The 54,581-nt window shown below is 39.3% G+C and carries 60 protein-coding genes; 2 read left to right on the top strand and 58 right to left on the bottom strand.

Features of this window, described 5'->3' with window-relative positions:
- Positions 1-165: 165 nt before the first annotated feature.
- The 51 genes from QOS06_RS07325 to rpsL all read right to left on the bottom strand — a co-directional run bounded on the left by QOS06_RS07325 (position 166) and on the right by rpsL (position 38,387).
- Positions 166-1,095 (bottom strand): abortive infection family protein, encoded by a 930-nt coding sequence (locus QOS06_RS07325; RefSeq protein WP_152719764.1) that lies wholly within the window; start codon positions 1,093-1,095, stop codon positions 166-168.
- Between the two features lie 367 nt (positions 1,096-1,462).
- A complete protein-coding gene (gene rlmD, locus QOS06_RS07320; RefSeq protein WP_224758155.1) occupies positions 1,463-2,839 on the bottom strand; it encodes a 23S rRNA (uracil(1939)-C(5))-methyltransferase RlmD in 1,377 nt (458 codons plus the stop codon).
- 96 nt (positions 2,840-2,935) lie between these two features.
- Entirely contained in the window at positions 2,936-3,949 is a 1,014-nt protein-coding gene (locus tag QOS06_RS07315; RefSeq protein WP_035168920.1) for a diacylglycerol kinase, read from the bottom strand.
- A gap of 11 nt (positions 3,950-3,960) precedes the next feature.
- The gene (gatB, locus tag QOS06_RS07310) at positions 3,961-5,385 is read right to left on the bottom strand and encodes an Asp-tRNA(Asn)/Glu-tRNA(Gln) amidotransferase subunit GatB (RefSeq protein WP_283595708.1); all 1,425 of its coding nucleotides are present in this window, start codon (positions 5,383-5,385) and stop codon (positions 3,961-3,963) included.
- A 1-nt stretch (position 5,386) separates the two neighbouring features.
- Positions 5,387-6,859 (bottom strand): Asp-tRNA(Asn)/Glu-tRNA(Gln) amidotransferase subunit GatA, encoded by a 1,473-nt coding sequence (gene gatA, locus QOS06_RS07305; RefSeq protein WP_191338811.1) that lies wholly within the window; start codon positions 6,857-6,859, stop codon positions 5,387-5,389.
- The gene (gatC, locus tag QOS06_RS07300) at positions 6,859-7,176 is read right to left on the bottom strand and encodes an Asp-tRNA(Asn)/Glu-tRNA(Gln) amidotransferase subunit GatC (protein ID WP_003664503.1); all 318 of its coding nucleotides are present in this window, start codon (positions 7,174-7,176) and stop codon (positions 6,859-6,861) included. The genes gatA and gatC overlap by 1 nt, the downstream gene beginning before the upstream one ends.
- 151 nt (positions 7,177-7,327) lie before the next feature.
- Positions 7,328-8,443 (bottom strand): CamS family sex pheromone protein, encoded by a 1,116-nt coding sequence (locus tag QOS06_RS07295; RefSeq protein WP_191338812.1) that lies wholly within the window; start codon positions 8,441-8,443, stop codon positions 7,328-7,330.
- 3 nt (positions 8,444-8,446) lie between these two features.
- Entirely contained in the window at positions 8,447-10,489 is a 2,043-nt protein-coding gene (ligA, locus tag QOS06_RS07290) for an NAD-dependent DNA ligase LigA (protein ID WP_283595704.1), read from the bottom strand.
- Positions 10,490-10,507: 18 nt separating this feature from the next.
- Entirely contained in the window at positions 10,508-12,781 is a 2,274-nt protein-coding gene (gene pcrA, locus QOS06_RS07285) for a DNA helicase PcrA (protein ID WP_003672667.1), read from the bottom strand.
- 162 nt (positions 12,782-12,943) lie between these two features.
- Positions 12,944-14,071, bottom strand: a complete 1,128-nt coding sequence (locus QOS06_RS07280; RefSeq protein WP_003672668.1) for an ATP-grasp domain-containing protein — start codon at positions 14,069-14,071, stop codon at positions 12,944-12,946.
- A gap of 16 nt (positions 14,072-14,087) precedes the next feature.
- Complete coding sequence (locus QOS06_RS07275) at positions 14,088-14,663, bottom strand: xanthine phosphoribosyltransferase (RefSeq protein WP_003672669.1); 576 nt, start codon at positions 14,661-14,663, stop codon at positions 14,088-14,090.
- A gap of 24 nt (positions 14,664-14,687) precedes the next feature.
- Complete coding sequence (locus QOS06_RS07270; RefSeq protein ID WP_035160388.1) at positions 14,688-15,314, bottom strand: glycoside hydrolase family 73 protein; 627 nt, start codon at positions 15,312-15,314, stop codon at positions 14,688-14,690.
- 148 nt (positions 15,315-15,462) lie between these two features.
- Complete coding sequence (locus tag QOS06_RS07265) at positions 15,463-16,236, bottom strand: (S)-acetoin forming diacetyl reductase (RefSeq protein WP_035160390.1); 774 nt, start codon at positions 16,234-16,236, stop codon at positions 15,463-15,465.
- Positions 16,237-16,350: 114 nt separating this feature from the next.
- A complete protein-coding gene (gene rpsI / locus QOS06_RS07260) occupies positions 16,351-16,752 on the bottom strand; it encodes a 30S ribosomal protein S9 (RefSeq protein ID WP_003668771.1) in 402 nt (133 codons plus the stop codon).
- Between the two features lie 7 nt (positions 16,753-16,759).
- Entirely contained in the window at positions 16,760-17,203 is a 444-nt protein-coding gene (gene rplM / locus QOS06_RS07255) for a 50S ribosomal protein L13 (RefSeq protein WP_003672672.1), read from the bottom strand.
- Positions 17,204-17,308: 105 nt separating this feature from the next.
- A complete protein-coding gene (gene truA / locus QOS06_RS07250; protein ID WP_003672673.1) occupies positions 17,309-18,079 on the bottom strand; it encodes a tRNA pseudouridine(38-40) synthase TruA in 771 nt (256 codons plus the stop codon).
- Between the two features lie 19 nt (positions 18,080-18,098).
- Entirely contained in the window at positions 18,099-18,902 is an 804-nt protein-coding gene (locus QOS06_RS07245; RefSeq protein ID WP_003672674.1) for an energy-coupling factor transporter transmembrane component T family protein, read from the bottom strand.
- The gene (locus QOS06_RS07240; RefSeq protein ID WP_003672676.1) at positions 18,899-19,762 is read right to left on the bottom strand and encodes an energy-coupling factor transporter ATPase; all 864 of its coding nucleotides are present in this window, start codon (positions 19,760-19,762) and stop codon (positions 18,899-18,901) included. The genes QOS06_RS07245 and QOS06_RS07240 overlap by 4 nt, the downstream gene beginning before the upstream one ends.
- The gene (locus QOS06_RS07235) at positions 19,738-20,565 is read right to left on the bottom strand and encodes an energy-coupling factor transporter ATPase (protein ID WP_003672677.1); all 828 of its coding nucleotides are present in this window, start codon (positions 20,563-20,565) and stop codon (positions 19,738-19,740) included. The genes QOS06_RS07240 and QOS06_RS07235 overlap by 25 nt, the downstream gene beginning before the upstream one ends.
- A gap of 219 nt (positions 20,566-20,784) precedes the next feature.
- Positions 20,785-21,168 (bottom strand): 50S ribosomal protein L17, encoded by a 384-nt coding sequence (gene rplQ / locus QOS06_RS07230; protein ID WP_003664528.1) that lies wholly within the window; start codon positions 21,166-21,168, stop codon positions 20,785-20,787.
- Between the two features lie 34 nt (positions 21,169-21,202).
- The gene (locus tag QOS06_RS07225) at positions 21,203-22,147 is read right to left on the bottom strand and encodes a DNA-directed RNA polymerase subunit alpha (RefSeq protein WP_003664530.1); all 945 of its coding nucleotides are present in this window, start codon (positions 22,145-22,147) and stop codon (positions 21,203-21,205) included.
- 85 nt (positions 22,148-22,232) lie between these two features.
- A complete protein-coding gene (gene rpsK / locus QOS06_RS07220) occupies positions 22,233-22,622 on the bottom strand; it encodes a 30S ribosomal protein S11 (protein WP_003664532.1) in 390 nt (129 codons plus the stop codon).
- A 34-nt stretch (positions 22,623-22,656) separates the two neighbouring features.
- Complete coding sequence (gene rpsM / locus QOS06_RS07215) at positions 22,657-23,022, bottom strand: 30S ribosomal protein S13 (protein ID WP_003672679.1); 366 nt, start codon at positions 23,020-23,022, stop codon at positions 22,657-22,659.
- 31 nt (positions 23,023-23,053) lie between these two features.
- A complete protein-coding gene (gene rpmJ / locus QOS06_RS07210; RefSeq protein ID WP_003664535.1) occupies positions 23,054-23,173 on the bottom strand; it encodes a 50S ribosomal protein L36 in 120 nt (39 codons plus the stop codon).
- Between the two features lie 36 nt (positions 23,174-23,209).
- Positions 23,210-23,428, bottom strand: a complete 219-nt coding sequence (gene infA / locus QOS06_RS07205; RefSeq protein WP_003664537.1) for a translation initiation factor IF-1 — start codon at positions 23,426-23,428, stop codon at positions 23,210-23,212.
- A gap of 133 nt (positions 23,429-23,561) precedes the next feature.
- The gene (locus QOS06_RS07200) at positions 23,562-24,215 is read right to left on the bottom strand and encodes an adenylate kinase (RefSeq protein ID WP_278930513.1); all 654 of its coding nucleotides are present in this window, start codon (positions 24,213-24,215) and stop codon (positions 23,562-23,564) included.
- 5 nt (positions 24,216-24,220) lie between these two features.
- On the bottom strand, positions 24,221-25,537 hold the full coding sequence (gene secY, locus QOS06_RS07195) for a preprotein translocase subunit SecY (RefSeq protein WP_003672683.1): 1,317 nt from the start codon (positions 25,535-25,537) through the stop codon (positions 24,221-24,223).
- 1 nt (position 25,538) lies between these two features.
- Complete coding sequence (gene rplO / locus QOS06_RS07190) at positions 25,539-25,973, bottom strand: 50S ribosomal protein L15 (RefSeq protein WP_098046268.1); 435 nt, start codon at positions 25,971-25,973, stop codon at positions 25,539-25,541.
- 31 nt (positions 25,974-26,004) lie between these two features.
- Positions 26,005-26,187 carry a 50S ribosomal protein L30 gene (rpmD, locus tag QOS06_RS07185; RefSeq protein ID WP_003664541.1) on the bottom strand — a complete coding sequence of 61 codons (183 nt, stop codon included), beginning with the start codon at positions 26,185-26,187 and terminating at the stop codon, positions 26,005-26,007.
- Positions 26,188-26,202: 15 nt separating this feature from the next.
- The gene (rpsE, locus tag QOS06_RS07180) at positions 26,203-26,712 is read right to left on the bottom strand and encodes a 30S ribosomal protein S5 (RefSeq protein ID WP_003664542.1); all 510 of its coding nucleotides are present in this window, start codon (positions 26,710-26,712) and stop codon (positions 26,203-26,205) included.
- Positions 26,713-26,733: 21 nt separating this feature from the next.
- The gene (gene rplR, locus QOS06_RS07175) at positions 26,734-27,090 is read right to left on the bottom strand and encodes a 50S ribosomal protein L18 (protein ID WP_003664543.1); all 357 of its coding nucleotides are present in this window, start codon (positions 27,088-27,090) and stop codon (positions 26,734-26,736) included.
- 62 nt (positions 27,091-27,152) lie between these two features.
- Positions 27,153-27,689: a 50S ribosomal protein L6 gene (rplF, locus tag QOS06_RS07170; RefSeq protein WP_003672687.1), complete on the bottom strand. Its 537-nt coding sequence runs from the start codon at positions 27,687-27,689 to the stop codon at positions 27,153-27,155.
- A 29-nt stretch (positions 27,690-27,718) separates the two neighbouring features.
- Positions 27,719-28,117, bottom strand: coding sequence for a 30S ribosomal protein S8 (gene rpsH, locus QOS06_RS07165; protein ID WP_003664546.1), 399 nt, complete (start codon positions 28,115-28,117; stop codon positions 27,719-27,721).
- A gap of 33 nt (positions 28,118-28,150) precedes the next feature.
- Positions 28,151-28,336, bottom strand: a complete 186-nt coding sequence (locus QOS06_RS07160; RefSeq protein ID WP_003664547.1) for a type Z 30S ribosomal protein S14 — start codon at positions 28,334-28,336, stop codon at positions 28,151-28,153.
- 15 nt (positions 28,337-28,351) lie between these two features.
- Positions 28,352-28,894, bottom strand: a complete 543-nt coding sequence (gene rplE / locus QOS06_RS07155; protein WP_003668784.1) for a 50S ribosomal protein L5 — start codon at positions 28,892-28,894, stop codon at positions 28,352-28,354.
- A 28-nt stretch (positions 28,895-28,922) separates the two neighbouring features.
- Entirely contained in the window at positions 28,923-29,231 is a 309-nt protein-coding gene (gene rplX, locus QOS06_RS07150; protein ID WP_003664549.1) for a 50S ribosomal protein L24, read from the bottom strand.
- Positions 29,232-29,266: 35 nt separating this feature from the next.
- The gene (rplN, locus tag QOS06_RS07145) at positions 29,267-29,635 is read right to left on the bottom strand and encodes a 50S ribosomal protein L14 (protein WP_003664550.1); all 369 of its coding nucleotides are present in this window, start codon (positions 29,633-29,635) and stop codon (positions 29,267-29,269) included.
- A gap of 69 nt (positions 29,636-29,704) precedes the next feature.
- Positions 29,705-29,971, bottom strand: coding sequence for a 30S ribosomal protein S17 (gene rpsQ / locus QOS06_RS07140; RefSeq protein ID WP_003664551.1), 267 nt, complete (start codon positions 29,969-29,971; stop codon positions 29,705-29,707).
- 24 nt (positions 29,972-29,995) lie between these two features.
- Complete coding sequence (rpmC, locus tag QOS06_RS07135; RefSeq protein WP_003664552.1) at positions 29,996-30,202, bottom strand: 50S ribosomal protein L29; 207 nt, start codon at positions 30,200-30,202, stop codon at positions 29,996-29,998.
- Positions 30,192-30,626, bottom strand: a complete 435-nt coding sequence (gene rplP / locus QOS06_RS07130; protein ID WP_003664555.1) for a 50S ribosomal protein L16 — start codon at positions 30,624-30,626, stop codon at positions 30,192-30,194. The genes rpmC and rplP overlap by 11 nt, the downstream gene beginning before the upstream one ends.
- A 3-nt stretch (positions 30,627-30,629) precedes the next feature.
- Entirely contained in the window at positions 30,630-31,295 is a 666-nt protein-coding gene (rpsC, locus tag QOS06_RS07125; RefSeq protein ID WP_003664556.1) for a 30S ribosomal protein S3, read from the bottom strand.
- Between the two features lie 12 nt (positions 31,296-31,307).
- Positions 31,308-31,655 (bottom strand): 50S ribosomal protein L22, encoded by a 348-nt coding sequence (gene rplV / locus QOS06_RS07120; protein ID WP_003664558.1) that lies wholly within the window; start codon positions 31,653-31,655, stop codon positions 31,308-31,310.
- 17 nt (positions 31,656-31,672) lie between these two features.
- Positions 31,673-31,951, bottom strand: coding sequence for a 30S ribosomal protein S19 (gene rpsS / locus QOS06_RS07115; RefSeq protein WP_003664560.1), 279 nt, complete (start codon positions 31,949-31,951; stop codon positions 31,673-31,675).
- A gap of 40 nt (positions 31,952-31,991) precedes the next feature.
- Entirely contained in the window at positions 31,992-32,837 is an 846-nt protein-coding gene (gene rplB / locus QOS06_RS07110; RefSeq protein WP_003664563.1) for a 50S ribosomal protein L2, read from the bottom strand.
- A gap of 25 nt (positions 32,838-32,862) precedes the next feature.
- Positions 32,863-33,159: a 50S ribosomal protein L23 gene (gene rplW / locus QOS06_RS07105; protein ID WP_003664564.1), complete on the bottom strand. Its 297-nt coding sequence runs from the start codon at positions 33,157-33,159 to the stop codon at positions 32,863-32,865.
- Entirely contained in the window at positions 33,159-33,782 is a 624-nt protein-coding gene (rplD, locus tag QOS06_RS07100) for a 50S ribosomal protein L4 (protein WP_283595701.1), read from the bottom strand. Before rplD ends, rplW begins: the two co-directional genes overlap by 1 nt.
- Before the next feature lie 21 nt (positions 33,783-33,803).
- A complete protein-coding gene (rplC, locus tag QOS06_RS07095) occupies positions 33,804-34,463 on the bottom strand; it encodes a 50S ribosomal protein L3 (protein WP_003664567.1) in 660 nt (219 codons plus the stop codon).
- A gap of 48 nt (positions 34,464-34,511) precedes the next feature.
- Positions 34,512-34,820, bottom strand: a complete 309-nt coding sequence (gene rpsJ / locus QOS06_RS07090; protein ID WP_003664569.1) for a 30S ribosomal protein S10 — start codon at positions 34,818-34,820, stop codon at positions 34,512-34,514.
- 429 nt (positions 34,821-35,249) lie between these two features.
- Positions 35,250-37,337, bottom strand: a complete 2,088-nt coding sequence (fusA, locus tag QOS06_RS07085; RefSeq protein ID WP_003672254.1) for an elongation factor G — start codon at positions 37,335-37,337, stop codon at positions 35,250-35,252.
- Positions 37,338-37,476: 139 nt separating this feature from the next.
- Positions 37,477-37,947 (bottom strand): 30S ribosomal protein S7, encoded by a 471-nt coding sequence (gene rpsG / locus QOS06_RS07080; protein WP_003668788.1) that lies wholly within the window; start codon positions 37,945-37,947, stop codon positions 37,477-37,479.
- Positions 37,948-37,967: 20 nt separating this feature from the next.
- A complete protein-coding gene (gene rpsL, locus QOS06_RS07075; RefSeq protein WP_003664576.1) occupies positions 37,968-38,387 on the bottom strand; it encodes a 30S ribosomal protein S12 in 420 nt (139 codons plus the stop codon).
- 267 nt (positions 38,388-38,654) lie between these two features.
- On the opposite strand from rpsL, the gene QOS06_RS07070 reads away from it, so the two are divergent.
- Positions 38,655-39,329: a prepilin peptidase gene (locus QOS06_RS07070; RefSeq protein WP_003672255.1), complete on the top strand. Its 675-nt coding sequence runs from the start codon at positions 38,655-38,657 to the stop codon at positions 39,327-39,329.
- Positions 39,330-39,367: 38 nt separating this feature from the next.
- On the opposite strand, the gene QOS06_RS07065 is transcribed toward QOS06_RS07070, so the two are convergent.
- From QOS06_RS07065 to adhP, 7 genes are all read right to left on the bottom strand, one after another.
- Positions 39,368-40,543, bottom strand: coding sequence for a DUF998 domain-containing protein (locus QOS06_RS07065; RefSeq protein WP_191338933.1), 1,176 nt, complete (start codon positions 40,541-40,543; stop codon positions 39,368-39,370).
- 69 nt (positions 40,544-40,612) lie between these two features.
- Positions 40,613-44,248 carry a DNA-directed RNA polymerase subunit beta' gene (gene rpoC / locus QOS06_RS07060; protein WP_003672258.1) on the bottom strand — a complete coding sequence of 1,212 codons (3,636 nt, stop codon included), beginning with the start codon at positions 44,246-44,248 and terminating at the stop codon, positions 40,613-40,615.
- Positions 44,249-44,291: 43 nt separating this feature from the next.
- Positions 44,292-47,909 carry a DNA-directed RNA polymerase subunit beta gene (gene rpoB, locus QOS06_RS07055; RefSeq protein WP_003674901.1) on the bottom strand — a complete coding sequence of 1,206 codons (3,618 nt, stop codon included), beginning with the start codon at positions 47,907-47,909 and terminating at the stop codon, positions 44,292-44,294.
- A gap of 227 nt (positions 47,910-48,136) precedes the next feature.
- Positions 48,137-48,739, bottom strand: coding sequence for a TetR/AcrR family transcriptional regulator (locus QOS06_RS07050; protein WP_003664584.1), 603 nt, complete (start codon positions 48,737-48,739; stop codon positions 48,137-48,139).
- Between the two features lie 294 nt (positions 48,740-49,033).
- Positions 49,034-51,526, bottom strand: a complete 2,493-nt coding sequence (locus QOS06_RS07045) for an ATP-dependent Clp protease ATP-binding subunit (protein ID WP_283595698.1) — start codon at positions 51,524-51,526, stop codon at positions 49,034-49,036.
- 14 nt (positions 51,527-51,540) lie between these two features.
- Positions 51,541-52,008, bottom strand: coding sequence for a CtsR family transcriptional regulator (locus tag QOS06_RS07040; protein WP_013923834.1), 468 nt, complete (start codon positions 52,006-52,008; stop codon positions 51,541-51,543).
- Between the two features lie 173 nt (positions 52,009-52,181).
- Complete coding sequence (adhP, locus tag QOS06_RS07035; RefSeq protein ID WP_003672262.1) at positions 52,182-53,210, bottom strand: alcohol dehydrogenase AdhP; 1,029 nt, start codon at positions 53,208-53,210, stop codon at positions 52,182-52,184.
- A gap of 389 nt (positions 53,211-53,599) precedes the next feature.
- Between adhP and QOS06_RS07030 the strand changes: the two genes are divergently transcribed.
- Positions 53,600-54,433, top strand: a complete 834-nt coding sequence (locus tag QOS06_RS07030) for an alpha/beta hydrolase (protein WP_229411484.1) — start codon at positions 53,600-53,602, stop codon at positions 54,431-54,433.
- Positions 54,434-54,581: the final 148 nt, after the last annotated feature.

The raw sequence follows: 54,581 nt of genomic DNA, 5'->3' as shown, positions 1-54,581 counted from the left end.
ATCGAACTCCATATGAAGTATTCATGTCTTACGTCACTGATGAGCAACTATTTTCTTTCTAACTTAAATTGACATTTTGGGATAGAATATTCTATTAAGCTAAATCCTAATGCAAGAAAATAAATTTTACATCTTTCTATATTAATATTTTTCATATTGTTCAAATTAGTAGCCATCCTCACCATTTGCTTTCTTTTCTACCGATAAAATAAAATCCGCCATTGTTGTTGCTGAATTTACAGCTAATCTTGCATGATGCTTATCAATAGTCAGTCTTCTATCACCAACACCATGAGAATCACTATTTTTATTACGCATTTCCGATACTGCCGAAACAATATTCTCCAATCCAGATAATAGGCGGTTTATCCTTTTATCTGCATTTTTGTTCTCATGCATTTTATATTCATCTTTAACCTGTTTATATAATTTATTTATATTGCCTTTATCACTTGGTTCAATATTTTGCTTTTCAAGCACATAGTCAAACGTTTCTTCCAAAATAGTTCTCGCTTGAGTCAAGGCACTATCATAGTTGCCACTATCAACATTTGCTATAGCCCTATCAGATAGCAATTTTATATAATCACGATCAATGGTTTTTACATTATTAACTGAAATTTCAGGTGTAGATGGACTAATCGAAACAAGAAGAACCCTTTTTTCATTAATGATTAATTTATTTCCACCAAAATGAAGTATTGTATTAATTCTATTCAGCGCACTTTCAATTGACTTACTACGGTATCTTTCGAACTCATCTTTATCTAATCCATTTGCTTCTCGTACAAAATTTGACTCATCAAACAGATAAGCAAGTATACTATCAATCCGTCCCGACTTAATGCCATAATCAATTAAATCAAACATATATTGCCACCTAGACTTCATTCCCGCATATTCTAATGTTGAGCCAAACATTTTTGCTATATCACAAATTTCAGGACCACTTAATCTTGGCATAGATATTTTCAAATTAGAAAGTCCAAAATATGAGTCAGTATTAGGGGATTCAAAATCCCCAAATGTTTCATCACCATCTAAAATTTCTACAATCCTTTTATTTTTTAACAGTTTATATTTTTCAAGTTCCATAATTTTTCCTCAAAATCATCATAAATTCTATTTCGAGTATACTACTGTCCAGATAATTTATAATTTTTGAATCTAATATTTAATATTTAATGAGTAGTATTATACTAATCAACTCAATCGTTTCACCTAAAATCCACCATTTCTTCATCTGTCATAATTCCGCTCATATCAACTGTTCCAACTCTTTTCACTACCCTAATCAACACGACCTGCCAAAATGGACATTCGTACACACCACTATCGAAATAGGACATTGAACACTCGACCTGCCAGCTCCAAATAGAAAAGTGTACTAATCCCAATCTTCAAAATCAGAATTTGTACACTTTCAATCAGCTATAGATGCCGTCATGCCGGCGTTTATCGGCTATTTTTCTGTACGTTCCAGGACAGTAACAGATTCAACATGCGTCGTCTGTGGGAACTGGTCTACTGGCTGGATTGGCTTTGTTACATGGTAGCCTTGGTCAGCAAAACGCTTGATATCGCGAACTAAGGTAGCAGGATTACAGGAAACATAAATCACTTTCTTTGGTGCCATCTTACCAGTAGCTTCGATCAGACTTTCAGCAAGCCCCTTCCGTGGTGGATCAACGATAATAACATCTGGTTTGAGCCCTTCTGCTTGCCACTTAGCAAATTGATCTTCCGCCTTACCAACAACAAATTTGGCATTCTTAATACCATTCCGTTTAGCATTATGTTTGGCGTCTTCAATGGCGGCGGGAACAATTTCTACTCCATAAACTTGCTTAGCGTGCTTAGCTACTGCCAGGGAGATCGTGCCAATTCCACAATAGGCATCGATGACCGTTTGATTGCCGTCCAAGCCAGCATTATCAATGGCCGTTTGGTAAAGGCGTTCAGTCTGTTGCGGATTAACCTGGTAGAAGGACAGTGGTGAGATTGCAAAATCAATCCCAAGGAGCTGATCATGAATTTCATCAGCACCCCATAACGTTTTATTCTTATCACCAAGCAAGCGGTTCGTTCGCTTATCATTGATGTTTTGCACAATACTTTTTACTTCTGGCACTCTGGCAACGATCCCGTCGACGATTTGCTTTTCCATTGGTAACCGCTTCGTATTCGTGACTAAGACTACCATCATTTCATGGCTGTAATATCCTCGCCGAACCATTACTGTGCGAATCACGCCCTTACCAGTTTGTTCATCATATGGCGTAATGTGGTATTGCCGTAATAAGTCACGAACAACCGCAATGGCTTTATCAATTTCTGGATCCTGGATATAGAAATCTTCAATTGATACTAAATTGTGGCTCCCCCGCTTATAAAAACCGGTTTCTAATTGACCGTGGACCATTTTGACTGGTACTTGGGCCTTGTTGCGGTAATGATAAGGCTTTTCCATCCCCATCGTTGGCAAAACTTCAATCTCATCTAAGTGTGCTTTGGCCAATAATTCTTGAATTTGGTGTTGCTTGAATTTCAACTGGGCATCATATTTCAAATGACCAAGCGGCGCGATTCCCGTTTGAATGTATTTTTTATCCTTAACATCAACGCGGTCTGGACTCTTCGTCTGCCAGTCCATTACCCGTCCCCAAGCAAAGTGGCTGGTTACCTTGGTGATCTTTACCGTAATCTCTTCACCAGGAAGGGCATTAGGAACAAAGACGGGAAAATCATCAATCTTAACGACCCCATTGCCCTCGTAAGATAAATCCACTACCTTCGCTGGATATTCTTCATTTTTATGTACTGGAATGTTTAATTTCAAAGTTATTCCTCCATTAATTTCAACGTTACAAACTTCTCCTATTATAACAAAACAAACGGCCAACTTCCTCTTTGTGAAGCTGACCGTTTATTTATTCTATTTCTTTTCGCGATCTTTATAATCGTCAATGCCATTCATAAAGTCTTCTTCGACCCGCTTAAAATCAGCTGAAGTTGTAATCGCATCTTCTGGAATCTCATCCAAGTTAGCAATTACTTCTAGGTGCTGTTTAAGGTTATGGAATTTCATTGGCGCATCGCCACCGTATTCCCCGTCAAGGTTAACCATCAAGCGATCATCCTTGTTTAGCGGAATAACTTCAATATCGGTTGCCTTAGCATAAATAATGCGCGGATCATCAAGGTGCTTTCCTTGAAGCGCCTTTGCCATTAAACTAAGCATATCGATCACGCTGCTCTTCTTAACAATAATCATTGTAAACTTTCCATCATCAAGTGAAGCATCCGGCACAATCTGTTCAAAACCGCCGACCGAATTAGTCAAGGCAATCATAAACATGGAAGCACTGCCCCGGTATTCCTGATTATCATACTTGATTAGCATGTCGACTGGCTTAATCCGCGGCATTAACTCTGCTCCCTTGGCGAAGTATGCTGCGTAACCAAAGAGGGACTTCATTTGCGAAGGGACCTCATAGGTTAATTCAGTCATCGTTCCACCAGCAGCAATATTCATGAAGTAGTTTTCACCAGCCCGACCAATATCAATCTTAAATTTCTTATTCTTCTTTAAGATTAACTTAGCCGCGGCGATCGGATCATCACGAGGAATCCGTAATGCCCGTGCATAGTCATTAGTCGTCCCTGCTGGAATAATCGCTAATGTTGGCCGATGTTCTAACCCAGCAATTCCATTAACCACTTCATTCAGGGTACCGTCTCCACCAGCGGCTACAATCAAATCAAAACCGTCTTCAGCAGCACGAGTGGCTTCGTTCTTAGCCGAGTTAGGCGCAGGAGTAGTCGCAAAAGCACTAGTTTCATATCCAGCTTTCTCATAAATTGCGAGAATATCAACTAAATCACTTCGCAATGTTTCACGGCCTGAGGTAGGATTATAAATTATCCGAGCACGTTTTCGCACGGTCATCCCTCCCTACTCTATTTAGCCTTCAAAGACTTCATCAATAATTGAGTAACAACTTGTGGGTTAGCCTTACCACGCGTTTGCTTCATGATTTGACCCATTAAGTAGCCGACAGCTCGGTCTTTACCATTCTTAAAGTCTTCAATTGATTGTTCGTTGTTGTCAAGGACTTCATCAACGATTGGCTGTAGTTGCGCAGGATCTGATAATTGAACAAGACCGTGCTCCTTTGCGTAAGCATTTGGTTCTTCACCATCTAAGATTCCCTTGAAGACCTTCTTAGCCATCTTAGAAGAAATAGTCCCATCTTCAATCAACTTCACCATGCCGGCAAGGTTAGCTGGAGTAAGCTTGGTGTCTTGTAAGTCAACTTGCTTATCGTTCAAGTATGAGTTCACATCGTTCATCAAGTAGTTGGCTACCCGCTTAGGATCGCCACCGTCCTTAACAGCTTTTTCAAAGAAATCAGACATTTCCTTAGTCTGGGTAAGAACCATCGCATCGTAATCAGTTAAGCCAAGGTCCTTAACATAGTGCTCACGACGCTCACCAGGCATTTCTGGCATTTCGCTTTCAATTTCGCTAATCCATTCATCGCTAACGTTTACTGGTGGCAAGTCTGGTTCTGGGAAGTAACGGTAATCATCAGAACCTTCCTTTGTCCGCATCAGAATAGTCTCACCAGTCGCTTCATCATAACGACGTGTTTCCTGACCAATGTGTCCACCAGCCATCAATACTTTTTGATGCCGTTTTTCTTCAAATGCGAGGGCCTTCCGAACATAGTTAAAGGAGTTGATGTTCTTCATTTCTGTCTTGGTCCCAAACTTATCAGAACCGATTGGCCGAATTGAGATGTTGGTATCAACCCGCATGGACCCTTCTTCCATCTTCACGTCAGAGATCCCCGTAAATTGAATCCGTTGACGCAATGCTTCCAAGTAAGCCACTGCTTCTTCAGGCGAGGCAATATCTGGCTTAGAAACAATTTCAATTAGCGGTGTTCCTTGCCGGTTCAAGTCAACGTATGAATACTTGCTGGTGTGAGTGTTCTTACCAGCATCTTCTTCAATGTGCATTTCTTTAATACCGATCTTTTTCTTTTTACCATTTACTTCAATTTCAATCCAACCGTCATGAGCAATTGGAGTATCTGATTGAGTAATCTGGTAGGCTTTCGGGTTATCAGGATAGAAGTAGTTCTTCCGATCAAAGTGCATGTGGTGGGCAATTTGAGCATGAAGAGCAAGTCCAGCCATGATTCCGTCACGAACGACACCCTTGTTTAAGCTTGGCAATACACCAGGGTACCCCCAGTCAATGACATTGGTGTTTGCGTTAGGCTGGTCACCGTATTCAACGGGGGATGGACTGTAAATCTTTGAATTAGTCTTTAATTCAACGTGGACTTCTAGACCGATTGTTGTTTGAAAGTTCATCTTAGTTTTGACCTCCTAACTTTGGTGTCTTCTTGTGGAAATCAGTTGTCTGTTCAAAGACATATCCAGTGTTATAAACTGTTTGTTCGTCAAATGCTTTTCCGATGATTTGCAGACCAACTGGCATGCCATTTTTAGCAGAGAAACCAGCAGGAATAGACATTGCAGGAAGGCCGGCCATATTAACGGGAACAGTTAATACATCGTTCATGTACATGGTTTGTGGATCATCAATTTCTGCACCAATCTTAAATGCCGTTGAAGCACCAGTAGCACCAACGATTACATCATGATCCTTAAATACGTCTTCAAAATCTTGGGCGATAAGACGGCGAACTTTAGCGGCCTTATTAAAGTAAGCATCATAGAAACCAGCAGAGAGAGAGAAGGTCCCTAACATAATCCGTCGCTTAACTTCTTCACCAAAACCTTCCGAACGAGAACGAACATAAACGTCTTCCAGGTTCTTAACATCAGCAGCTCGGAAGCCATAACGAATACCATCGTAACGTTGGAGGTTAGAAGATGCTTCAGATGAGGCTAAAATGTAGTAAGCAGGAACCCCATACTTGGTATGTGGCAAACTTACTTCATCAACAATTGCGCCGAGGGATTCTAAGTGGTCCAAAGCAGCCTTAATTACTTCTTGAACATCTTCGTCTAAGCCATCAAAGTATTCCTTTGGCACAGCAATCCGTAAGCCTTTAACATTCGTATTTTCGTTTAATTGGGCTGCCCAGTCTGGAACTTCTTTAAGTGAGGATGTCATATCCCGTTCATCATTTCCACTGATGAGGGCGGTCAACAAGGCATTATCCTTAACATTTTGAGTCAACCAGCCGACTTGGTCAAAACTTGAACCAAAAGCAATGATCCCCCACCGTGATACACGACCGTATGTAGGCTTCATCCCAACGACACCGTTAAAGGAAGCAGGCATCCGAATAGAACCACCAGTATCAGTACCAAGTGCACCTAAAACATCCCCGGCCGCAACAGCAGCAGCAGAACCACCGGAAGAACCACCAGGAACCCGTGTAAGATCCCATGGGTTATGAGTCATAAAGAATGCTGAATTTTCAGTAGATGACCCCATAGCAAATTCATCAAGGTTAGTCTTACCAACGTTGATGTAATCAGCGGCATTTAACTTTTCAACCACTGTCGCGTCATATACAGGGTTAAAGTTTTCAAGCATCTTAGAAGCAGCCGTCGTTGTGAGGCCTTTAGTTAAGATATTATCCTTAACTGCAAGCGGAACCCCTGCAGTTAATTGATCAGCACTAATGCCCTTTGCATCAATCTCAGCTGCCCGCTTCAGTGCTTGATCTTCATTTAAGCTGATGAAAGCTTTAACTTGATCTTCATTACCCTTAATGTGGTCAAAAGTTTCCTTTGTTAATTCAGTTGCACTGATTTTCTTATTTACCAAGTCATCGTGCAATTGACTCAAGCTTGTTTGGTAAAAATCCATTATTCGCCGTCCTCACTTTCGTCAAGAATTGCTGGAACCTTGATGTAGCCACCATCAGTTTCAGGAGCATTGTTAAGCAAGGCTTCTTGTTCTTCTTTAGAACTCTTAATTGCCTTATCTTCACGCATTACATTTACCCGATCGGTTGCTGATGTCATTGGTTCAACGCCATCGGTATCAACCGCTTCGAGGTCTTCAAACATATCAATAATGTTTCCTAGTTGAGTGGTAAACTTACCAAGTTCATCCTTAGGGAACTCAAGCTTAGCAAGTTCAGCAACGTGTTCTACTTGTTGCTCAGTGATTTTACTGGCCATTCTCTCTACCTCTTTTCCAGTAATTTAAAATCTACATATACATTTAACAATTTTAGCACAGAATAGGCTCCTATTTCATCCATGTAGAAATAAAAAAGGAGTTATCGGTTCGCATTTCCTAGTAACGAATCGATATTCTCCTTTTTCACCTTTAATAAGAATCAAAAATATGCGACTGGAAGTTATCAGAACCAGCATTCCGATAAACAACCGCTTGAATTTCTGAATCAGATTGAATCTTAATATCAATCGGAATCCCATTAGGCAGATATTTCTTCGCTGCCCGGGTGATATATTGGGTAAAACTAGTAATTTCACTTTGACTATAGAACTGAGTAGTAACGGTAATGTGCATCCCTGACAAAGTTCCATTTTCATATTGTGCTTGTGCTGTAACTCCGCTCAAGTTAGGGAAGAAACTTTGAATCTGACTCTTAAAGTTTGAGAAACTATCGTCATCAGTTTGATCAGAACTATTGGTTGTTGATGCACTAGCCTTTGGAAGGACTACATTCTTGTAATTTAACTTCCGCCAGCTACTAATCGTATTACCACTATTCTTGCTATAAGCAAAGAATGTACCACCAACTAAACTATCATCTGGTGCTTGTTTGTATAGTGCAATCACGATTGGAACATTTCCAACGCCTGACTTTTTCCGTACTCGTTGAAGAACCTTTTGTGCCGCGATTTCACCTTGACGACGAATCTCACTATCACTAATCTTCTTAGTTAAAGTTGGTCCTCCTGTCTTAGTTTGGTAGTTATATTCGGAATTTATTCCAATCCCAATCGTAATCCCCCGCAATTTCATGGAATTACCACTTTCTTGCATATAATCTTGTTCTTCAATTTGTTGAATATAGACTGGGTTAGGATTACTCTTCTTTCCTTGAGCAGGGTTTAGCCCTTCAGGATTACTCTTTGTTTTTCGACCAAGCCAGTTTTCAATTGTCCCACTACTAAGGTATTGACCTTCTTGGAAAATATAGCTTTTTGTTGAAAAGACCCGTTTTGAAACCTGAGTCAAACCACTTTCAAAGCTTTTAAGGTTATATTGGTTATCATTTTGTGAGACATTTATACCCCGAGCTTTACTTGTTCGGTAACGACCATTTTTAATCACACCTTGATAAGTACCATTACTTGAACCAGTCGTTGAATAGTTTTTCGATGACGACTTTCCTCCAAAACCACATGATGCAAGCAAGACAGTACACATCAAAACGGCAGCACTAACGGCTATTTTTTTTGCCTTTCGCTTCACGATTTACTGTTCCTCCTTCATTGCTTGGCTGAATTGCTGTTCATTCCATACATCAATACCCAAGTCTTGAGCTTTTGTTAGCTTACTACCAGCATCAGCCCCAGCAATGACAATATCTGTTTTCTTTGAGACACTTCCGGTTACCTTAGCCCCGTGGTTTTCAAGCCATGATTTTGCTTCCCCACGAGTCATTTCAGTTAGCTTACCAGTCAGTACTACTCGCCGACCATTCCATTCGCTATCAGGATTAGCATTTGACCGTGAGCCAAGATAAGCAAAGTTTACCCTAACTTCTCGTAATTCGTCAATTAATTTAATAACCTGTTGATTAGCAAAATAAGTTACGATACTTTCGCCAATTGTTGGACCAATTCCACTAATCGCAGAAATTTCATCGGCATCGGCCTTCATTAAGCTATCAAGGTCACCGAAATGTTCCATAATAATTCGAGCAGCCTTTGCACCTACATGACGAATTCCAAGACCAAATAATAAGCGCTCGACAGAATTATTACGACTATTATCGATCGATGTCAATAGGTTAGAGGTCGATTTCTCGCCAAATTTATCTAAAGTTAATAATTGGTCATGATTAAGTCGATATAAACCGGCAACATCATGAATCAATTCTTTATCCCATAGCTGTTCAATGATTCTAGGACCAAGTCCATCAATATTCATGGCATTCCGGGAAGCGAAATGTGCTAAGCCTTCTTTAATTTGCGCTGGACACATTGGATTAATACAGCGTAACGCAACTTCACCATCAAGATGAACTAATTCTGAGCCACAGACCGGACACTTCGTTGGAATCTCATATTCAACTGAATCTGCAGAACGTTTAGTTGGATCTACTTTTGAAATTTCAGGAATAATGTCACCCGCTTTATGCAGGTAAACAGTATCACCAATCCGAATATCTTTTTCACGCAAGTAATCAGGATTATGCAAAGAAGCTCGACTAACTGTTGTACCCGCCAATTGAACTGGGTCCATAACTGCTGTTGGCGTTACATTGCCGGTCCGACCGACAGTCCAGACAATATCACGGACAATCGTTGCTTGCTCTTCGGGAGGGAATTTATAAGCAATTTCCCAGCGTGGCACCTTAACTGTATTCCCAAGGGCAACTTCCGTATCAAGGTCGTTTACTTTTTCAACAATTCCATCGATCCCGTAAGTGAGCTTGTCTCGTTGAGCTGTATATTCTTCAATATACTTCTCAATCTCTTCACGGTTATGAACAACTCGATTATTAGGATTAACATTAAACCCTAATTCTCGCATACGATCAAGTGCTTCCGCTTGGGTCTTCACCCCCAACTTTTGATATTCAGGAACATAATATATAAATGTATCTAGTTCACGTTGCGCCGTTACTTTCGGATCTAATTGCCGCAAACTTCCGGCTGCTGCATTCCGGGGATTAGCAAAAACCGGCAATCCTTCTGCTTCGCGTTTAGCATTTAACTTTGCAAAAGCCGCTTTTGGCATATAACATTCGCCCCGAACCTCGATCGATAATGGTTCTGGCAATTCTGCGGGAACTGACTTGATAGTTCGGACATTAGCAGTAACATCTTCACCAATCGTTCCATTGCCACGCGTAGAACCTTGAACTAACTTTCCATTCTCGTAAACAAGTGAAAGAGAAAGACCATCGATTTTTAGTTCGAGATTATATTCGGGTTCAACTTCAACATCCCGATTTTCCTGTTGTCGTTGGTTAAAGTCCATCAATTCTTCAATCGAAAAGACATCCCCCATCGATAACATCGGAATTTCGTGCCGAACTTTTGTTAATTGGCTTTCTGTTGCTCCTCCTACTCGTTGAGTTGGCGAATCAGCAGAGACTAATTGTGGAAATTGTTCTTCCAGCTGTACTAATCGCTGATAAGCACGGTCATATACATGATCCTCTACGGTTGGATTATCTTGTTCATAATATTCTTTTCCCCACTCAGTCAATTTTGCTCGTAATGGCTTAATCTCATCTTGAGCTTCTTGAAGGGTTAATTCTTTTACTGGCGTCTGTTTTTGACTCATCTCATCCGCCTCATTTCGTTATTTTTGTACTTTCGTAATTGGGGCAAAACTTGCCAATAACCGCTTTACACCCTGACTTGGAAAGGCAATATCTAATTCCATATCATTACCACTACCGTTAACTTTGACCACTGTTCCTTGGCCCCACTTTTTGTGTTCAACCTTATCGCCAGTTTTCCAGCCAACCTTATCGGCCCCAGTTCCGGTGTTAGTAATTGGTTTAACCCGCTTGCCAGCACTGCGATATGTTCGCTTTTGCTGATCACGGTAGGTAGTAGCGGTTGCGGCAGCACGATCAAATGGCAGTTTACTATCTTTAATGCTATTACCTGATGGGCTATTTTCAAACTGTAACAACTCAGAATCAATTTCTTCTACAAATCGTGATGGTTGGTTACGCTGGATACGACCATAAAGTAAACGTGAAAAGGCATTAGTAAGATAAAGCTTTTTCTTTGCCCGTGTAATTCCAACATAGGCTAAGCGACGTTCTTCTTCCAATTCATCATCTTCCATTAAAGCTCGCGATAATGGGAAAATACCTTCTTCCATTCCCACAAGGAAAACAACTGGAAATTCAAGTCCCTTAGCTGCATGTAATGTCATTAAAGTTACAGCTGGTGCTTGTTCATCAACATCATCTTGATCTGAGACAAGGGCCAAATCAGCTAAAAAGTTAATAATTTTTTGCAAGTTAGGATCATCATCGTCTTTATGCTGCTCATCATATTCTTGTGTAACCGACTTAAATTCATCAAGGTTTTCACGACGAGCTTGTGCTTCAAGGCTTCGATCATCACTTAGCATTTTGTTGTAGCCACTTAACTCTAAAATCTGTTCAGTTAAATCAGTTAATGTGAGATATTCTGCTTGTTTAGTCAAGTTAGCCATTAATTGACCAAATTCATCAATTTTATTTCGTGTTCGTGCAGTAATTTCACTAGCAGTATCAACATTTTGAGCTGCCTTTAATAATGTCCAGCCATTTTCATTAGCGAAATTGCGAAGATGTTCCACACTAGTTAAACCAATTCCTCGTTTGGGCGTATTAACAACTCGTTCAAAGCTCATTGAATCGGCAGGATTAACGATTAAGGTCAAATATGCTAAAATATCACGAATTTCACGCCGGTCATAGAATTTATGGCCACCAACCATCGTATAGGGAATACTACTCTTCAAGAAAGTTTCTTCAACCATCCGTGATTGTGCATTAGTCCGATAAAGAATTGCAAAGTCATTAAAGTGATAGCCATGCTTTTCTTGTTCTTCTTTAATCTTCGAAACAATAAACTGCGCTTCATCATGTTCATTTTGCGCGCGGTAATACGAAATTTTGTCCCCTTGACCATTTTCTGTCCACAGATTCTTCTTTTTTCGATAAAGGTTATTAGCAATAACTTCATTTGCCGCATTTAAAATTGTTTGCGTTGATCGATAGTTTTGCTCAAGCATTACCGTCTTAGCTTGGGGATAATCATGTTCAAAATTCAAAATATTGTTCATATTAGCTCCACGCCAACCATAAATACTCTGATCTGCATCCCCTACCACACACAAATTTTGGTACTTTTGCGCTAATAGATTAACTAACCGGTATTGGGCATCATTCGTATCCTGGTATTCGTCAACATGGATGTAGTGGAACTTATCTTGATAAAATTCAAGCGTCTCTTGATCACTTTCCAATAACTCAATGGTCTTCATAATCAGATCATCAAAATCTAATGCTTGATTAGTTTCTAGCTCTTGTTGGTAAAGCTTATATGCTCGCGCGACCATGTTTTCAAACATACTATTAGCTTCTTTGCTATAGTCATCTGGCGTCAACAAAGCATTTTTAGCATTAGAAATCGCACTTAAAATACTGCGGGGATCAAATTTTTTAGTATCAATATTTAATTCTGCACAAATCCGCTTCATTAACGTCCGTTGCTCACTTGTATCAGCAATCGTAAAGGCGCGATTATAGCCAATTTTTTCAATATCACGACGGAGGATTCGAACACATAATGCGTGAAAAGTCGATACCCAAATCTCATTAGCACTTTCACCAAGTAATTTACCGACCCGCTCTTTCATTTCGCGCGCAGCCTTGTTGGTAAAAGTAATCGCTAAAATATTCCATGGTAATACACCATTTTCTTCAATTAAGTAAGCAACCCGGTGTGTAAGAACCCGTGTCTTTCCTGATCCAGCACCGGCCATTACTAATAATGGTCCCTCTGTAGTTAATACTGCTTCGGATTGCTTATCATTCATTCCTTCTAATAATGCTTGCCCGTTATTCACGCTGTTCCATCCTCTCTAAATTTTCATCGGCTAATATTATACCAAATTAGGATCTCATTTGGTGCTAAAATCGAACGTATGTTAGGAAAAATAAAGAGACTGCGATTTCATCCCCAGTCCCTCGTAATCTTGTACGCTTAATTTATAATTTCGTGATCAAGCTTATTCGTTCCAAACTTCAGTATCGTCAACCTGATTCTTTAAGGCTGCCAAGTTATCGCCGCCAGTTACCCAGACAAAGCCTAGAATTGCCTGATCGTCATCCCCAACATCATTAAAGAACCTAAATTGCCAGTTATTCTTTAGCAACCATTGCCGTTGAATTGCTCGTGATTGATAATTGCGAACGACCATCAATAAGCCAATTTGTAATGGTGTAATAACATGTAGGGGCATTCCAACAGTGCTTCTTAATTGTTCTTCATACTGGTCAACATTTGCTGTGACATCATAAATATTAGCAATCGACGTTAACCCTGGTTCAATATTCTTTACATAAAGAGTACCAGTAGAAGTAACATAAAAGTTAACCGAAAATACCCCCCGATATTCAAGAGATGCCGCAACACTTTTTACAATCCGTTGCATCTCTTTTAACATATCATCGTGAATATTTGCTGGTGTCGCAACAGAAATCAATTGGCGCTTGTCATTGTAATGAAGCTGAGCAAGTGGGAAAATCTCTGTATCTTTTCCATCAGTTGCCGCTGTCATAGTATATTCATTTGTATGTTCAATCCACGATTCTAGTAAATATGTACCCGTATCAATAAAATCAGCGGCGCGAGTAATATCAGATTGGCGCTCAATCAGCATTGAATTTTCCCCAATTCCTCGTTGAATGGGTTTTAACAACGCAGGATAGCCAATGGAATCGATTGATTGGTAAACATCATCTAAACTAACCACCGTCATATATGGAGCAATATTAATATTTACCTGATCTAAGAAAGCACGTTCCATTAATCGGTCTTGAACAATCTCAAGAGCATTAATCCCCTGAGGAATCACTGCATATTGACTCAAAAAGTGCATGACGCGAGAATCGACATTAGGGGTTTGATAAATAATTGCATCACATGCTTCACCAAACTGAGTTAGTTTTGTCCGATCGTTCATTGCCCCTACAATGGTAAAATCAGCCATTTTAGTTACTAATGGCTGAGAACGATTCACATACACACCAACGTTAAAGCCTGCCTTCTTCGCTGTTGCAATAAGTGCTGCCCCATTGCGATTAATTCCAATAATTCCTAAAGTACTACCTGGGTAAATAGCATCTCTGCCCATTTTATCACTTCCCTTATTAGTCTTTTACGAATTCAACTTTATTATCACTCAATGATTGAATTCGTGCCAATGATTCGACACGAATTCCACGTTCTTTTAGTTCACCAGCTCCAGGTTGAAAACTCTTTTCAATAACTATTCCTGCACCCGCTACTTGAACCCCTGCTTGATCGGCAATTTCTAATAATCCCTCTACTGCTTGACCATTAGCCAAGAAATCATCAATCATTAAAATCTTATCATTAGCATCTACATACTTTTTAGAAATTGAAATCCGATTGGTTGTTTTCTTAGTATACGAATATACATCAGCAGTATACATATTTTGGTTAAGAGTAAGACTCTTATGCTTACGAGCGAAAATAACTGGGAGATTCATTTCCAACCCAGTCATTACAGCTGGAGCAATTCCGGATGATTCGACTGTCCAAATCTTAGTAATGCCTTCATTAGCGAAAAGCTTGGCAAATTCTTGACCGATATGCAACATTAATTGAGGATCAACTTGATGGTTTAAAAAAGCATCTACTTTTAAAACATTACCCGGTAAAACAGTCCCGTATTCCTTAATCTTTTCTTCTAACTCTTTCATTTTTGTACCCCTCTACATTACTCATTACTTATCATAATTATATAATTTATACGCCTTAATCACCGAAATTAATTTTTGTGCATAATCAGGATCAGTCGCATACCCTGCTTCTTGCAATCCCCGAGCTGCTTCTTGATAATTAGTCGCATGGACAACTCGATCATAATTTTGCTGATTGGTGTCTGTTCCATTTAACATCAAGCGCGTATGGTCTTTAATAGAATCACTCCAACTATCATAAACGCGGAATCGTCCCTTAGTAACGATCCACTTACCATTAATATATTCTTTAGTTGTCATTACTCGTGAATTTGCTCCCGTTCCCTTAATTCCAAATAAATTATGGTATTGTGACGCTAACTGACTCGTTCCCCATTGAGATTCAAGAATCGCTTGGGCAATCGTAATTGATGCATAGACATGATAGGTATTTTGCATTGCCTGGGCTTCAGGAGCAACTTGCTGAATAAATAATTGCTTCGCTCGGCGATCCTTTTCACGTGCCTCTTGTTCAATTCGTTGCTGATTCCAGATTCGGTAAAAATGGTGCCCAACGTAAACACCCAAAAAGATAACAATAACAGCAAGAATGCTAATAATCCAATTTCTACCCGTATGGCGGTTTTTGTTTCTCCGCTTCCGTTTTGCCACAAGCTTAGCCTCCTCTTTTCTACTAGTTATTAATTGTAGCAAAATCCATCTCGTTTGGGTTAATTTATCGTAATATTTTTAGAAGAAGTTAAAAAAGCACAACTGAAAAATTTTTTCCAGTTGCGCTTGCTGCTACTAGCCTTAAGTATTAATGGAATTGCATTCCACCATCAACAATAATTGTTTGTCCAGTAACGTAATTTGAATCAGGACCAGCTAAGAAACTTACCACATTAGCAACATCCTCTGGTTCAGAAAGACGCTTCATTGCAATGTTCTTGGCAAAGGTTTCCATTCCCCATTCATCACTCTTACCAGCATTTTGACCAACTTGATGCGCAATATCATACATCATCGGAGTCTTAACAATTCCTGGTGCAAAAGCATTTACCGTAATATCTTCAGTTGCCAAATCTTGAGCTACTACCTGCGTAATTCCTCGAATAGCAAATTTTGTTCCGGAATAAAGTGCAAGATTAGGATTACCAACAACACCAGCTTGAGATGTAGCATTGATAATCTTACCACCATGACCGAGCTCCTTAAATGCCTTGTGGGCAGCTTGAATTCCCCATAAAACCCCAGCAACATTTACACCATATACTTTTTCAAATTGTTCAGGTGTAATTGAATCAATTGGGGTAGTAGGACCTAATCCAGCATTATTAACGATTACATTAAGATCTCCAAAATGTTCGACTGTCTTCTCAACAGCTGCAAACACTTCTTCTCTATTTGCTACATCGGCTACAAGTGGTAATGCTTCCCCACCATTATTAGTCAGTTCATCAACAACTTGTTGGAGCTTTGCCTCGTTTAATGCTACGAGAGCAACCGCAAAACCATCCTTAACCAATCTTTCTACAATTGCTTTACCAATTCCTTGGCTTGCTCCAGTTACTAACGCTACCTTTTTAGTCATTAGTAATTCCTCCTTTATATTAGTTATCATGTATTATACCGTATATTAAATTCCGTTTAAATATAAAAAGACACCAGCAAAATACTGATGTCTCTGGAAGCGATAATCGAAATATTAACGCTTACTGAATTGAGCAGCCTTACGAGCTTTCTTAAGACCTGGCTTACGACGTTCCTTCATACGAGGGTCACGAGTTAAGAGACCAGCCTTCTTTAAAGCGTCACGGAAGTCTGGATCAACAGCGAGAAGTGCACGGGCGATACCGTGACGTACTGCACCTGCTTGACCAGAGAATCCACCACCATTAACGTTAGCTAAAACGTCGTATTGACCTTCTGTTTTAGTAACAGCAAATGGTTGGTTAACGATAGCACGTAAGTTGGCAAATGGAATGTAGTCTTCAATTGCCTTGCCGTTCATCGTAATCTTACCTGAACCTGGTACTAAGCGAACACGTGCGGTTGCATCCTTACGCCGACCAGTACCACTGTATTGTACTTGTTGAGCCAATTCCATTCCCTCCTTAGATTAAGTTAGTAATGTCTAAAACTTCTGGGTTTTGTGCAGCATGTTTGTGGTCTTCACCAGCATAAACATGTAACTTCAAACCTTGCTTGTGACCAAGAGAGTTGTGTGGAAGCATACCCTTGATAGCAGTTTCCAATAACTTCTCTGGTTCCTTTGCAAGGAAGTCACCAGCAGTCCGTTGCTTCAAACCACCAGGGTAGTTTGAGTGACGGTAGTACATCTTTTGAGATGCTTTCTTACCAGTTAACTTAACTTGCGCAGCGTTGATAACGATAACGTAATCACCAGTATCAACGTGTGGAGTAAATGTTGGTTTGTTCTTACCGCGCAAAATTGATGCTACTGCAGATGCTAAACGACCCATTGGGACATTCTTAGCATCGACAACGTACCATTTGCGTTCAACTTCACCAGGTTTTGCGATGTATGTCGTTCTCACGATTAAGTCCTCCAATTTTGTTTTTCTTTTACATATAATAGTGTACCGAGTTATTAGATGGAAAAGAAATACCAATGGCTAGTATACCTTCTTCTAGTACTTTCGTCAATCCTTTTCATCATTTGTTCCATAATCTACATTAACTAAATATAAACCACTTGCTGGAGCCGTCATCCGTGCCAATGTCCGATCCTTTGCCTCAAGGACTCGAGACACGTCATCTACTGGCCGCTGATTGCTCCCGATTTCTAAAAGAAAAGCCACCATTATTCGAACTTGGTTATAGAGAAAACCATTACCAGTAAAATCAAAGACGACTTCATTTCTTAATTCATCTCGTTTAATCGTGATACTCTCAATCGTCCGAACATTGCTTTTTGCTTGGCTCCCCGACGCAACAAAACTTGTAAAGTCATGAGTTCCAACTAAATCATTAGCTGCTTTTCTCATCTTTTCTAAGTTAAGAGGATATTTAAAATGAGAAGTATAGTTGCGTTTAAATGGGTTCACAAATTCCCCCTGATCAACCCGGTAACGATAAGTCTTACGATGAGCACTGTATCGCGCATGGAAATCATTATCCACTAATTCGGCCTTCTTAATTAAAATATCCAGTGGCAAAATACTATTGAGGGCTTTTCTCATAGATTCATTACTTAAATGATAGGGAATATCAAAGTGCGCAACCTGATTAAGAGCATGCACCCCTGCGTCTGTTCTTCCTGAGCCGATAACAGGAATAGCAGGATTTGGGTGCTTAGCAATTTTATTTACTGCATTCTTTAATGTTTGTTCTACTGTCCGCTTATTTGGTTGAATTTGAAAACCGGAAAAATTGGTTCCATCATAAGCAAAGGTTATTTTATAACGATACATTGTTTACTTCCTTATTAATTTAGAAAAATATTCGAATACAAACTAGACCAACTGTCACAATCAATAGCGCCAAGCCAGCCCAAGCATCATTTTTATGCCAAACCAATTGACGATAATGAGTCCGTGGTGCATTAGGATCATACCCTCGTGCTTCCATTGCCGTTGCTAATTCTTCAGCGCGCTTAAACGAGTTGACAAACAATGGGATAAGAATCGGAACTAAATGTTTAATCCGTGTCAAAAGATTTCCAGCGTTAAAATTAATCCCGCGGGCCCGCTGAGCTTTCATAATTTTATTAGTTTCATCCATAATAGTTGGAACAAAGCGTAATGCAATGGAAAGCATTAACGTAATCTGGTTGACAGGAACTTTAATCACTTGTAATGGTTTCATTAACCATGCCAAGGCATCTGCAATTTGAAAAGTTTGCGTAGTGGCAGTTAAGACAGTTGAGGCAGTAATAATCACAATAAACCGATAAAAAATAATTAATGAATTAATAAGGCCGTCACGGGTTATTGCCATAATTCCCCAATGCCAATACGTCTTTCCGCCACTACTAAATAAAATTTGAAACGCTACTGTTATCAAAATAATTAAAAATAACGGCTTAATCCCTTGCCAATATTGTCTTAAACCAACATTACTTAACTTAATTGCCGCAAGGAGCGCTAATAAAAGCCATATAGCAGCTAAAAAATTATTCACGAAGAAAATTAAAATAACGTAAATAATACACATGATTAGTTTTATTCGTGGATCAAGACGATGGAGGATCGATTTTACTGGTACATAACTACCAAATACGATTTTACTATTCATTTTCTTTTTCTCCTCATCGCTTCTGCTATTTCATCTGCTAACACATCAAGCGTAAGCGGTTCTGTATTTTTTAAGGTTATCCCATCTTTACTAAGGAATTGCGCAACCTCGACGGAAACAGGCAAAGTCAATGATAGTTTTTTTAATCGTTGAGCATCCCTAAATAATTGCTGAGGAGTAGTATCCGCAACAACCTGCCCATTGCTCATTGCAATTACGTGGTTAGCATAATAGGCCACCTGCTCCATTTGGTGAGTAACCATTATAATCGTTGTTCCCTTCTCGTTAAGATCTTTAATAAGTTTAAGTAAATCATTAGTTGCTTGAGTATCCAGTCCTGCTGTTGGTTCATCAAGAATTAAAATTTGGGGATCCATTGCTAAAACGCCAGCAATTGCTACTCGCCTCATTTGTCCTCCAGAAAGTGCAAAAGGGGAGTGTGACTTTAATTCTAAGGGCAAATCCACCATTTTTAATGCTTCATCAACTGCTTTTTCAATTTTTTTTGCAGGCCACCCTAAATTATGAGGCCCAAAAGCAATATCCTCCGCAACTGTTTCTGCAAATAGTTGCTGTTCAGGAAATTGGAATACAAAACCGACTTGATGGTGGATTTTACTTAAATATTCAGTTTTTGTCGTTGCATTAATTTCTAAACCTGCTACATTAAGTTCCCCACTACTGGGCTTTATTAATCCATCAATTAATGAAACCAATGTCGACTTTCCACTTCCGGTTTGTCCAATAATAGCAACAAATTCTTGCTCTTTAATTGTTAATGAGACATTATGTAAGGCTTCATTAGTAGAATTAGGATATGTATAGTGGAGTTTTTTTACTGTAATTGCTGCTTTAGCCAATTTTTTAGCTCCTCTAAATTTAAATATCTATTTGGAACATCAATTCCTCGTTCAACCAATAATTTCTGCAGTCGCTGGCTTGCGGGAATTCCTACTCCAATTTCAAGTAATAATTCTTTATCTTTAAGGATTTCCGATGGAGCACCTTGTTTTACAACTTGCGAATCATTTAATACAACTATTTTGTCTGCTAATTCAATTTCTTTAAGATCATGTGTAATTGAAATAATTGAAAGATTATATTCTTTTTTTAATTTTTGTAATAAAGCTAAAATTTCTTGTCGTGCTAAAGGATCAAGCATACTAGTGGCCTCATCAAGGATTATTATCTTAGGCATTAATGCAAGGATTCCTGCAAGTGCTACCCGTTGCTTTTGTCCTCCTGAGAGATTAATAGGAGCTGTGTTTTTATAATCACTCATTCCTACCATCTTTAAGGCTTTATCAATCTTTTCCTCCATTTTATTTCGATCTACTTGTCGGTTTTCAAGTCCGAATGCAACATCGTCAGCAACGGTTGCTCCTACAAACTGATTTTCAGGGTTTTGAAAAACGAATCCAATATGCTGGTGAATCTTGCCTAAAGAACTTTCGTTAACTTGTATTCCGTCAACTTCAATCGATCCTGCAGTAGGACTAAGCAATCCATCAATTAATCGGGCTAATGTACTCTTTCCACTACCATTATGACCAATAATCGCTGTCCAAGAAACTGGTTCAAAATCCAGATTGATATTTTTTAAAACGGGGTATTTACTGTCTGGATATGTAAATACAAGTTTTCGAATCTTTATTCCAGTCACAGTATTTCCTCTTTTCAATATTAGTTAATAAGTATATTTTAGCAAAGTCCACAGAATTATCTATCAAAATTAAATTTAAAATAAAAAATCACTTACCATTGAAGTGCACGAGGGTTTCCCGCATTCAAGCTAGACTAGGGTTTCCCCACCATCGTAACGCTCTATACTATCAATGATAGTGATTCTTTATTACGTATTTAGTTTATGTGAACAAATCAATTAGTCCACTAATTCAAGAATAACCATTGGTGCACCGTCACCACGACGAGGCATAGTCTTCAAGATGCGTGTGTAACCACCGTTACGATCTGCATACTTTGGAGCAAGTTCTTCAAAAAGGTTTTGAAGAGCAGATTGTACACGAATATCATCGCCATCTTCCTTAACATCAGCAACAACATTACGTACAAAAGCGGCAGCCTTACGACGAGAAGCTAAATCACCATGCTTAGCAAGTGTAATCATCTTATCAGCGGTCTTACGAACTTCCTTAGCACGTGCTTCAGTAGTGGTAATACGACCATTAACGATTAAATCTGTGGTTAAATCACGTAATAAAGCCTTACGTTGTGAACTTGTACGTCCTAATTTACGGTAACTCATAAAGTGGTTCCCTCCTTTGCAATTGGTATACTAATTAGTCGTCTTGGCGAAATGAAACACCAAGATCATTTAATTTAAGTTTAATTTCTTCTAACGACTTTTGTCCTAAGTTCCGAACCTTCATCATATCAGACACTGTTCTATCAGTTAATTCCTTAACAGTATTGATACCAGCTCGCTTCAAACAATTGTAAGAACGTACAGAGAGATCAAGCTCTTCAATAGTCATTTCAAGCATCTTCTCTTTGTGTGTTTCTTCTTTTTCAACCATCACTTGAGCATTTTGAGCCGTTTCTGTTAAATCAACAAACATAGCTAAGTGTTCAGTCAAAATCTTCGCACCTAGACTAACTGCTTCAGTTGGTGTTAATGAACCATCAGTCCAAACATCCAGCGTCAACTTATCATAATCGTTACGTTGACCAACCCGTGCATTTTCAACAGTGTAATTTACACGTTCAATTGGGGTATAGATGGAATCAATCGGTAAAACACCAATTGCTAAATCATCCATCCGGGCCTTATTATCGTTAGCAGAAAGGTAACCACGACCCTTATCAGCAGTTAACTTGATGTGTAATTCTGCGCCATCAGCAACAGTTGCAATATGCAGATCAGGATTTAAGATTGTAACTTCATTATCACCCTGGATATCACTTGCAGTTACTTCAGCAGGTCCTTTAACATCTAATTCAAGATTCTTTTGATCCTCAGAATCAAGCTTCAAAGAAACTTTCTTAAGGTTTAGGATAATCTGCGTAACATCCTCAGTTACACCTTCAACAGTGCTAAATTCATGTAAAACACCATCAATTTGCATACTCGTAATCGCTGCACCTGGCAAAGATGCAATTAATACACGCCTTAACGAGTTACCGAGAGTGGTTCCATAACCGCGCTCAAGTGGTTCTACGACAAACTTACCGTAGTTATCTGTTTCTTCAACTTTGTGAATATTTGGCTTTTCAAATTCGATCATTCTATCCTTGTACCCCTTTCAAAACGTGGTTCGTATTTGAGACAAAAAGGCAATTGATGGAAATAATTGTCTCCAGCAATGTCAATTAAACACGACGACGCTTTGGAGGACGAGAACCATTGTGAGGAACAGGTGTTACATCACGAATAGCAGTAACTTCCAATCCAGTTGCTTGAAGTGCACGGATAGCAGCTTCACGACCTGAACCTGGACCCTTAACTTCAACTTCAACAGTCTTCATACCATGTTCCATAGCTTGCTTAGCAGCAGCTTCTGATGCCATTTGAGCAGCAAATGGAGTGGACTTCCGACTTCCCTTAAAGCCTAAAACACCAGCTGAAGACCATGCTACAGCGTTACCTTGAACGTCAGTAATCATGATCAAAGTGTTGTTAAATGTTGAGTGAATGTGCGCAACACCAGTTTCAACATTCTTTTTTGCACGACGCTTACGCGTACCTTTTTTGGTTGCCATATCTAGTACTAACCTCCTTTTTTATAAAGTTAAACTACTTCTTCTTATTAGCGATAGCTACAGCCTTACCCTTACGAGTACGAGCATTGTTCTTAGTGTGTTGACCACGAACAGGTAGGCCACGACGGTGACGCATACCACGGTATGATCCAATTTCTTGAAGACGCTTGATATTCATTGAAACTTCACGCCGTAAATCACCTTCAACTTGAATTTGATCTACTTGTGCACGAATCTTTTCTTCTTGATCTGGAGTTAAATCACGAACACGGATGTCTTCTGATACACCAGCATTTTCAAGAATCTTCTTAGCAGTAGAATCACCAATACCAAAAATATATGTTAAGCCGACTACGATTCGCTTGTCACGAGGTAAATCGACACCTGCAATACGAGCCATGAGCTACACCTCCATTTCTCTATAAAATAAATTACTTACCTTGACGTTGCTTATGCTTTGGGTTAGCAGAGCAAATAACCATAACACGACCGTTACGCTTAACGATCTTGCAGTGCTCACACATCTTTTTAACAGATGGTCTTACTTTCATTCTAAAATCCTCCTATTGAGAGTAATTGATCAATAACTACTTGAACCGGAAAGTAATCCGACCCTTTGTAAGGTCATATGGAGACATTTCTACTTTAACACGATCCCCTGGTAAAATTTTAATGTAGTGCATCCGAATTTTACCAGAAACATGTGCTAAAATTTCTGCTCCGTTTTCCAATTCAACTTTAAACATTGCATTAGGCAAAGTTTCAGTTACTTTACCTTCTACTTCAATTACATCGGCTTTTGCCACGAAATAGTACCTCCTTACCTATTCTAGATATTACGTAAAAATGGTGGAAAGTATAAAACTTCCCACTACTCAGATAGATAAACCTTGCATAGTTTAGCATATGTTTACAAACTTCGCAAGAGATAACTATTATCTAGTTTAGGTTTGTTAATACTTTCTTGATATCTTCGTAAACTTTATCGATATCTTGTTCACCATTAATTTCGTGCAAAACACCTTTCTTTTGGTAATAGTCTACCAGTGGTGTGTTCAACTTAATATTAACATCTAGACGATTCTTAACCGTTTCAGGCTTATCATCATCACGCTGATAAAATTCATGATGACCACAAACGTCACATGTGCCTTCAACTTTAGGAGCATTGTAAAGCTTATGATACGTTGTTCCACAGTTACGGCAAATAAAACGTCCACTTAAACGTTCTACCAATACATCCGGTTCGACGTGAATATTGATCACAGCATCAAGATGCCGATTACTCTCTGCTAACATCTTATCCAAAGCTGCTGCTTGGTTAAGATTACGAGGAAATCCATCCAGCATAAAGCCATCTTTAGTATCATCTTGAGCTAACCGTTCCTTAACGATACCGTTAGTAACTTCGTCCGGAACAAGTTCACCTTTATCAATATATTTCTTAGCTTCAATTCCCATGGGAGTTTCATTTTTTATGGCTGCCCGAAAAATATCTCCAGTTGAGATATGAGGAATTGGAAAATCTTCAACGATCTTTTGAGCTTGAGTACCTTTACCGGCACCTGGAAGACCCATTAATACAAGATTCATACTCATTAGTCATTTCCTCCTTTAGGTTCTCGAATAAATCCAATATATTCGCGCTTCATTGTTAGTCCGTTTAACTGCCGAACAACATCTAAAGCAATTTGTACGATAATCAGTAAGCTTGTACCACCTAAACCAATTGACTGACTTAGGTTCCATACGTTACTTGCAATTAACGGAATTAAGGAGATCAATCCTAAGAATAATGAACCTACTGTACTCAATCGCATTAACAATGAAGAAATATAGTCTTGTGTACCCTTTCCAGGACGCACTCCAGAAATATAACTTCCTTGCTTTTGCAAATTCTCAGCAAGTTTTTCTGGGTTAACCTGAACAAAGGCATAGAAAAAGGTAAATACAACAATCAAAAATACATACAGTGCGATCCCAGGACCAGATTGCATGTTAAAAATGGTCGTCATGATTTGATACCAACTATCCCCACCATGGTTTTGCTGGAAAGCCATAAGAATAGTTTGCGGGGTTGAGATAAAAGAACCAGCAAAAATAACAGGAATAACACCTGATACGTTAATCTTCAAGGGAAGATAACTACTGGATGGTGAAGTAGTGGTTCGTCTTGTGTATTGAATTGGTAGACGTCTTTCTGCCTGTTGTACCCATGTCACAAACGCTACAATAATTAAAATTGCAACAATAACAAGAGTAACAAATCCAATTCCCATCCATAAAGCAGAACCAGATTCACCAGCAATTTGGTCATCCCATAACTGACGAATTCCACCTGGCATTTGCGCAACAATACCAGCAAAAATTAACATGGAAACACCATTACCCAAGCCACGTTCAGTAATCATGTCTCCCATCCAAGTAGCAAACATTGTACCTGCAGTTAAAATTAAACCGATTGTTAAATACGTTTGAACACCAGGGTGATTAACCAAACGAATAGTACTCAATGCATTAAACCCGGCGGTAATACCGATTGATTGGATAAATCCAAGTACAATCGTTAACCATCGGGTTGCTTGATTAAGTTTTCGCCGTCCTACTTCTCCTTGTTTACTCCATTCAACAAAACGCGGAACAATATCCATTTGTAATAGTTGAACAACAATTTGCGCAGTAATATATGGAGAAACTCCCATTGCAAATAAAGAGTAATTCTCCAATCCACCACCACTAAAGGTATTGAGGATTGATGCTAAACCGGTTGAGGAGATTTCCTGCAAAGCAGCAGCGTTAACTCCAGGAACGGTAATCGCTGCCCCAATCCGATAGACAATCAATACAAACAATGTAAAGAAAATCTTTTTACGGATATCTTTTACCTTGAATGTATTTTTGACGGCTGTGAACAAACTACATCACCTCAGTTTTACCACCAGCAGCTTCAATTGCAGAAACTGCAGAAGCAGAAAACTTATTAGCCTTAACAGTTAATTTCTTTTCAAGCTTACCGCTACCAAGAATCTTGATGTCGCTCTTCAAGTTCTTAACTAAGCCACTTTCCATCAATAATTGTGGAGTAACTTCTGTACCATCATCAAACTTGTTTAATGATGCCAAGTTAACAATTGCGTATTCTTTCCGGTTAATGTTGGTAAATCCACGCTTTGGAATTTGCCGGTAAAGTGGCATTTGACCCCCTTCAAATCCTAAACGGGTCTTTCCATGAGCCTTTTGCCCTTTAGTACCACGTCCAGATGTAAAACCGTGTCCTGATGAAAGTCCACGACCCTTACGAAGACGCTTAGAACGAGAACCAGCAGCTGGCTTCAATTCGTTTAACTTCATTAGTAGGCACCTCCTTATTATTTAATTTTAATTACTTAACTTCTTCAACAGAAACCAAGTGAGCGATCTTAAAAATTTGACCGCGTGTTGCCGCATTATCTGGTAAGATAACTGAGCTATTGATCTTACCTAATCCCAATGCCTTAACAGTACGACGTTGAGTAGGTTGTCGGTGGGCAACACTGTGAATTAAGGTAACTTTTACTTGAGCCATAATTTAGTGCCCTCCTTATTCTGCTAAGTGGTCTACTGAAACACCACGTAACTTTGCAACTTCTTCAGCGTTCTTTAATTGCTTCAAACCTTCAAATGTTGCACGAACAACATTAACAGGTGTGTTAGAGCCAAGACGTTTAGAAGTAACGTCCGCAACACCGGCAAGGTCCATAACATTACGAACCGCACCACCGGCAGCAACTCCAGAACCTTCAACAGCTGGCTTTAACATGATCTTTCCACCGCCGTATACACCAATAACTTCGTGTGGAATAGTAGTTCCAACGATAGGAACAGTAATCAAGTTCTTTTCAGCAGCTGCTTGAGCTTTACGAATAGCTTCTGGAACTTCTTGAGCCTTACCAGTACCAAAACCAACATGACCTTTACGGTCACCAACAATTACTAAAGCAGCGAAACGCATACGACGCCCACCTTTTACAACCTTAGTAATCCGGTTGATGGCTACAACTTGATCGTCTAAATCCAACTTTGCTGGATCAATGAATTCTGATGATGCCATTGCAGGTTATTCCTCCTTTTTTTAGAATTTAAGTCCGTTTTCACGAGCAGCTTCAGCCAAGGCTTGAACACGTCCATGGTAAAGGTATCCACCACGATCAAACACAACTTCAGTAATGTTCTTTTCGTTAGCGCGTTTAGCAATTAATGCTCCTACACCACTAGCTTGTTCAGTCTTAGTCTTTCCACTTACTTCACTATCATTTGTGGAGGCACTTGCGAGCGTCACACCCTTTACGTCATCAATTAATTGAGCGTAAATGTTTTTGTTTGAACGGTAAACACTTAAGCGTGGGCGCTCCGCAGTACCAGAAATCTTACCGCGAACGCGTAAATGACGACGTTGACGGATCTTGTTCTTGTCTGGTTTAGAAATCACAACAGTCACCTCTTATTATATTAATTATATTAAATAAAAGAATGTTAAATAATCTTTTCAGATTACTTACCAGTCTTACCTTCCTTACGGATAATGTGTTCGTTTTCGTAACGAATACCCTTACCTTTGTATGGTTCAGGTGAACGTACAGCACGAACTTCAGCAGCAAAATTACCAAGGTGTTCCTTGTTAATTGAGCTTAATTCGATAGTAGTATTGTCAGGTACGTTAATTTCAACATCTTGTGGCTTATCCATTTCAACTGGGTTTGAGTAACCAACAGTTAAAATCAACTTGTTACCTTTGAGTTGAGCACGGTAACCAACACCAACAAGCTTAAGAACCTTCTTGTAACCATTAACAACACCTTCAACCATGTTGTTAACATTAGCACGAGTAGTTCCGTGTAACATCTTTAACTTATTAGTATCAGCATCACGATCAAACTTTACAACGTTACCATCAATAGTCATTTTGATTAATGGTGAAATTTCACGAGATAAAGTACCTTTAGGACCTTTAACAGTAACTACATTACCATCTTGAGAAATTTCAACACCACTTGGCAAATCAATTTCTTTGTAACCAATACGACTCATCTTTGCACCTCCTATCTAATATTCGTTTTTTACCAAACGTAAGCGATAACTTCGCCACCAATTTTCTTGGCACGAGCAACTTTATCAGTAACAACACCTTCAGATGTTGAAATGATAGCAATACCTAATCCATTAAGAACCTTAGGCACAGCATCTGACTTAACGTATGTACGTAAACCAGGCTTAGAAATGCGCTTTAAGCCAGAAATAACACGTTGACCGTCATTACCGTACTTTAAGAACACACGGATGATGCCTTGCTTGTTATCATCAACGTATTCAACATCGCGAATGAAACCTTCGTTTTTTAAGATTTCAGCGATGTCCTTCTTCATCTTTGATGCAGGTGCTTCTACTGATTCGTGTTGAGCCATGTTAGCATTACGAATACGAGTTAAGAAATCTGCAATTGGATCACTCATAGACATCGATGTTTTCCTCCTTTTGTCGGTTTTTTTTGTTTACCAGCTAGCCTTCTTCAAACCAGGAATTTGTCCTTTGTGGGCAAGTTCTCGTAAGCAAATCCGGCATAGGTGGAATTTACGGTAAACAGAGTGCGGACGTCCACAACGTGCACAACGCGTGTATTCACGACTTGAGAACTTAGCTGGACGGTTGCACTTAGCAATCATTGATTTTTTAGCCAATTTGTGGAACCTCCTTTATTTAGCAAACGGCATACCGAGTTGAGCAAGTAATTCGCGGGATTCTTCGTCAGTTTGTGCAGTTGTTACAATAACAACATCTAAACCACGAACTCGGTTAACTTTATCATAATCAATTTCTGGGAAAATTAATTGTTCATGGATACCAAGAGTGTAATTACCACGACCATCAAATGCCTTGTTACTTACACCATGGAAATCACGAACTCGTGGCAATGCCACATTAACTAATTTATCTAAGAAATCATACATACGTTCACCACGCAAGGTTACCTTAGCACCAATTGACATACCTTCACGAAGACGGAAACCAGCAATTGATTTCTTAGCCTTAGTAATTAAAGGCTTTTGACCAGAAATCAAGCCAAGTTCTTCAACAGCTTCATCAAGATTCTTGGAGTTAGTAGTTGCATCACCAACACCCATGTTTAAAACGATTTTGTCAATCTTTGGTGCTTGCATAACTGAAGAGTAGTTAAACTTTTCAATTAATGCTGGACGAATTTCATTTTCGTATTTAGCTTTCAAACGGTTTTCCATTAGAAGTTATTCCTCCCTTCCTTAAAAATTAGTCAAGTGTCTTACCTGACTTCTTCGCAACACGAACCTTCTTACCATCAACGAACTTGTAACCTACACGAGTTGGTTCATTTGTTGAAGGATCAATCAGCATTACGTTTGAAGCATTAATTGCAGCTTCTGTATCAATAACGCCACCATTAGGGTTTGAGTTGCTTGGTTTTTGGTGTTTCTTAACGATATTTACACCTTCAACGATAACGCGGTTTTGAGAAGCAAGTACCTTTTTAATAGTACCTTCTTTGCCTTTATCCTTACCAGCGATTACGCGAACCTTATCACCTGTTTTAATGAACATGTTGATTGTGCACCTCCTTATTTTCGGTAAAATCTTTAGAGAACTTCTGGAGCTAATGAAACGATCTTCATGAAGTCGTCTCCACGAAGCTCACGAGCGATTGGGCCAAAAATACGGGTACCCTTAGGGCTCTTGTCGTTGTTAATTAAAACAGCGGCATTTTCATCAAACTTAATGTATGAACCATCCTTACGGTGAATACCATGTTTAGTCCGTACAACAACGGCCTTAACAACGTCACCCTTTTTGACAACGCCACCTGGTGTTGCCTGCTTTACAGTAGCAACAATGATGTCACCAATATTACCTGTTTTAACTCGGGAACCACCTAAAATCTTAATAACTAAGATTTCACGAGCACCGGAGTTATCAGCGACCTTCAACCGACTTTCTTGTTGAATCACGGTTAATGTCCTCCTTCCATTTACAAATAAGAATTAGAATACGAATAATTTTTAGAGTTATCTGCTAAATTAAAGGGTAGCAGCTTTTTCGACAATCTTTACAAGACGGAAACGCTTCTTAGCTGATAATGGCCGAGTTTCCATAATTTGTACAGTGTCGCCGGTCTTAGCTTCGTTGTTTTCATCGTGAGCATAGTACTTCTTTGAGTACTTAACACGCTTACCATAGATAGGCGCACTCTTGTAAGTATCAATTACAACAGTGATAGTCTTATCCATTTTATCAGAAACAACGTGGCCTTGGTAAACCTTACGTGCATTACGTTCTTCACTCATGCGCTAATCCTCCTTTTCGTATTCTTATTTGTTTAATTCTTGTTGACGAAGAACTGTCTTAACCCGTGCAATATCTTTGCGTACTTGCTTAAGACTTGCAGTATTTTCCAACTGGCCGGTTGCTAATTGGAAACGTAAGTTAAACAATTGTTCCTTCAGTTCCTTTTCACGGTCAAGTAGCTTATCAGTGGTTAATCCATTCAGTTCTTGTACATAATCTTTACTTTTCATTAGATTGTCCACCTACTTCCTCACGTTGTACGATCTTAGTGCGAACTGGCAACTTGTGACCGGCAAGACGTAAAGCTTCACGAGCGACTTCTTCAGAAACGCCCCCTACTTCAAACATTACCTTGCCACGTTTTACTGGAGCAACCCATCCTTCAGGAGCACCTTTACCGTTACCCATCCGGACCCCAACACCTTTACTAGTGTATGAGAGTTGTGGGAAGATTTTAATCCAAACTTTCCCACCACGCTTCATGTAACGCGTCATAGCGATACGAGCAGCTTCAATTTGACGGTTGCTAATCCAATGTGAATCAAGAGCTTGTAAACCAAATTCACCAAAAGTAACAGTTTTACCACCCTTAGCTTCACCGCGCATATGACCACGTTGAACCTTACGGTGCTTTACACGTTTTGGTACTAACATGTGTTACTTCCCTCCTTGTTCATCATTGTTTGAGTTCTTCTTAGTAGGAAGTACTTCACCACGGTAAATCCAAGTCTTTACGCCAAGAACACCGTATGTAGTGTTAGCTTCGTCCCAAGAATAATCGATATCAGCACGGAGTGTATGCAATGGAACAGTACCATCTGAGTATGATTCGATCCGTGACATATCTGCACCGTTCAAACGACCAGCAACTTGAGTCTTAATACCCTTAGCCCCAGCACGCATAGCACGTTGCATAGCTCCACGCATAGCACGACGGAAAGCAATACGAGCTTCTAATTGCCGTGCAATACTCTCACCAACAAGGTGAGCATCTAAATCTGGCTTCTTGATTTCCACAATGTTAATGTGAACACGTTTACCAGTTAATTTGTTAAGTTCTTTACGAAGTGCTTCAACTTCTGAACCACCTTTACCAATAACCATTCCTGGCTTGGCAGTATGAATTGATACGTTTACGCGGTTAGCTGCACGTTCAATTTCAACGGTTGATACAGAGGCATCAGCAAGTCGCTTTTCAATATACTTACGGATTCGAAGGTCTTCGTTAAGGTAATCAGCAAAGTCCTTGTCAGCGTACCACTTTGCAGTCCAATCACGAATGACCCCAACACGAAAACCATTAGGATTGATCTTTTGACCCACTATTCATTCCTCCTATCGTTCTGTAACAACCACTGTAATATGACTAGTCCGCTTGTTAATTGGAGAAGCAGAACCCTTTGCACGAGGACGGAACCGTTTAAGAGTTGGTCCTTCGTTAGCAAAGGCTTCACTTACAACCAATGAAGCACGATCTAAGTCGAAATTGTTTTCAGCGTTTGCAACAGCAGATTTTAATACTTTTTCAACATCTGAAGCGGCACCACGAGGGGTGAACTTCAAAATAGCAAATGCTTCGGCAACACTCTTGCCACGAATGGCATCTAATACAAGACGAACCTTACGAGCAGAAACCCGTACCATCTTGGCAGTAGCCTTAGCTGACGTAATGTTTTCAGCCATATGTTATTTCACCCTCCTTACTTACCTGTCTTCTTGTCATCAGAAGCATGACCATGGAAAGTCCGAGTAGGAACAAATTCACCTAACTTGTGACCAACCATGTCTTCTTGTACGTAAACTGGCACGTGCTTCCGACCATCATATACTGCAAATGTGTAACCAATAAAACTTGGGAAAATGGTAGAACGACGTGACCATGTCTTGATGACAGTCTTCTTTTCAGAACCTTCTTGCTCCTTAACCTTCTTCAGTAATGAAGCATCAGCGAAAGGTCCTTTTTTCAAACTACGACCCATTTAGTGTACCTCCTCTCGGGTATTAGAACGTATATAAATATTAACGAGTATGTGGACCGCGCTTCCGACCACGAACAATGAACTTGTTTGAACGAGCTTTGTGTGAACGGGTCTTCTTACCAACAGTCTTCTTACCCCATGGAGAAAGAGGAGATGGTAAACCAACTGGTTGCTTACCTTCACCACCACCATGTGGGTGATCGTTAGGGTTCATAACAGAACCACGAACGTGTGGACGTTGACCAGCATAACGAGTACGACCAGCCTTACCTTTAATAATCAAGGCGTGTTCATCATTACCAACAGTACCGATAGTAGCACGGCAAGTAGCAAGGACCATACGAACTTCACCAGAAGAAAGACGTACTAATACGTATTTTTCTTCCTTACCAAGTAATTGAGCTGAGGCACCAGCTGAACGAGCAAGTTGACCACCCTTACCTGGTTTTAATTCAATGTTGTGAATAACAGTACCAACTGGAATGTTCTTTAAAGGAAGAGCATTACCAACCTTGATATCAGCATCAGGACCAGATTGAACGGTCATGCCAACCTTCAAGCCCTTAGGTGCGATGATGTATGATTTAGTACCATCAGCGTAAACAAGTAAAGCAATATTTGCAGTACGATTTGGATCGTATTCAATTGCCTTAACAGTTGCTGGAACATCATCTTTAATTCGCTTAAAGTCAATAATACGGTATTGACGCTTTGTACCACCACCACGGTGACGAACAGTAATGTGACCATAGCTGTTACGACCAGCAGTGTGCTTTAACGGAGCCAATAATGACTTTTCAGGCGTTGTCTTCGTGATTTCAGCGAAGTCGTAACCGTTCATATTACGGCGACCGTTAGTGGTTGCTTTATATTTACGAATTCCCACTGTTTTTTCCTCCTTTTTTTAATGATTAGTTTTCGTTGTTGTCGTTAAACAACTTAATTTCATTTGAGTCGGCAGATAAAGTAACAATAGCCTTACGACGACGCTTAGTGTATCCTTCGTAACGACCTTGGCGCTTTAACTTACCTTTTACATTCATAATGTTAACTTTTACAACTTTAACGCCAAAAATTTCTTCAACAGCATTTTTAACTTGTGTCTTAGTTGCTCGTAAATCAACATCAAAAGTGTAACGCTTGTTGTCCATACCAGCCATTGAAGCTTCAGTAACTACTGGACGTAAAATAATGTCGCGTGCTTCCATTATGCGAGCACCTCCTCTACTTGAGAAAGAGCTGACTTAGTGATAACAATCTTTTGGTTATCAACAACGTTCAAGATGTTAACACCTGCTGGAGTAACAACTGTAGCATTAGCTAAGTTACGTGCTGATAAAGCAGCATTCTTGTCGTCATCAGTAACAACAACTAATGTCTTTTCAGCAACGTTTAAGTTACCCATAACATCAGCGAATCCCTTTGTCTTTGGTGCATCAAAGTTTAATGCATCAACTACTACAAAGCTGTTATCAAGAACCTTTTGGGAAAGGGCAGACTTGATTGCAAGTTGACGAACCTTACGAGGAAGGCTGTACTTATATGAACGTGGAGTAGGTCCAAAAACAATACCACCACCACGGAATTGTGGAGAACGGATAGAACCTTGACGAGCACGACCAGTACCCTTTTGACGCCATGGCTTCTTACCACCACCGCTAACTGCAGAACGATTCTTTACAGCATGTGTACCTTGACGTAATGAAGCACGTTGACGCAAAATTGCATCAAATACAACATTTTCATTTGGTTCAACACCAAATACTGCATCGTTTAATTCAACAGTACCGTTTTGGCTACCATCTTGTTTATATAAATTAACGCTAGTCATTATTTACTTCCTCCTTTCTTCTTATTTATTGTGTTGTTTGCTAAGACTCTTCTTAGTATTAGCCTTAACTGAGTTCTTAATAGTTACGTAAGACTTGTTTGCACCAGGAACATTACCCTTGATGAGTAATACGTTGTTGTCAAGATCAACCTTAACAACTTGTAAGTGTTGCATGGTAACAGTCTTGCCACCCATACGACCAGGGAGCTTCATGCCCTTGAAAACCCGGTTGATAATGGCACCCAATGAACCAGGACGACGGTGGTAACGAGAACCGTGTGCCATAGGTCCACGAGATTGGTTATCCTTATGGATGTTACCTTGGTAACCATGACCCTTGGTAGTACCCGTAACGTCGACAGTTTCACCTTCTGCGAAAACGTCAGCCTTAACTTCGTCTCCGACTTTAATGTCCCCTAATTCAGCGTCGCGGATTTCACCGATGAAGCGCTTAGGGGTCGTATTTGCTTTTGCTGCATGACCTTGTTCAGGTTTGTTGCTCAAAACTTCCCGCTTGTCATCAAAACCAAGTTGTACAGCACTGTAACCATCGTTTTCAACGGTCTTAATTTGCATTACAACGTTTGGTGTAACATCGATAACAGTAACTGGAACTAATTCACCATTGTCAGTGAATACTTGAGTCATTCCAACCTTTTTACCTAAGATTCCTTTGGTCATGAGTACACCTCCAATTTTATGTTTTATGTATTATTCTTATTCTAACAATTAAAGCTTAATTTCAATATCAACACCACTAGGAAGATCGAGCTTCATTAATGAATCAACGGTCTTAGGTGTTGGGTCAACAATATCGATTAAACGCTTGTGTGTGCGCATTTCGAATTGCTCCCGTGACTTCTTAAATTTGTGTGGTGAACGGATAACAGTGTAGATAGTCCGTTCAGTTGGTAACGGAATAGGACCTGAAATTTGAGCACCTGTCCGCTTAGCGGTTTCAACAATCTTATCAGCAGATTGATCTAAAATACGGTGTTCATAAGCCTTTAACCGAATACGAATCTTTTGTTTTGCCATTATGTTCCCTCCTTCGTCAGATTTAAAATTTGACTAGCTCCGCGGAAATTACCGCCACATCCTGTGGCAAAGCGGCCGGGTGTGTCGCAACCTTCCGCATCAACGCTTCGCAGCTTTCACTTAATAGGGGGTAAGGCAAATCTACCTCCAAAGCTCAAGCACCTATCCATAATACTAAAGAAATGTAATTAGATCAAGGGAAATTTTAGAATATTTTCAATTGAAATATTTTTGTAAAATTTTCTTCCTAAGTTAGTTAAAAATTAGCGATACTAAAATACCATTAATTTTTCTGATGTATTAAAAAGTAATTTATTTGTTTTGACGAAATTCATTAAAATGCTTTTTGAATTTTTATCATCAAACAAAAAAGAACTACAGTAATCAAACTGTAGCTCTTTGATGGACTTGAGATCACAATGTCAATAATTAGTTATTGCCACCGTTTTTCTTAATAATATCTTCTTGAACAGACTTAGGAACAGCTGAGTAGTGATCGAAAGTCATAGTGAAGGTACCACGACCTTGTGTTGCTGAACGCAATGCAGTAGCGTATCCAAACATTTCAGAAAGTGGAACAAATGAGTGGATTAATTGAGCATTACCACGTTCTTCCATACCATCAATGGTACCACGACGAGCTGTTACTTGACCCATAACATCACCCATGTTGTCTTGTGGTACAACAATGTCAACCTTCATAATTGGTTCAAGGATAACAGGATCTGCTTTCTTAGCAGCATTCTTAAGTGCTAATGATGCAGCAACCTTAAAGGCGGCTTCACTAGAGTCGACTTCGTGGTAACTACCATCATAAAGTTTAGCATGCATGTCAACAAGTGGGTAACCTGCAAGAACACCATTTTGCATAGCTTCCTTTAATCCTTGTTCAACAGCAGGGATAAATTCACGAGGAACAACACCACCAACGATGGCATCTTCAAATTCGAATCCTTCCCCTTCTTTAAGTGGTGTAAATTCGATCCATACATCACCGTATTGACCTTTACCACCAGATTGACGAACAAACTTACCTTGAGCACTTGCAGTCTTAGTAAATGCTTCACGGTATGAAACTTGTGGCTTACCAACAGTAACTTCAGCGTGGAATTCCCGACGAAGACGTTCAACAATAATGTCCAAGTGAAGCTCACCCATACCAGCAATTAAAGTTTCACCAGTTTCAGGATTAGTTTCAGCCTTGAATGTTGGGTCTTCTTCAGCAAGCTTTTGAAGACCCTTGTCCATCTTATCTTGGTCCGCCTTAGACTTAGGTTCTACAGAAACTTGGATAACAGGTTCTGGGAAGTCCATTGATTCAAGTTGAAGTGGATGGTCAGGATCAGTTAATGAATCACCAGTAGTAGTGTTCTTCAAACCAATAGCAGCAGCAATATCACCAGAGAATACTTCTGGAATTTCTTGTTGTTGGTTAGAGTGCATTTGAAGCAAACGACCGATACGTTCACGCTTGTCCTTAGTAGCATTAAGAACGTATGAACCTGATTGAAGTGAACCAGTGTAAACACGTAAGAATGTCAAACGACCAACGAATGGGTCAGTAGCAATCTTAAATGCTAAGGCAGCAAATGGCTTATCATCACCAGCTGTTAATTCAATTTCATTTCCATCAGCATCATGAGCAACGAATGGCTTAACATCAAGTGGTGATGGAAGATAATCAATAACAGCATCAAGCATCATTTGAATACCTTTATCCTTGTAAGCTGAACCAGCTAATACAGGGAAAATTTGTTCTTCCAAAGTACCTTTACGAATAGCTGCTTTGATTTCATCAACAGAAATTTCTTCACCTTCAAGGTACTTTTCCATTAAGTTATCGTCAATATCAGCTAATGTTTCAACCATTTCGTCATGACGCTTTTGAGCTTCTTCCTTCATATCATCAGGAATCTCAACAGTATCCCAGTTAGTACCGAGCTTATCTTCGTCATAAACATAGGCAACCATCTTAACAAGGTCAACTAAACCGATAAAGTCATCTTCAGCACCAATTGGCATTTGAATAGGAAGAGGAGTAACATTCAAACGGTCTTTAATAGTTTGAACTGAGTAATCAAAGTTAGCCCCAATCTTATCCATCTTGTTCGCAAAAACGATCCGTGGAACGTTAAATTGGTCAGCTTGACGCCAAACAGTTTCTGTTTGTGGTTCAACACCAGCTTGAGCATCAAGAACTGTTACAGCACCATCAAGAACACGTAATGCACGTTCAACTTCGACAGTAAAGTCCACGTGTCCTGGAGTATCAATGATGTTGATCCGGTTATCTTTCCAAACAGCAGTAGTAGCTGCTGACGTGATAGTAATACCACGTTCCTTTTCTTCATCCATCCAGTCCATTTGTGAAGCACCATCATGGGTTTCACCAATTTTGTGAATCTTACCAGTGTAATATAGAATCCGCTCAGTTGCAGTCGTCTTACCGGCATCAATATGTGCCATGATACCGATGTTACGAGTCTTAGCAAGTGGGTATTCACGTTTATTAGCCATCTTAAAAGAGTATCTCCTTCCGAAATATGGTTATCCTTATTTTACCATTATTTTCAAAAAGGGGTGACGTAATCGATGTTTGAACGTCACCCCCTTCACTGAAACTAGTTAAATAACCAGAATCAAATGACAGTGATTATTACCAGCGGTAGTGTGCGAATGCACGGTTGGCTTCTGCCATACGGTGCGTATCTTCACGCTTTTTAACTGAAGCTCCAGTATTGTTTGAAGCATCGATGATTTCACGTGCAAGACGTTCAACCATTGTATGTTCACCGCGCAAACGTGCGTATTGAACAATCCAACGAAGACCTAATGTAGTACGACGGTCTGGACGAACTTCAATCGGAACTTGGTAGTTAGAACCACCAACACGACGAGCCTTAACTTCCAAGACAGGCATAACATTTTCCATTGCTTGTTGGAATACTTCAACTGGATCATTACCAGTTTCGTTCTTAATTTCATCAAAAGCAGCGTATAAAATCTTAGTAGCAGTTCCACGCTTACCATCAATCATTAAGTGATCAATTAAGCTAGTAACCAACTTTGAGTTGTACATTGGATCTGGTAAAATTTCACGCTTTTGTACATGTCCTTTACGTGGCATTACTTAACTCCTCCTTAAAATTACTTCTTATCCTTAGGCTTCTTAGCACCGTACTTAGAACGTGATTGCATACGGCCTTCAACACCAGCAGTATCTAGAGTACCACGGATGATGTGGTAACGAACCCCAGGTAAATCCTTAACACGACCACCACGAATTAAAACAACTGAGTGTTCTTGGAGGTTGTGTCCAATACCAGGAATATAAGCAGTAACTTCGATTAAGTTTGAAAGACGTACACGGGCGTACTTCCGTAAAGCTGAGTTAGGCTTCTTAGGAGTCATAGTACCCACACGAGTAGCAACTCCACGCTTTTGTGGTGATGGAGTCTTAATTTCTTCTTTCTTGAAAGTGTTGTAAACATAACCAAGAGCTGGTGACTTTGACTTGCCCTTGTGGCTCTTACGGCCTTTACGTACCAATTGGTTAATGGTTGGCATTATTTTTTCCCCTTCCTTAATTTAAGTCCACACATCCAGGCGGTTCTTTTTTATGGATAAAAAAAGTCCTGTATGTATTTATACAATTTTTGTGCCTTCGTTGACGCATCTGCCCAACGACAGACACTCCGTTGCTAAAAAAGCACCTTAAATAGACTATCATGCTCACAAATGAATGTCAACGTATCCTTATCGATTTCTTTTAAATCGTTAATTTAAAAGTGAATTTCATTAAAAATTACGTATTTATTTATTGGGAGGTTTTTCATGTTAGTTTTATTATTTTTATTTGGTGCTTCTGTCGCTTCATTTATTACTTCTTGTTGCTATCGTCTAGGCAATAATTGCTCTTTAATCATTCCTCAGCGGTCATATTGTGACAATTGCCATTCTATTTTGCGATGGTGGCATCTCATCCCTATTTTTAGTTTTATCATCCTTCGCGGTCAATGCTTTTATTGTAAACAAAAAATTAGTTTATATCTGCCTGTAATTGAATTCTTATCCGGGATTGCTTTTATCACTTTCATCAGCTATGAACCTATTCATGACTTAATCATTCTTCTCTTTCTCACTAGCTTAATCTTCTTAACTTCTACTGATTTTTTTAGTCATGTAATCTATTCCTATTCACTATTGGGACTATTTCCTATTTCCTTATTATCCATTCCACAAAATTATTTTTACAATTTGATTTTTGCCTGTATTCTAGCAGTCAGTTTACTATTGTTCACTATTTTTACTAAGACACTAGGAATTGGTGATATTGAATTTTTATTTGTAATATGTCTGATATGGGGATGGTACCAAACACTCATAATTATCCAATGGAGTTCTTTAATCATGCTATTCATCTTTTTGTTTACAAGAAAAAAGAAACTACCATTTATCCCCGCACTAGCTTTCACTACTATTCTGTGTCTTCTTATACAAGGCTGTTAAAAAATAAAAGACCAGGATACCCTAGTCTTTTACAATATTTAATTAGTATCATCTTTTACTGGTTTGAGTTTTACTACAAATAAGTTTTGCCCAAATTGAGCGAGGTTTTCAATATTTTGTAGTAATAAGAGCAACCAAGAAAAAGCTAAGCCAAATTCAAATAATTCGAATGCAGTTAAAGAAAGATAATCAGTTAACTTAAAAACAATATATTCGATACTCATTGCGGCTCCAATCGTATAAGAAATCACCAAAAATTGTTTAGTGACTTCGGGTAGAACACACCTAATAACTACAATCAGAATTAGCATAATATAAACAAGCCACATTGAAATTCTGTCATGTAAAACGTGAAATTCTGGATTATTGGGAAAAAGACCAATAGAAGCAATACAGATAGCTAGCATAATTAACAGCCACCGCAATACTTGAATTTTATAACCATGATACCGACGTTGAATATTTACAAACAAGTAATCAACTAAAGCAATCATTAGTAATCCAGTAAAAATCAAAGTTATATTAAATTGCAAACTGGTGGAATTTTTTGCCGTTCCTAAAAAACTAAAATTATAACGCCACCAATCTCGTTTAGAATTCGTCAGCATTGAAAAAAGCATTCCACCAATGATCATTATTGTTAATAAATTGGTGATAACTCCCGATGATAATGTTAAAGCCAAGTTAATCATAATATAATTTATTGCCGCAATAATTACAAATACAAAAGCAGTTGCTGTATAAATATCAAACCGTGCATCCTTAAACATCTGGCCAAATAACCAAAAAATTGCCGATAGTGAGAATGCAATGATTAGTCCACATGCAATCGTAATTGTTGGCAAACTCCGCCAATGAAAATCCTTGCTGGGCCCTTTTCCGAGAATTTTAGTAATAATAAAAGTTATCAAAAACGATAGGATTCCACTACATACTCCTAAGATTAATGCACCATTAGCAATGGAATAATCATCACCTGTTATCGGGACCGTGTTAATTTTTCTGGCGCTAAAAAAAGCTAAAAATATTGCAGCTAAAATAATTGAAGGAATCACATACCAGAAAATGTTAATTTTAGGTAGTTGATCACTCACATTTATTGGACGGATGTTAATTTGTTTATGATTAACACTAAGAGAGAGCTCTTCGTTCGTAGAGAAGTCTGTCTTTTTAAATGCTGAGTCAGGAATTTCTATCTGATATTTTTTTGCCAAGTAATCACCTCATTTTAAACTAAAAAGGCAATGGCCCCTTCACAGGTTAACCATTGCCTTTTTTATAAATTAGTTTTGCTTATCTTCTTCTTTTAACTTAGCCTCAATATCTTTAATTGAGTAAGCAGCTACACTAACTTCTTTTGGCTTGATGTTCCGGTAAGCACTCATACCAGTACCTGCAGGAATAATCTTACCAATAATAACATTTTCTTTCAATCCAACCAACGGATCGTTCTTACCACGAATAGCAGCATCGGTTAATACACGTGTAGTTTCTTGGAATGAAGCAGCGGACAAGAAACTGTTTGTCTCTAAGGCAGCCTTAGTAATACCAAGAATAACAGGACGAGCTGTTGCAGGAATATTTCCAGCAACTAAGGTATCCTTGTTAGCGTCACGGAATTGACTGATATCCATCAATTGACCCGGTAGAAGGTCGGTATCACCTGGATCCATGACACGAACTTTCCGCATCATTTGACGAATCATAATTTCAACGTGCTTATCTAACAAGTCAATACCCTGCATCCGGTAAACACCTTGAACTTGCGATAAGAGGTAAGTTTCAGTAGAAAGAACATCACGAACTTGGATTAATTCCTTAGGATCAATCGAACCTTCATTTAGTGGTGCCCCACGGTGAATGAAATCACCTTCAGCAACTTTCATCCGTGCTGTAATTGGAAGGGTGTAAGTTCGGGTATCAGTCTCACCCTTAATCGTAATATCCTTCGTCCGTTCAGCAGGGTTTTCTTCGATAGACACAACTTCACCAGTAACCTCTGTAATTGTTGCCCGACCTTTAGGATTACGTGCTTCAACAATTTCTTGGATACGTGGAAGACCTTGAGTAATATCATCGTTACCAGCAACCCCACCAGTGTGGAAGTTACGAAGAGTTAACTGAGTACCTGGTTCACCAATTGATTGAGCGGCAACAGTTCCGACAGCTTCACCAGCTTCTACACGGTCACCAGTAGCTGCATTTCGTCCATAACAACGTTCACATACACCATGTTCAGTGTTGCAAGTAAATGCTGAACGAATAGTTACTTTCTTTACGCCGGCATCAACAATCTTTTGAGCCATTTCTTCGTCGATAAGGACATTCTTACCAACAATTTTTTCACCAGTCTTAGGATCAAAGACAGACTTCATAGTGTAACGGCCCATGATTCGATCATAAAGCGGTTCAATCATTTCGTTACCGTTTGTAATAGCAGTAACTTCAAGTCCACGATCAGTACCACAGTCTTTTTCACGAACAACCACATCCTGCGCAACATCAACCAGACGACGAGTTAAGTAACCTGAGTTGGCAGTCTTCAAGGCTGTATCAGTCATACCTTTACGAGCACCGTGTGATGAAATAAACATTTCCAACACTGAAAGTCCTTCATAGAAGTTTGACTTAACAGGTAATTCCATAATCTTACCGTTTGGTGATGCCATCAATCCACGCATTCCGGCTAACTGAGTAAAGTTTGAAATGTTACCCCGCGCACCAGAGTCGGACATCATGTTAATTGGGTTATGGATATCCATGTGTTCAATTAACTTGTTTTGAACTTCATCCTTAGCATCGTTCCATGCACCGATTACTCGTTCATAACGTTCATCGTCTGTAATTAAACCACGACGGAATTGCTTAGTAATTAAAGCAACTTGCTTTTGTGCCTTATCAAGAATTTCTGGTTTTTCTGGCAAATCATGAATATCAGACATAGCAGTCGTTAAACCAGAAATAGTTGATTCGTAGTAACCTAAGTCCTTAATACGGTCCAAGAATTGAGAAGTCTTCGTAACTTTGTAACGCTTGTATACTTCAGCGATCAAGTCAGATAAGAAGCCCTTCTTAAATGGTGGAACTAATGGTGCATTTTCAAGGTATTCATGAATATCTTGACCAGGTTCAAGGAAGAAACGATCATCAACACCATTTTGAATATTTGCATCTGTTGGTTCGTTAATATAAGCAAAATCTTTTGGCATAATTCGATTGAAAAGAAGCTTACCAACAGTTGTCACCATGATCTTGCCTCGTTGTTCATCAGTAAATGGCTTTTCAGGGAATGCAGATACTTGAACTCCAACACGGGTTTGTAATGAAACATAGTCATTGCGGTAAGCAAGTTCAGCTTCATCAGTATCCTTGAAGATCATTCCTTCACCTTCACGACCCTTATCTTCAGTAGTCATGTAGTAGTTACCAATAACCATATCCTGTGATGGTGAAACAATAGGTTCTCCGTCACGAGGACTAAGAATATGGTGAGCAGCAAGCATTAACAAACGTGCCTCCGCTTGAGCTTCATCAGATAATGGAACGTGAATAGCCATCTGATCCCCATCAAAGTCAGCGTTATATGCTGAACATACTAATGGGTGAAGACGCATTGACTTACCAGAAACCAAGATTGGTTCAAACGCTTGGATACCTAACCGGTGAAGAGTAGGTGCCCGGTTTAATAGAACTGGGTGTTCCTTAATAACGTCTTCCAATACATCAAAGACATCATCATCACTGCGATCAATCTTACGCTTAGCAGCTTTAACGTTAGCAGAAAGACCACGCTTTACCAATTCATGCATAATAAATGGCTTAAATAATTCAAGTGCCATTGGAACTGGTAATCCCATTTGGTTCAACTTCAATGATGGACCAACATCAATAACGGAACGGCCAGAGTAGTCAACACGCTTACCAAGTAAGTTTTGACGGAAACGTCCTTGCTTACCCTTAAGTAAGTGAGAAAGTGACTTCAATGGACGATTACCTGGTCCAGCTACTGGACGTCCACGGCGCCCGTTATCAATTAATGCATCAACAGCTTCTTGTAGCATCCGTTTTTCATTTTGAACAATAATTCCAGGTGCTTGCAATTTAAGAAGTCGCTTTAACCGGTTATTACGGTTAATAACCCGCCGATATAAATCGTTCAAATCGGAGGTAGCAAAACGTCCCCCTTCAAGTTGAACCATTGGCCGCAAGTCAGGTGGCATAACTGGAATTACATCCATAACCATCCATTCAGGCTTGTTTCCTGACTTAATGAAAGCTTCAAGAATATCAAGACGACGAATAGCACGAGTCCGTTTTTGACCAGTAGCTTCTTTCAATTCTTCTTTTAATTCAGCAGCTTCCTTTTCTAAGTCAACATCAGCTAAAAGTTTTTGAATAGCAGCAGCTCCCATTTCAGCTTTGAAACGGTCACCATATTCTGCTTTTTTATCACGATATTCAGCTTCAGTTAAAAGTTGTTTCTTTTCAAGTGGAGTATCACCTGGGTCAAGAACAACATATGAAGCAAAGTAAATAACTTCTTCAAGTGAACGTGGGCTCATATCTAATACAAGTCCCATTCGACTTGGAATTCCTTTAAAGTACCAAATGTGAGATACAGGAGCAGCTAATTCAATGTGCCCCATCCGTTCACGACGAACTTTTGCACTAGTAACCTCAACACCACAACGGTCACAAACACGACCTTTGTAACGGATACGCTTGTACTTTCCACACGCACATTCGTAATCCTTGGTTGGGCCAAAGATTCGTTCGTCAAACAGACCTTGCTTTTCTGGCTTTAATGTCCGGTAGTTAATAGTCTCGGGCTTTTTAACTTCCCCATATGACCAACTACGGATCTTATCTGGAGATGCCAGACCGATCTGCATACTTTCAAATTTATTGACATCAATCAAAGGATGTTCCTCCTTCTTTCAGTAAACCGTAGCAACCTAAATATTAATTTTGATTAGTTTTGTCATCGGTAGTTGTTGAAGTTGCTTCAGACTTGTTTTCTTCTTCGTTCTTCTTATCGTCTGTTTTATGTTCTTCTGCATATTTAGCTAATGCATCAACATTTACAACTTCATCATCATCTTCGTCCATGTTCTTTAACTGAATTTCCTTGTTGTTACCATCAAGAACCTTCATATCAAGACCTAATGCTTGTAATTCCTTAACAAGAACACGGAATGATTCTGGAACACCTGGCTTAGGAATTGGTTGACCATTGATGATTGCATCATAAGTCCGAACACGACCAACAGTATCATCTGACTTGTAAGTAAGGATTTCTTGAAGAGTGTAAGCAGCACCATAAGCTTCAAGAGCCCAAACTTCCATTTCACCGAAACGCTGTCCACCAAATTGTGCCTTACCACCTAATGGCTGTTGAGTAACAAGTGAGTAAGGACCAGTTGAGCGAGCGTGAATCTTATCATCAACCATGTGAGCTAACTTAAGATAGTGCATTGAACCAACAGCAATCCGGTTTTCAAATGGTTCACCGGTACGACCGTCATAAAGAATTGTCTTACCGTCTTCTGGGAATCCAGATTCACGAACAGCATCCCAAACATCTTTATCAGATGCACCATCGAATACTGGAGTAGCCATATGAATTCCAAGACGACGAGCAGCCATTCCTAGGTGCAATTCAAGAAGCTGACCAATGTTCATACGACTTGGCACACCCATTGGACTAAGCATAATATCAATCGGAGTTCCATCTGGCATGTATGGCATATCTTCTTCTGGTACAACGATAGAAACAGTACCCTTGTTACCATGACGTCCAGACATCTTATCCCCAACTTGGATCTTCCGCTTTTGTGCAATGTAAACACGAACCATTGTATTTACACCTGGTGATAATTCATCCCCATTTTCACGAGTAAAGACTTTAACATCTTGGATGATTCCGCCACCACCGTGAGGAACACGTAATGAAGTATCACGAACTTCACGTGACTTTTCACCAAAGATAGCGTGAAGAAGACGTTCTTCGGCAGATAATTCAGTCATTCCCTTTGGAGTAACCTTACCTACTAAAATATCTCCATCATGAACTTCGGCACCGACACGAACAATCCCGTTTTCATCAAGATCTTTCAAAGCATCGTCACCAACGTTTGGAATTTCCCGCGTCATTTCTTCAGGTCCAAGCTTGGTTTCACGTGCTTCAGATTCGTATGATTCGATGTGAATAGAAGTATAAACATCGTCTTTAACTAATCGTTCATTAATGGCGATGGCATCTTCGAAGTTATATCCTTGCCAAGTCATGAAGGCAATTAATGGGTTTTGTCCAAGAGCCAATTCACCTTGTTCCATTGATGGACCATCAGCTAACACGTCATCAGCATCAACATGTTCGCCAACCTTAACAATTGGGCGTTGGTTGTAGTTCTTACCACCGTTTGAACGACGGAACTTCATTAACTTGTAAGTATCAAGTGTTCCATCTTCTTCACGAACCCGTACTTCACGAGCATCTACATATTCAACCGTTCCTGGCTTCTTAGCAATCATCGCAACCCCAGAGTCATGGGCAGCCTTGTAGTCAATACCAGTACTTACCAATGGAGCATGAGGATTGATCAAAGGAACAGCCTGCCGTTGCATATTAGCACCCATCAATGCACGGTTGGAGTCATCGTTTTCAAGGAATGGGATACATGCAGAGGCAACAGAAACAACTTGCTTAGGAGAAACATCCATGTAGTCAATGTTTTCAACACTGGTTTCGATGTAGTCATCTTTATCACGAGCCATTACTTGATCGTCAACAAATGAACCATCATCATTTAATGGCGTGTTAGCCTGAGCAATGATGAAGTTATCTTCTTCGTCAGCAGTTAAGTAATCAATCTTATCAGTTACCTTGTGATCCTTCCAGGAAACACGACGGTATGGAGTTTCGATGAATCCATATTTATTTACCCGTGCGTAAGATGAAAGACTGTTAATAAGACCAATGTTAGGACCTTCTGGTGTTTCAATAGGGCACATCCGGCCATAGTGAGTATAGTGAACGTCCCGCACTTCATATCCAGCCCGGTCACGAGTTAAACCACCAGGACCAAGAGCTGAAAGACGACGCTTATGAGTTAATTCACCTAGTGGGTTAGTTTGGTCCATGAACTGGGAAAGTTGGGATGAACCAAAGAATTCTTTAATAGAAGCAACAACTGGACGAATATTGATTAATTGCTGTGGAGTAACAGTGTCAGGATCTTGAATTGACATCCGTTCACGAACAACTCGTTCCATCCGTGCAAGACCAATCCGGAATTGGTTTTGAAGTAATTCACCAACTGAACGAATACGACGGTTACCTAAGTGGTCGATATCGTCTGTACTACCAATACCTTCTTGTAAGTTAAAGAAGTAGTTTAAGGAAGCAAGAATATCAGCTGGTTCAATGTGCTTGTATTCTAATGGGATATGACCGTTACCAATAATAGGTACAACTCGATCAGGATCAGTCTTAGAATATACTAAAATCTTTTGTAACTTAACTGGTTCAGTTACAACCGCTTCATCTGATGGAGTGTAAGTAATAGTCTTAAAGTCATCACGGTCTAAGTAAGGTTCAAGCTTATTAAGCAATTCCTTAGTTACCGTATCACCTTTTTGTGCTAATACTTCACCAGTATCAGGATCAGCTAAAGTTTCAGCTAAAGTTTGTCCAAGTAAACGGTACTTAAGCATTAACTTCTTATTTGTCTTATAACGACCAACTGGTGCCATATCATAACGTTTTGGATCAAAGAAACGAGCTGTTAATAAGCTCCGTGCTGAATCAGCAGTCTTTGGTTCACCAGGACGAAGCCGTTCATAAATGTCCTTTAAGGCTTCTTCAACCCGAGAATCTTCAGCGTTCTTGTGAACATCTTTATCCAAGGTTAATGATAATGTCTCACTATCGCCACCGAACATGTCAATAATTTCATCGTCAGAGCCAAAGCCCAATGCACGAATCAATTCAGTCATTGGTAACTTACGGGTCCGGTCGATTCGAACATATGAAACATTTTTAGCATCAGTTTCGTATTCTAACCATGCACCACGGTTTGGAATAAAGGTAGCACCGTAGTTTGGCCGACCATTTTTATCATTTTCTTCACTATAGTAGACACCTGGTGAACGAACTAATTGTGAAACAATAACTCGTTCGGCACCATTAATAATGAATGTACCTTGGTCAGTCATTAATGGGAAGTCACCAAAGAATACATCTTGAGACTTAATCTCACCAGTTTCATGGTTAGTTAACCGTAAAGTAACATGAAGTGGTGCTGAGTAATTAGCATCGTGTTCACGAGCTTCGTCAACAGTATACTTAGGTTCTAAAAGTTGATAGTCAACGAATTCCAAAGAAAGTTTTCCTTGAAAATCATCAATTGGCATAATATCATCAAACATTTCCCGCAAACCTTTTTCCATGAACCAATTGTAAGAATCGGTTTGGATTTCAATAAGGTTTGGCAATTCGAGAACTTCTTTAATTCGCGAGTAGCTACGACGGGTACGGTGTTTACCGTATTTAACTAAATGTCCAGCCAAACTGTTCACCTCTCTAATTTATTCCGCGAGCTCATTTAAATGTTACAATTTGATTACAATTTGCCTAAAATACGACTTTTGGGCAAAAAAAATCCAAAAACAGTTCAACGACTGTCTTTGGCTTTTATGCAGAATCTGATGGACAATAGATCACCAGGTTCAAATGAACTCACAATTACATACTACTTAAGTATACAAGTTCTATTAAATTTCGTCAACAATTATTTTTATATTTTTTAATTTTTTCCGCCCCAATTTGATAAACCGTTAATAATGCAGTCTAGGATTAATTGGTCACGTTGTTCTGGTGTAATTGAATGGCCACCAATTAATTGCGAAGTGCCAAAAATTGGAGTTAGTCCTGCAATAAATAATTCAGCAGCTTCTTTAGGAAGAATATCAGGACGTAACCCTACATCTGGTTGACGGAAAAATGCTGCAATTGGTTCTAGATAATCCATTGTAAAGATCATATTAAGCTTTTGCTGTGCACTCTTCGATAATAGGCGCATTGCCTGATTGTATTGGTCATAAATACTTAATGGATGATGTTTTTTTAATGCCTTGGTGATTTGCCATAATTGTTCATTCGGTGACAAATCATGTTTACGCATTACTTTATTAATATCTTGGCGAACTTTTCCACATAAATTTGTCATTACATCCAGATATAAAACCTCTTTATCGCTGAAGTGGTGGTATAAAGCCGGTTGCGTAATTCCAATCTGTTTGGCAATATCCCGTGTTGAAGTTTCACCAAATCCCTTTTGTAAAAATAACTTTGTAGCGGTTTTTAAGATTGCTTGTCTTGTCTTTTCTAATTGTTCTGCTCGCTTCATTTATTGTTCATCCCCTATTTTTAATCATTAATTATCTGATAAACACATTATAAGGCTATAACTTATCTTTTGACAACCGTTTTAGAAAAATAATCATCAAATGTGATAAATGAATGCAATTTGGTAGCTTTTTCTTCTATTATCATTAGATATCATTAGAGAACAAAAGTTACAATTATAACATTTTTATAATACATAAAACTCAAATATTCGGTTTGTGTATTTCAAATTTAATGAAACCAGAATACAAAACGGTAAATTACTCTGCACTTTCAGAATAATTTACCGTTCTTTTTATCTATTCAATTTTAATTCAACAGCTTTATCTTCATCTGGCTTTTTTACTTTAAAAGTAATTTTACCGTGATGCGCACCTACTGTTACGTCATCTCCAACATTGATTTCACCACTAAGTAGTCCAGTACTCAAATCATCTTCAACATGATCTTGTAAAGCACGACGAAGCGGACGAGCTCCATAAGCAGGATTGTAACCAAGCTTTGCAATTACATCAATTGCAGCAGGCGTAACTTTCAAGTTAATGCCTTGCTCACTTACCCGTTTATTTAAATCATTAACCATGAGTTTAACAATTTGATGAAGCTCTTTCTTTTGTAATGAATGGAAGATAATCGTTTCATCAATCCGATTAAGGAATTCTGGGCGGAAGTATAACCTCATTTGTTGCTTAATTGCCGATGCCATCGCATTATAGTCTTGTGACATATCTTTTGCCCCAAAACCAACTTCTTTTTCATCCTGAAGCTGAGTTGCTCCAAGGTTAGAAGTCATAATAATAATGGTATTTCTAAAATCAACGCGCCGACCTTTTGCATCAGTTAAGTAACCATCATCTAAAACTTGAAGTAATAAATTAAATACATCCGGATGTGCCTTTTCAGCTTCATCTAATAAGACAACTGAATATGGACGTTGCCGTACTTTTTCAGTTAGTTGGCCACCCTCGTCATAACCGACATATCCTGGAGCGGCACCAATCAAGCGACTAGTACTATATTTTTCCATATATTCGGACATATCAATCCGGATCATATTATCTTCCGAGCCAAACATTGCAGCAGCTAATGCCTTGGCAAGCTCTGTTTTTCCTACCCCGGTCGGTCCTAAAAACATAAAAGAACCAATCGGCCGACTAGGATCCTTAAGACCGCTTCGTGCACGCCGAATTGCCTTAGCGACTACGGTAACTGCTTCATCTTGACCAATTACTCGTTGATGCAGAACCTTTTCCAAGTTAACCAATCGTTCACTTTCACTCTTCTTCAATTGAGTTAAAGGAACTCCTGTCCATTCAGCAACAACTTGTGCAATGTTTTCACCAGTTACTTTCAATTTGTAGTTATGAGAATCTTTTTGTTGAGTGCGTTGTTTTTTACGGTCAATCTTATCTTTTAGTGCTAACTCCTGTTGACGAAGAGTAGCTGCACGATCAAAGTCTTGATTATCAATTGCTTCTTCTTTTTGGGTTCGCAAATCTTCTAACTGACTTTCTAGTGAAGGCTGATGATTTTTCTTATCTTCAGCATCAATTCGAACCATAGCTGCCGATTCATCAATAAGATCAATTGCTTTATCTGGCAAGAACCGGTCCGAAATATAACGATCTGACAATTTAACTGCTTCTTCTAGCGCTTCATCAGTAATTTTAGCATGATGGTGCTCCTCATACTTTGGTCGTAGTCCTCGCAGGATTTGTAGAGTTTGGTCAGTAGTCGGCTCATCAACTTGAACAGTGGCAAAGCGTCGTTCAAGTGCTGCATCCGATTCTATATATTTCTGATATTCATCAAGCGTAGTAGCACCAATTGTTTGCAACTCGCCTCGCGCTAAGGCCGGTTTCAAAATATTGGAGGCATCAATTGCACCTTCAGCACCACCAGCACCAATTAAGGTATGGAGTTCATCAATAAAAAGAATCACATGCCCGTCGTTTTGAATCTCATCAATTACTTTTTTAAGACGATCTTCAAATTCTCCTCGATACTTGGTACCTGCAACTAATGATCCCATATCAAGCATCATCAAACGTTTATTAGCCAATTCAGCTGGAACCTTACCATCAACCATCCGCTGAGCAAGTCCTTCAGCAATCGCCGTCTTCCCTACTCCCGGTTCTCCAATCAAAACTGGGTTGTTCTTGGTACGACGACTAAGAATCTGTTCCACACGTTTAACTTCCTTATTTCGACCAATTACAGGATCAAGCTGACCATTCCGAGCAAGTTCTGTCATATCACGAGCTAGTTTATCTAATGTTGGTGTACCAGCTTGCTGAATCCGTCGACGAGATGATTGACGATTAGGATTGCGTTGCTGACTATCAGCAATCCCTAACCGCCGTAAAATTACTTTTCTCATCTGTCGTGGCACAACATCTAGACTATATAAAATCCGTGAAGATAGAACACTTTCATCAGCGATTAAGGCTAATAATAAGTGTTCAGTGCCAATCTTCAATGCATGCATTTGTTGGGCTTCTTTACCTGCTAACGATAATACTTGCTTTGCTTTTGGTGAGTATGGGAGATAATCTGAAGCTCCCAGATTTTCCATCGTTCCATAGCCAATTAAGCGTTCAATTTCTTCACGAATATCATCGTTCGTAATAGAAAATTGTTCAAATATTTTGTTAGCAATCCCATCTTTATCCATTGAGAGGGCAAGCAGAAGGTGTTCAGTCCCTACTGCTTGGTGTTTAAAGTATTTTGCTTGTTCTTGTGCAATTGCTAGAACATGCTTTGCACTTGGCGTGAACATATTATCCATGTACAATCTCCCTTTTAACTTTCATAGCGAAGTCGATTCAAGAATGATACTAATATACGGGCGCGAAGCTGATCTTCAATCTTACTATCATTAACTGCTAGTGCTTGTTTAGATAATGCAACTAGCATTAAGTCTCCTTCACGTCTCGTAATCACGTCTTCTTCATATAACGTTCGAACAATATCAAAAGCATCACGTTCACGAACCGAGTCGCCAATTGCTTGAATAAGTGAGTTTAGCACATTTACGTCATCAAGTAAATTAACTCGCTCGATTCGAATATATCCGCCGCCTCCACGCTTACTCTTTACTAAATAACCATTTTGAATGGTAAACCTCGTTTTAATAACATAATTAATTTGTGACGGTACCACATCAAACTGGTTGGCAATCTCAGAACGACGAATTTCGACCTGAGCTGAGTCACCAAGTATTTCTTTTAAGTATGCTTCGATAATATCTGAAATACTTTTATTCTCCATTATATCACCTCGGCTCTTTTGACTAATCTTGACCATTATTTTAACACACTTTTAGAGTCGGCGCCTACTTGTATGATCATTCAGCTATACATTTAAGAAAATAATAAAGACTAGCGAAGCATTCAAGCGCAACACTAGTCTTTTAGAGAATTAAATATGAACTACTTTTTTAATTAGTCGTTATCGTTGTGAACAAAATCAACAACATTCCGACCAACAACCTTGTTATCCTTAAGTTCTTGGATCATATCATTAATTTCGCTTAACTTACGAGTCTTAACAATTGGGTGAACCTTACCTTCTGCACCAAATTGGAAACATTCAGCTAAGTCTTGACGTGTACCAACTAATGAACCAGCAACAATGATACCATCAAGAACAGTCTTAGCAATGTTAAGCTTCATGTCACCTTGTGGAAGCGCAACGGCAACAAGCTTACCATCTGGGCGAAGTGAATCAACTGCTTGGTCGAATGCAGAGGGAGAAACTGCTGTTACTACAGCAGCGTGAACACCGCCAACCTTTTCTTGAATTTGCTTATCAACATCACCGTCATGACGGTTAATTAAAATTTCAGCACCATTCTTCTTAGCGGCTTCAAGCTTATCAGGATTACCATCAACAGCGATAACATGAGCACCAAATACGTTGTGAGCAAATTGAATACCCAAGTTACCTAAACCACCAGCACCAACGATTGATACCCATTGACCTGGCTTGATGTCAGCAACCTTTAATGCCTTGTACATCGTAACACCAGCACAAGTTAATGAAGTAGCTTCAACAGGATCAAGACCTTCTGGAACCTTAACAGCGTAGTCAGCTGGTACGATACATTGTTCAGCCATTGCACCGTCAGCAGTGTAACCCGCATTAAGAACATTCCGACAAAGAGTTTCACGACCTGTTAAACAATATTCACAGTGTCCACAGCCCTTGAAGAACCATGCAATTGATACACGATCGCCAACTTTTAATGAAGTAACCCCAGGGGCAACCTTAGATACACGACCAACTCCTTCATGACCGATAATACGACCTGGCTTCTTACCAAAGTCTCCAGCAGCAACGTGTAAATCAGTGTGACAAAGGCCACAATATTCCATGTCAACTAAAGCTTCACCGGGCTTTAAATCCCGAAGTTGAACATCTTTAACAGTAACAAAACCGTCTACTGGATCGTTAATAACAGCAGCTTTCATAAGGTAAGATCTCCTTTATTAATAAACAAATTACTTTTTACAAAGCTTATAGTACCACAACTCCTAGACAAATTTAAAGTGAAAATTTGCACATTTAACGAAATTAATAATTTTATTTTTTATTTAAAACACTGATATAACAATGATAACGCCCGGAAAATTAATTCTTTTAATATTGTATAGTAAATCACTTACTAATTATCACCAAAACTTTACTGTTACAATTTTAGACGCTCCCTATTAATATGGATGTTATAATTTAATCAATTAGACAAAGGAGTGAGTAGCTAAGTGAAAATGTAGAGCGGCAACATATTCGTTACAATAATCGTTATGGAACGGCAATTACTGCTGATATCTACACCCCTAAGAATCTAGAAGAAGACAAATTGTTACCAGCCATCGTAATCGGGGCACCTTATGGAAGCACAAAGGAACAGGCAGCAGCAATTTATGCAAATACGTTTGCTCAATTAGGTTTTGTTACCCTTGCATTTGATCAAGTATACATGGGTGAATCAGCTGGCGAACCTCGTCATGTTGCTTCTCCAGACTTATATGCAGAATCTTTTAGTGCCGCAGTTGATTATCCAGGTACAAAAGCAAAGCATGTCAATCGCGAACAAATAAGTGTTATCGGTATCAGTGGAGGGGCAGGCTTTGCTCTTAGCGCTGCGGCTGTTGATACACGAATTAAATTTGTTGTAACAATTTCAATGTATGATATGACAGATATTCGTGAGATGGCTAATCTTGCTCCTGAACAATTATTCCAGCTTAAAGATCAATTATCAAAGCAACGGTGGGACGATTTTGAAAATGGGCAGCCTGACTATCATCCTTCCTTCCCAGAAGAACCATATGATAGTATTGACGATTTACCAAATCATGATGAGTTAACAAATGAGTGGCTTCGTTTTTACGCTCTTAAACGTGGCTTCCATCCAAATGCACGTGGAACTGCAACAACCACTTCTAATTTAGCAATGCTTGAATTTTCTGCGTCAGACTATATTAAAGAAATTTCACCACGACCAATCCTATTTATTTATGGAGACAATGCTCACTCCCGTTCTTATTCCGAGAGAGCTTATTACCTTGCTAACCAACCAAAGCAAAGATTGATCGTAAAAAACTGCGAACATATTGATCTTTATGATAATATGGAAAAAATTCCAGTAGCTCAAATTGCAAAGTTTATAAAAGACAGTTTCAACGCATAATCAAACGACAAAATGCCAATCAGCGCCTCAATTATGGAAGCCTGGTTGGCATTTTCCTTTTAAATATTTTCAAGCGGCACCCGAATGGCTATGTCGAGCGCCGCGGGAAGGCTGGCCAATTGGGGCGAAGTATTCACGAGCGTGCCAA

The sequence above is a fragment of the Limosilactobacillus sp. DJ3M12 genome (assembly GCF_947381695.1).
Lineage (GTDB): Bacteria > Bacillota > Bacilli > Lactobacillales > Lactobacillaceae > Limosilactobacillus > Limosilactobacillus kinnaridis.
This window is presented reverse-complemented; position numbering and strand designations above follow the sequence as displayed.

Bases quoted from the DNA above. Each gene is read 5' to 3' on its own strand.
- QOS06_RS07325 (WP_152719764.1), bottom strand. From the start codon at position 1,095: ATGGAACTTGAAAAATATAAACTGTTAAAAAATAAAAGGATTGTAGAA.
- QOS06_RS07315 (WP_035168920.1), bottom strand. From the start codon at position 3,949: ATGACCGTGCGAAAACGTGCTCGGATAATTTATAATCCTACCTCAGGC.
- gatB (WP_283595708.1), bottom strand. From the start codon at position 5,385: ATGAACTTTCAAACAACAATCGGTCTAGAAGTCCACGTTGAATTAAAG.
- gatA (WP_191338811.1), bottom strand. From the start codon at position 6,859: ATGGATTTTTACCAAACAAGCTTGAGTCAATTGCACGATGACTTGGTA.
- gatC (WP_003664503.1), bottom strand. From the start codon at position 7,176: ATGGCCAGTAAAATCACTGAGCAACAAGTAGAACACGTTGCTGAACTT.
- ligA (WP_283595704.1), bottom strand. From the start codon at position 10,489: ATGAGTCAAAAACAGACGCCAGTAAAAGAATTAACCCTTCAAGAAGCT.
- QOS06_RS07280 (WP_003672668.1), bottom strand. From the start codon at position 14,071: ATGGGCAGAGATGCTATTTACCCAGGTAGTACTTTAGGAATTATTGGA.
- QOS06_RS07275 (WP_003672669.1), bottom strand. From the start codon at position 14,663: ATGAAAGAGTTAGAAGAAAAGATTAAGGAATACGGGACTGTTTTACCG.
- QOS06_RS07265 (WP_035160390.1), bottom strand. From the start codon at position 16,236: ATGACTAAAAAGGTAGCGTTAGTAACTGGAGCAAGCCAAGGAATTGGT.
- rpsI (WP_003668771.1), bottom strand. From the start codon at position 16,752: ATGGAATTGGCTCAACAAGTACAATACAGTGGTACTGGTCGGCGTAAG.
- truA (WP_003672673.1), bottom strand. From the start codon at position 18,079: ATGTATCGTTATAAAATAACCTTTGCTTATGATGGAACCAATTTTTCC.
- QOS06_RS07245 (WP_003672674.1), bottom strand. From the start codon at position 18,902: ATGAATAGTAAAATCGTATTTGGTAGTTATGTACCAGTAAAATCGATC.
- rplQ (WP_003664528.1), bottom strand. From the start codon at position 21,168: ATGAGTTACCGTAAATTAGGACGTACAAGTTCACAACGTAAGGCTTTA.
- QOS06_RS07225 (WP_003664530.1), bottom strand. From the start codon at position 22,147: ATGATCGAATTTGAAAAGCCAAATATTCACAAAGTTGAAGAAACAGAT.
- rpsK (WP_003664532.1), bottom strand. From the start codon at position 22,622: ATGGCAACCAAAAAAGGTACGCGTAAGCGTCGTGCAAAAAAGAATGTT.
- rpsM (WP_003672679.1), bottom strand. From the start codon at position 23,022: ATGGCTCGTATTGCAGGTGTCGATTTACCTCGTGACAAGCGAATCGTA.
- rpmJ (WP_003664535.1), bottom strand. From the start codon at position 23,173: ATGAAAGTAAGACCATCTGTTAAAAAGATGTGTGAGCACTGCAAGATC.
- QOS06_RS07200 (WP_278930513.1), bottom strand. From the start codon at position 24,215: ATGAATCTTGTATTAATGGGTCTTCCAGGTGCCGGTAAAGGTACTCAA.
- rplO (WP_098046268.1), bottom strand. From the start codon at position 25,973: ATGAAGTTAAACGAATTGAAGCCAGCTGCTGGTTCTCGTTCTAAGCGT.
- rpmD (WP_003664541.1), bottom strand. From the start codon at position 26,187: ATGGCTCAAGTAAAAGTTACCTTAATTCACAGTGTTGCCCACCGACAA.
- rpsE (WP_003664542.1), bottom strand. From the start codon at position 26,712: ATGGCATCATCAGAATTCATTGATCCAGCAAAGTTGGATTTAGACGAT.
- rplF (WP_003672687.1), bottom strand. From the start codon at position 27,689: ATGAGTCGTATTGGTTACAAAGAAATTGATTTGCCAAGTGGTGTTGAA.
- rpsH (WP_003664546.1), bottom strand. From the start codon at position 28,117: ATGTCTATGAGTGATCCAATTGCAGATTTCTTAACTCGTATTCGTAAT.
- rplE (WP_003668784.1), bottom strand. From the start codon at position 28,894: ATGGAAAACCGTTTGAAAGCTAAATACGAAAATGAAATTCGTCCAGCA.
- rplX (WP_003664549.1), bottom strand. From the start codon at position 29,231: ATGTTCATTAAAACAGGTGATAAGGTTCGCGTAATCGCTGGTAAGGAT.
- rpsQ (WP_003664551.1), bottom strand. From the start codon at position 29,971: ATGAGTGAAGAACGTAATGCACGTAAGGTTTACCAAGGCCACGTTGTT.
- rpmC (WP_003664552.1), bottom strand. From the start codon at position 30,202: ATGAAAAGTAAAGATTATGTACAAGAACTGAATGGATTAACCACTGAT.
- rplP (WP_003664555.1), bottom strand. From the start codon at position 30,626: ATGTTAGTACCAAAACGTGTAAAGCACCGTAAGGTTCAACGTGGTCAT.
- rplV (WP_003664558.1), bottom strand. From the start codon at position 31,655: ATGGCTGAAAACATTACGTCAGCTAAGGCTACTGCCAAGATGGTACGG.
- rpsS (WP_003664560.1), bottom strand. From the start codon at position 31,951: ATGGGTCGTAGTTTGAAAAAAGGACCTTTCGCTGATGCTTCATTACTG.
- rplW (WP_003664564.1), bottom strand. From the start codon at position 33,159: ATGGAAGCACGCGACATTATTTTACGTCCAGTAGTTACTGAAGCTTCA.
- rplD (WP_283595701.1), bottom strand. From the start codon at position 33,782: ATGACTAGCGTTAATTTATATAAACAAGATGGTAGCCAAAACGGTACT.
- rplC (WP_003664567.1), bottom strand. From the start codon at position 34,463: ATGACCAAAGGAATCTTAGGTAAAAAGGTTGGAATGACTCAAGTATTC.
- rpsJ (WP_003664569.1), bottom strand. From the start codon at position 34,820: ATGGCAAAACAAAAGATTCGTATTCGGTTAAAGGCTTATGAACACCGT.
- fusA (WP_003672254.1), bottom strand. From the start codon at position 37,337: ATGGCTAATAAACGTGAATACCCACTTGCTAAGACTCGTAACATCGGT.
- rpsG (WP_003668788.1), bottom strand. From the start codon at position 37,947: ATGCCACGTAAAGGACATGTACAAAAGCGTGAAATTTTACCAGATCCA.
- rpsL (WP_003664576.1), bottom strand. From the start codon at position 38,387: ATGCCAACCATTAACCAATTGGTACGTAAAGGCCGTAAGAGCCACAAG.
- QOS06_RS07070 (WP_003672255.1), top strand. From the start codon at position 38,655: ATGTTAGTTTTATTATTTTTATTTGGTGCTTCTGTCGCTTCATTTATT.
- QOS06_RS07050 (WP_003664584.1), bottom strand. From the start codon at position 48,739: ATGAAGCGAGCAGAACAATTAGAAAAGACAAGACAAGCAATCTTAAAA.
- QOS06_RS07045 (WP_283595698.1), bottom strand. From the start codon at position 51,526: ATGGATAATATGTTCACGCCAAGTGCAAAGCATGTTCTAGCAATTGCA.
- QOS06_RS07040 (WP_013923834.1), bottom strand. From the start codon at position 52,008: ATGGAGAATAAAAGTATTTCAGATATTATCGAAGCATACTTAAAAGAA.
- adhP (WP_003672262.1), bottom strand. From the start codon at position 53,210: ATGAAAGCTGCTGTTATTAACGATCCAGTAGACGGTTTTGTTACTGTT.